51 protein-coding genes and 6 pseudogenes are annotated in these 53340 nt (G+C 60.0%); 23 read left to right on the plus strand and 34 right to left on the minus strand.

Annotated elements, in window-relative coordinates:
* Positions 1–72: 72 nt before the first annotated feature.
* Positions 73–382, minus strand: a pseudogene (locus tag LB553_RS28370) (NAD(P)(+) transhydrogenase (Re/Si-specific) subunit alpha); the annotation flags it as partial.
* 181 nt (positions 383–563) lie between these two features.
* Positions 564–1702: pseudogene (gene hisD / locus LB553_RS28375) on the minus strand (histidinol dehydrogenase); the annotation flags it as partial.
* Here hisD and LB553_RS28380 point away from each other — a divergent pair.
* Together LB553_RS28380 and LB553_RS28385 are read left to right on the plus strand one after the other, a co-directional pair.
* Positions 1703–2125, plus strand: a pseudogene (locus LB553_RS28380) (FAD-binding oxidoreductase); the annotation flags it as partial.
* 559 nt (positions 2126–2684) lie between these two features.
* Positions 2685–3146 carry a MucR family transcriptional regulator gene (locus LB553_RS28385; RefSeq protein WP_318011542.1) on the plus strand — a complete coding sequence of 154 codons (462 nt, stop codon included), beginning with the start codon at positions 2685–2687 and terminating at the stop codon, positions 3144–3146.
* A 255-nt stretch (positions 3147–3401) separates the two neighbouring features.
* Here LB553_RS28385 and virB11 read toward each other — a convergent pair whose 3' ends face one another.
* From virB11 to LB553_RS28450, 13 genes are read right to left on the minus strand one after another with little or no spacing between them, the layout of a single operon-like run.
* Positions 3402–4391, minus strand: coding sequence for a P-type DNA transfer ATPase VirB11 (virB11, locus tag LB553_RS28390; protein WP_224518201.1), 990 nt, complete (start codon positions 4389–4391; stop codon positions 3402–3404).
* 9 nt (positions 4392–4400) lie between these two features.
* Positions 4401–5573, minus strand: a complete 1173-nt coding sequence (virB10, locus tag LB553_RS28395) for a type IV secretion system protein VirB10 (protein WP_224518203.1) — start codon at positions 5571–5573, stop codon at positions 4401–4403.
* Between the two features lie 9 nt (positions 5574–5582).
* Entirely contained in the window at positions 5583–6437 is an 855-nt protein-coding gene (virB9, locus tag LB553_RS28400; RefSeq protein ID WP_224518205.1) for a P-type conjugative transfer protein VirB9, read from the minus strand.
* Positions 6437–7108 (minus strand): virB8 family protein, encoded by a 672-nt coding sequence (locus tag LB553_RS28405; RefSeq protein ID WP_224518207.1) that lies wholly within the window; start codon positions 7106–7108, stop codon positions 6437–6439. The genes virB9 and LB553_RS28405 overlap by 1 nt, the downstream gene beginning before the upstream one ends.
* Positions 7109–7111: 3 nt before the next feature.
* Positions 7112–7426 carry a hypothetical protein gene (locus tag LB553_RS28410; RefSeq protein WP_224518209.1) on the minus strand — a complete coding sequence of 105 codons (315 nt, stop codon included), beginning with the start codon at positions 7424–7426 and terminating at the stop codon, positions 7112–7114.
* Positions 7423–8358 (minus strand): type IV secretion system protein, encoded by a 936-nt coding sequence (locus LB553_RS28415; protein WP_224518211.1) that lies wholly within the window; start codon positions 8356–8358, stop codon positions 7423–7425. The genes LB553_RS28410 and LB553_RS28415 overlap by 4 nt, the downstream gene beginning before the upstream one ends.
* Before the next feature lie 2 nt (positions 8359–8360).
* Entirely contained in the window at positions 8361–8594 is a 234-nt protein-coding gene (locus LB553_RS28420; protein WP_224518213.1) for an EexN family lipoprotein, read from the minus strand.
* Positions 8591–9289, minus strand: coding sequence for a P-type DNA transfer protein VirB5 (gene virB5, locus LB553_RS28425; protein ID WP_224518215.1), 699 nt, complete (start codon positions 9287–9289; stop codon positions 8591–8593). The genes LB553_RS28420 and virB5 overlap by 4 nt, the downstream gene beginning before the upstream one ends.
* Positions 9289–11670 carry a VirB4 family type IV secretion/conjugal transfer ATPase gene (locus tag LB553_RS28430; protein ID WP_224518217.1) on the minus strand — a complete coding sequence of 794 codons (2382 nt, stop codon included), beginning with the start codon at positions 11668–11670 and terminating at the stop codon, positions 9289–9291. The genes virB5 and LB553_RS28430 overlap by 1 nt, the downstream gene beginning before the upstream one ends.
* On the minus strand, positions 11663–12004 hold the full coding sequence (locus LB553_RS28435; RefSeq protein ID WP_224518219.1) for a type IV secretion system protein VirB3: 342 nt from the start codon (positions 12002–12004) through the stop codon (positions 11663–11665). The genes LB553_RS28430 and LB553_RS28435 overlap by 8 nt, the downstream gene beginning before the upstream one ends.
* Positions 12005–12008: 4 nt before the next feature.
* A complete protein-coding gene (locus LB553_RS28440) occupies positions 12009–12308 on the minus strand; it encodes a TrbC/VirB2 family protein (protein WP_224518221.1) in 300 nt (99 codons plus the stop codon).
* A complete protein-coding gene (locus tag LB553_RS28445; protein WP_224518223.1) occupies positions 12305–12976 on the minus strand; it encodes a lytic transglycosylase domain-containing protein in 672 nt (223 codons plus the stop codon). The genes LB553_RS28440 and LB553_RS28445 overlap by 4 nt, the downstream gene beginning before the upstream one ends.
* Before the next feature lie 2 nt (positions 12977–12978).
* Positions 12979–13518, minus strand: a complete 540-nt coding sequence (locus tag LB553_RS28450; protein WP_224518226.1) for a hypothetical protein — start codon at positions 13516–13518, stop codon at positions 12979–12981.
* Positions 13519–13606: 88 nt separating this feature from the next.
* Between LB553_RS28450 and LB553_RS28455 the strand changes: the two genes are divergently transcribed.
* From LB553_RS28455 to repC, 4 genes are all read left to right on the plus strand, one after another.
* The gene (locus LB553_RS28455; protein WP_224518227.1) at positions 13607–13951 is read left to right on the plus strand and encodes a MarR family transcriptional regulator; all 345 of its coding nucleotides are present in this window, start codon (positions 13607–13609) and stop codon (positions 13949–13951) included.
* Between the two features lie 2435 nt (positions 13952–16386).
* Entirely contained in the window at positions 16387–17592 is a 1206-nt protein-coding gene (gene repA, locus LB553_RS28460) for a plasmid partitioning protein RepA (protein WP_224518296.1), read from the plus strand.
* A gap of 2 nt (positions 17593–17594) precedes the next feature.
* On the plus strand, positions 17595–18608 hold the full coding sequence (gene repB / locus LB553_RS28465) for a plasmid partitioning protein RepB (protein WP_224518228.1): 1014 nt from the start codon (positions 17595–17597) through the stop codon (positions 18606–18608).
* A gap of 165 nt (positions 18609–18773) precedes the next feature.
* The gene (repC, locus tag LB553_RS28470) at positions 18774–20096 is read left to right on the plus strand and encodes a plasmid replication protein RepC (protein WP_224518229.1); all 1323 of its coding nucleotides are present in this window, start codon (positions 18774–18776) and stop codon (positions 20094–20096) included.
* A 113-nt stretch (positions 20097–20209) separates the two neighbouring features.
* On the opposite strand, the gene LB553_RS28475 is transcribed toward repC, so the two are convergent.
* Entirely contained in the window at positions 20210–21376 is a 1167-nt protein-coding gene (locus tag LB553_RS28475; RefSeq protein ID WP_224518232.1) for an ATP-binding protein, read from the minus strand.
* 59 nt (positions 21377–21435) lie between these two features.
* Complete coding sequence (locus tag LB553_RS28480; protein ID WP_224518234.1) at positions 21436–22668, minus strand: site-specific integrase; 1233 nt, start codon at positions 22666–22668, stop codon at positions 21436–21438.
* Between the two features lie 125 nt (positions 22669–22793).
* Here LB553_RS28480 and LB553_RS28485 point away from each other — a divergent pair, with 125 nt between their 5' ends.
* On the plus strand, positions 22794–23765 hold the full coding sequence (locus LB553_RS28485) for a DUF1403 family protein (protein WP_224518236.1): 972 nt from the start codon (positions 22794–22796) through the stop codon (positions 23763–23765).
* A 2-nt stretch (positions 23766–23767) separates the two neighbouring features.
* Positions 23768–24436 (plus strand): SMC-Scp complex subunit ScpB, encoded by a 669-nt coding sequence (gene scpB / locus LB553_RS28490; RefSeq protein WP_224518238.1) that lies wholly within the window; start codon positions 23768–23770, stop codon positions 24434–24436.
* 302 nt (positions 24437–24738) lie between these two features.
* On the opposite strand, the gene LB553_RS28495 is transcribed toward scpB, so the two are convergent.
* The 4 genes from LB553_RS28495 to LB553_RS28510 are packed head-to-tail and all read right to left on the minus strand — an operon-like array spanning position 24739 to position 28109.
* Positions 24739–25476 carry a hypothetical protein gene (locus LB553_RS28495; protein WP_224518240.1) on the minus strand — a complete coding sequence of 246 codons (738 nt, stop codon included), beginning with the start codon at positions 25474–25476 and terminating at the stop codon, positions 24739–24741.
* A gap of 23 nt (positions 25477–25499) precedes the next feature.
* A complete protein-coding gene (locus LB553_RS28500) occupies positions 25500–25862 on the minus strand; it encodes a hypothetical protein (protein ID WP_224518242.1) in 363 nt (120 codons plus the stop codon).
* Positions 25863–25914: 52 nt separating this feature from the next.
* Positions 25915–26973 carry a PIN domain-containing protein gene (locus LB553_RS28505; protein ID WP_224518243.1) on the minus strand — a complete coding sequence of 353 codons (1059 nt, stop codon included), beginning with the start codon at positions 26971–26973 and terminating at the stop codon, positions 25915–25917.
* Positions 26952–28109, minus strand: a complete 1158-nt coding sequence (locus LB553_RS28510) for a RelA/SpoT domain-containing protein (RefSeq protein ID WP_224518245.1) — start codon at positions 28107–28109, stop codon at positions 26952–26954. Before LB553_RS28510 ends, LB553_RS28505 begins: the two co-directional genes overlap by 22 nt.
* 61 nt (positions 28110–28170) lie before the next feature.
* Here LB553_RS28510 and LB553_RS28515 point away from each other — a divergent pair, with 61 nt between their 5' ends.
* The 3 genes from LB553_RS28515 to LB553_RS28525 all read left to right on the plus strand — a co-directional run bounded on the left by LB553_RS28515 (position 28171) and on the right by LB553_RS28525 (position 30202).
* Positions 28171–28785, plus strand: coding sequence for a hypothetical protein (locus LB553_RS28515; protein ID WP_224518247.1), 615 nt, complete (start codon positions 28171–28173; stop codon positions 28783–28785).
* 181 nt (positions 28786–28966) lie between these two features.
* Positions 28967–29593 (plus strand): XRE family transcriptional regulator, encoded by a 627-nt coding sequence (locus LB553_RS28520; RefSeq protein ID WP_411962257.1) that lies wholly within the window; start codon positions 28967–28969, stop codon positions 29591–29593.
* On the plus strand, positions 29594–30202 hold the full coding sequence (locus LB553_RS28525) for an RES family NAD+ phosphorylase (RefSeq protein ID WP_224518254.1): 609 nt from the start codon (positions 29594–29596) through the stop codon (positions 30200–30202).
* Between the two features lie 32 nt (positions 30203–30234).
* Here the strand turns inward: LB553_RS28525 and LB553_RS28530 are convergent, their stop codons facing one another.
* From LB553_RS28530 to LB553_RS28545, 4 genes are read right to left on the minus strand one after another with little or no spacing between them, the layout of a single operon-like run.
* The gene (locus LB553_RS28530; RefSeq protein ID WP_224518256.1) at positions 30235–31149 is read right to left on the minus strand and encodes an ImmA/IrrE family metallo-endopeptidase; all 915 of its coding nucleotides are present in this window, start codon (positions 31147–31149) and stop codon (positions 30235–30237) included.
* A 6-nt stretch (positions 31150–31155) separates the two neighbouring features.
* On the minus strand, positions 31156–31635 hold the full coding sequence (locus LB553_RS28535; protein ID WP_224518258.1) for a helix-turn-helix domain-containing protein: 480 nt from the start codon (positions 31633–31635) through the stop codon (positions 31156–31158).
* A gap of 8 nt (positions 31636–31643) precedes the next feature.
* A complete protein-coding gene (locus LB553_RS28540) occupies positions 31644–32255 on the minus strand; it encodes a GNAT family N-acetyltransferase (protein WP_224518261.1) in 612 nt (203 codons plus the stop codon).
* A complete protein-coding gene (locus tag LB553_RS28545; RefSeq protein ID WP_224518262.1) occupies positions 32256–32462 on the minus strand; it encodes a transcriptional regulator in 207 nt (68 codons plus the stop codon). It lies immediately after the preceding gene.
* 158 nt (positions 32463–32620) lie between these two features.
* On the opposite strand from LB553_RS28545, the gene LB553_RS28550 reads away from it, so the two are divergent.
* The 6 genes from LB553_RS28550 to dcd all read left to right on the plus strand — a co-directional run bounded on the left by LB553_RS28550 (position 32621) and on the right by dcd (position 37276).
* On the plus strand, positions 32621–33478 hold the full coding sequence (locus LB553_RS28550; protein WP_224518265.1) for a multiubiquitin domain-containing protein: 858 nt from the start codon (positions 32621–32623) through the stop codon (positions 33476–33478).
* Complete coding sequence (locus tag LB553_RS28555) at positions 33475–34887, plus strand: ThiF family adenylyltransferase (RefSeq protein WP_224518267.1); 1413 nt, start codon at positions 33475–33477, stop codon at positions 34885–34887. The genes LB553_RS28550 and LB553_RS28555 overlap by 4 nt, the downstream gene beginning before the upstream one ends.
* Positions 34887–35255 carry a DUF6527 family protein gene (locus LB553_RS28560; RefSeq protein ID WP_224518268.1) on the plus strand — a complete coding sequence of 123 codons (369 nt, stop codon included), beginning with the start codon at positions 34887–34889 and terminating at the stop codon, positions 35253–35255. Before LB553_RS28555 ends, LB553_RS28560 begins: the two co-directional genes overlap by 1 nt.
* Before the next feature lie 68 nt (positions 35256–35323).
* The gene (locus LB553_RS28565) at positions 35324–35653 is read left to right on the plus strand and encodes a hypothetical protein (protein WP_224518270.1); all 330 of its coding nucleotides are present in this window, start codon (positions 35324–35326) and stop codon (positions 35651–35653) included.
* Positions 35637–36671 carry a hypothetical protein gene (locus tag LB553_RS28570; protein WP_224518271.1) on the plus strand — a complete coding sequence of 345 codons (1035 nt, stop codon included), beginning with the start codon at positions 35637–35639 and terminating at the stop codon, positions 36669–36671. Before LB553_RS28565 ends, LB553_RS28570 begins: the two co-directional genes overlap by 17 nt.
* Positions 36668–37276 carry a dCTP deaminase gene (dcd, locus tag LB553_RS28575; protein WP_224518273.1) on the plus strand — a complete coding sequence of 203 codons (609 nt, stop codon included), beginning with the start codon at positions 36668–36670 and terminating at the stop codon, positions 37274–37276. The genes LB553_RS28570 and dcd overlap by 4 nt, the downstream gene beginning before the upstream one ends.
* 28 nt (positions 37277–37304) lie before the next feature.
* On the opposite strand, the gene LB553_RS28580 is transcribed toward dcd, so the two are convergent.
* Positions 37305–38018, minus strand: coding sequence for an AbiV family abortive infection protein (locus LB553_RS28580; protein ID WP_224518275.1), 714 nt, complete (start codon positions 38016–38018; stop codon positions 37305–37307).
* A 1-nt stretch (position 38019) separates the two neighbouring features.
* Positions 38020–38529, minus strand: coding sequence for a hypothetical protein (locus LB553_RS28585; protein ID WP_224518277.1), 510 nt, complete (start codon positions 38527–38529; stop codon positions 38020–38022).
* A 492-nt stretch (positions 38530–39021) separates the two neighbouring features.
* Here LB553_RS28585 and LB553_RS28590 point away from each other — a divergent pair, with 492 nt between their 5' ends.
* Both LB553_RS28590 and LB553_RS28595 read left to right on the plus strand, forming a co-directional pair.
* Positions 39022–40296, plus strand: a complete 1275-nt coding sequence (locus LB553_RS28590) for a DUF6602 domain-containing protein (protein ID WP_224518279.1) — start codon at positions 39022–39024, stop codon at positions 40294–40296.
* A 678-nt stretch (positions 40297–40974) separates the two neighbouring features.
* Entirely contained in the window at positions 40975–41526 is a 552-nt protein-coding gene (locus tag LB553_RS28595; protein WP_224518281.1) for a hypothetical protein, read from the plus strand.
* Positions 41527–41703: 177 nt separating this feature from the next.
* Here LB553_RS28595 and LB553_RS28600 read toward each other — a convergent pair.
* Positions 41704–41820 (minus strand): annotated as a pseudogene (locus tag LB553_RS28600) (type IV secretory system conjugative DNA transfer family protein); the annotation flags it as partial.
* Between LB553_RS28600 and LB553_RS28605 the strand changes: the two are divergent.
* A pseudogene (locus LB553_RS28605) lies at positions 41817–42212 on the plus strand (NAD-binding protein); the annotation flags it as partial. The pseudogenes LB553_RS28600 and LB553_RS28605 sit on opposite strands and share 4 nt — an antisense overlap.
* Positions 42213–42556: 344 nt before the next feature.
* Here LB553_RS28605 and LB553_RS28610 read toward each other — a convergent pair.
* Positions 42557–42634 (minus strand): annotated as a pseudogene (locus LB553_RS28610) (electron transfer flavoprotein subunit beta/FixA family protein); the annotation flags it as partial.
* The gene (locus LB553_RS30870; protein WP_224518283.1) at positions 42630–42857 is read right to left on the minus strand and encodes a bifunctional hydroxymethylpyrimidine kinase/phosphomethylpyrimidine kinase; all 228 of its coding nucleotides are present in this window, start codon (positions 42855–42857) and stop codon (positions 42630–42632) included. The pseudogene LB553_RS28610 and the gene LB553_RS30870, both read right to left, overlap by 5 nt.
* Here LB553_RS30870 and LB553_RS28620 point away from each other — a divergent pair.
* A complete protein-coding gene (locus tag LB553_RS28620) occupies positions 42758–43279 on the plus strand; it encodes a hypothetical protein (protein WP_224518300.1) in 522 nt (173 codons plus the stop codon). The genes LB553_RS30870 and LB553_RS28620 overlap by 100 nt on opposite strands.
* A 220-nt stretch (positions 43280–43499) precedes the next feature.
* On the opposite strand, the gene gltA is transcribed toward LB553_RS28620, so the two are convergent.
* The 4 genes from gltA to LB553_RS28640 form a co-directional block, all read right to left on the minus strand.
* Positions 43500–44819 (minus strand): citrate synthase, encoded by a 1320-nt coding sequence (gene gltA / locus LB553_RS28625; RefSeq protein WP_411962256.1) that lies wholly within the window; start codon positions 44817–44819, stop codon positions 43500–43502.
* Between the two features lie 93 nt (positions 44820–44912).
* Complete coding sequence (locus tag LB553_RS28630; protein ID WP_224518287.1) at positions 44913–46505, minus strand: isocitrate lyase; 1593 nt, start codon at positions 46503–46505, stop codon at positions 44913–44915.
* Positions 46506–47227: 722 nt separating this feature from the next.
* Complete coding sequence (glyA, locus tag LB553_RS28635; protein ID WP_224518289.1) at positions 47228–48532, minus strand: serine hydroxymethyltransferase; 1305 nt, start codon at positions 48530–48532, stop codon at positions 47228–47230.
* 42 nt (positions 48533–48574) lie between these two features.
* On the minus strand, positions 48575–51334 hold the full coding sequence (locus LB553_RS28640) for a phosphoenolpyruvate carboxylase (protein ID WP_224518290.1): 2760 nt from the start codon (positions 51332–51334) through the stop codon (positions 48575–48577).
* Positions 51335–51691: 357 nt separating this feature from the next.
* On the opposite strand from LB553_RS28640, the gene gcvT reads away from it, so the two are divergent.
* Both gcvT and LB553_RS28650 read left to right on the plus strand, forming a co-directional pair.
* The gene (gcvT, locus tag LB553_RS28645) at positions 51692–52798 is read left to right on the plus strand and encodes a glycine cleavage system aminomethyltransferase GcvT (protein ID WP_224518298.1); all 1107 of its coding nucleotides are present in this window, start codon (positions 51692–51694) and stop codon (positions 52796–52798) included.
* 357 nt (positions 52799–53155) lie between these two features.
* Positions 53156–53340, plus strand: a 185-nt coding sequence (locus LB553_RS28650; RefSeq protein ID WP_224518292.1) for a formate--tetrahydrofolate ligase, incomplete at its 3' end; no start/stop codon positions are given.

The raw sequence follows: 53340 nt of genomic DNA on the forward strand, positions 1-53340 counted from the left end.
CTCCGTCGTCACGACCTTGCCGGGCACCGCGCCTTCGACATTGCCGCCGCGCTCCACCGCAAGATCGACGATCACCGCGGCGTCGTTGCCGTAAGGATCCATGATGGCGATGACAGCGGCGCCCGACTTGTAGCCCTTCAGCTCCGCATCCGTCGGCCGGCGCACTTTCAGCACGACATCGGCCTTTTTGGCGTCGGCCGCCGTGCCGCTCACGCCGCCGGCGGCGGCGAAGTCCTGGTCGGGAATGCGGGAACCGAGGCCAGCGCCCTTCTCGACGATCACATCGAAACCGAGACCGGCCAGGCGCTTGACCGTCTCCGGCGAGCCCGCGACGCGGCTCGTTCGGGTCAAGCTCACGAGGGATGAATACGATGTCCACCACTGTTGTCCCTGAGTTGATGACATGTAAGGCAAGGCTTCAGGAACCGTTCGCCAGGCGAAGCGTCTCCCGGTTTTGCGGCTGCCGCCGATCAAATCGGCGACAGCCGCCCTCTCGCCTCGGGAGGCATTACCGGCTCGCGGTGAGAAGAATCCGCAAGTCAATGAAAGCCGTCGCACCCCGCCTATTCGGCAGCAACCCCGTAGGGGATATTGCGCCCGCCATAGCGCCGCACACGGATGTTGGCCTGCTCCGCATGTCCCACGAACCCCTCGAGCATGCAAAGCCTTGAGCATACTCGCCGATAAGCGCGGCGGCTTGGGCAGTGAGTACTCGCTGGTAGGAGTGGGTCTTCAGGAACTTGCCAACCCAGAGCCCGCCGGTATAGCGCCCGGCCTTCTTTGTTGGCAGCGTATGGTTGGTTCCGATCACTTTGTCGCGATTTGCCACATTGGTCCGCGGCCCGAGGAACAGCGCGCCATAGCAGCGCATATTTTCCAAGAACCAGTCATCCCGATCGGTCATCACCTGAACGTGCTCGGAGGCAATGTGGTCTGCCACCGACAACATCTCTTGATAGCTGTCGCAGACGATGATCTCGCCATAATCATCCCAACTTTTGCGCGCGGTCTCCTGGGTCGGAAGGACTTTGAGCAGTCGCTCAATCTCGAGCATCGTCTGACGAGCAAGCCGCTCAGAATTGGTCACTAGCACGGCGGGTGAATTGTAGCCGTGCTCGGCCTGGCCGAGCAGGTCGGTCGCGCAAAGCTCGGCGTCCACGGTCTCGTCGGCTTTCACCATCGTCTCTGTCGGGCCGGCAAATAGGTCGATACCCACACGGCCAAAAAGCTGGCGCTTGGCCTCGGCCACATACGCGTTGCCTGGACCGACGATCATGTGCACCGGCCGCATTGTTTCCGTGCCAATGGCCATCGCGCCGACCGCTTGGATGCCGCCCAGCACATAGATTTCATGCGCGCCGCCGAGCTTCATGGCGGCGATGACGGCTGGATTGGGCTTACCCTTGAAAGGCGGTGTCGCCGCAACAATACGGGGAACACCCGCGACGCTCGCCGTGGCAACCGACATATGCGCCGATGCGACCATTGGAAACTTTCCGCCAGGCACGTAGCAGCCGACAGACTGCACGGGGATGTTGCGATGACCCAGGATAACGCCGGGCATCGTCTCCACCTCTACGTCCCTCATCGAGTCGCGCTGGACTTGCGCGAAGTTGCGCACCTGCTGCTGAGCGAATTTGATATCCTGCATATCGCGCGTGGTGACCTGCGCCATCAATGCTTCGATGTCGGTCTCGGGCAGCAGGCGCGCCATGATGTTTTCTGGGCCTTGCGATCCTACCGCGCTGGCGCGAAGGTCGTTGTCTCCGACGTGTGCGTGCCGATTTCCCGGCTGGCGGAATGTGTGCGCGAGACAAAGAACGATATCCAGCGCTCAAAACTCATCGCGCCGATCGTCGGGCACGTTGGGGACGGTAATTTCCACGCCTCCGTTCTCGTGATGGTGGATGATGCCGAGGAGGTCGCACGGACCAGGGCCTTCCTGGGGCGGCTCACCGAGCGCTCCCTCGCCATGGACGGCACCTGCACCGGCGAACACGGTATCGGCGAGGGCAAGAAGCATTTCATGGTTGCCGAGCATGGCCAGAACGCGGTCGATCTGATGGCCGCGATCCAGCACGCCATTGATCCGAACGGGATTATGAATCCGGGCAAGATCATCTGAAAAGCGCCAAAGGGGTGGCTGTCACCGGATCAGTTACGAAGGCAACGCTGCGCGGTCGCGCCGAGGCGCTGTTTAGGATCAAACGAACGGCCGGGAATCGCTCGGCACTGGTCATTCGCCACTATTCAGACAAGGTCCCCAGATGGCGCGACCGCGACCTCCAGCGTGGTCGCCGGTAATGTCCGCTATAGGGCGGTGGCAAGCCTGACTTCAACTGCCGACATTGGGCGCAAAGCTGCCATTCAGAACGTGGAGCCCTTGGGGTGTCGTGCTGACCGGCGCTATCAGGAAGTCACACGCGCCAGAAAGTCGCTGCCACCGAAATTGTCCAAAAGCCGAATCTAGTGTCCCGCTTTGTCCATAAGCGCGCGCAACTCGGGCTGAGACGTGACCCAGAAAGTTCGAAAAGCTTCCAGGAACCCCAGGCGAATTGGATGCCCTTTGGATTGGCTAGGTCAACCTTTTGGTTGCTTGCGCTCGTGGTATTTTCCCGGCATCGTTCACGCTTGCGATATAAAACTGATGACACGCGGCTTGACCTTTTATCAGGAGCGAATAGTTGAGCGATCAAAATGAAGTCATGGCGGCTGATCTGGTCGGGCTGACGGCCGACATTGTCTCTGCCTATGTGAGCCAAAATCCCCTCCCTGCCACCGGGTTGCCAGACCTTATCGCGTCGATTCATTCGTCGCTAACAGGCCTTGGTTCGCCGAATGTGGCCGGGCCATCTAAACGGGAGCCCGCCATCAATCCTAAGCGGTCAGTAACGCCGGACTACATTATCTGCCTGGAGGACGGGAAGAAATTCAAGTCGATGAAACGGCATCTCGCGGTACACTACGGCCTCACTCCAAACGAATACCGCGAAAAGTGGGGATTGAAGCCAGATTACCCGATGGTGGCGCCGAATTATGCGGCCCAACGATCAACGCTCGCGAAGGCCGTCGGGCTCGGACGCAAACCGCAGCCGACGCCAGCCAAGAAAACTCCGAGCAGGCATAAGGCTAAAGCCAAGGTATGACAGCAGACGTTTGTAGGACGTTTGCCCACACCATGTGGTGAAATGTGCGGGTGACGTTCCGTCAAGACGCATATTTGGCTGTAGCGTACACACCTTACTTGGCCGGCGCTTTCAATTCAGGCAAACCCTCCACCAGTCGGGCCCCTTGAGCCGCCGTGAATTATTAGCACACAGCTGACTATGTGTTGCCGGCTACGTTATTCATAGCTTACTACAAATTTTGAGCGATAAAATTAAGGGCGACGGTCATGTCGCCTAAAACTGACGGTATATCTCTGTCACACGGAACCGTTCGCCTACACGCTTGCACTGGACGATGATGTCGATGGACACCCTGAGAAGGCTGCGGATGTCGTCATGCTCAACGTTGCGACCGCCCTCGGATTCCTTGATCAACAGAGCCAATTGCTCGAAGGCCAGCGTCGCCGAGTGGGCATGCACGGTCGTAATCGACCCTGGGTGGCCAGAATTCACGTTTCGGATGTAATAGAACGCGCTTCCGTCGCGGAGTTCCTGAAGCAGGATTCGATCCGGGCGCATGCGAAGGCACGCTTCCAGCAGCTCTTTCGGCCCGGCCAATGACAGCCCCTGCTCTCCTTTGGAATAGAAGAGGCGGACGTGGTTATGTTGCGGGATGACGAGTTCAGGTGTGTCCTCAATGGAGATAATGCGCTCGTGCTCGGGAATGTGCCGGATCAAGGCCTTTGACAGCGTCGTCTTTGCCGATCCCGTCGCCCCCGAGATCACGATATTTTTCCTCGCAATCACTGCCTCGCGCAGGAAATCCTTGTAGCAGCCCGCGTCATAAAGGGCTTTCAGCTTCTGGTCACTTGCGGCGTCTTCCTGTCCCGCAGCCTTGACTTCGCTGAAGAACCCACTTCCTTCCAGATCATCGAGGGTAAGGTTCAATGACGAGGGTTTTCGGATTGTGAGGCTCACCGTCCCCTTCGTTGTCGCCGGCGGGATGACGATCTGGATGCGCTCTTCGCCTGGAAGCGTCGCGGAAAGGATTGGCCGCCTCTCGTCGATCGACTGGTTGGAGAAAGTCGCCACTGCGCGGGCAAGACGCATCAGTTTCTCGAAGGTCAGTTCCGGCATGTCATGGGTGCGCCACCCATTGGTACCTTCCGTCAACATCTGACCAGGCCGATTCATGATCACTTCGAATAGAGACCCATTGGCCAGGAATGGCGCCAATGGTGAGAGGAGTTCGCGAACGACTGCCGCGTCGGTTCCCTCGACCATTGTCTCTTGCTACTTCGTTGTGAGGGTCGACCGCGGGCTGAAATCCCCCAGCACCGCGCGATCGTAAATGCGGTTTCTAGGCTCCGTCACGCGGAGCCTATAGACATTGGAAAAGTCGAGATCGCGCGCCACGAAAATCGAGGCGAGTTCGCCCTGGTGCTTGTTCAGTGTCGGTGGAATGTTGATCGACTGCTCGACCGCAATGGCCGCGGCCTGCTGGCCCGCGCTCGTCGTGTTCTGCGCCTCGACACCGCTGTCTTGCAGCCGGCTGCTGGCGTAGCTGGTCGCATCACCGACGACGGAAAGAAGGAGTGCGCTGCCGAATCGCTCCCACCAATGGGTGTCGACATAGCCGTCGACGCCGGCGCGGCCGAGGGCGTCCGTCGCAGGCGATGCGAGCGTGACGATCACGCCTTTTGCCGTCTTTGCCCGATTCCAGAGCACGAAGAGACGTTTCTGCCCGCGCTGAAGGCCGCCACGGTATTCGCCGATGACCTGGGTTCCCTTCTCCATCAGCACGACCCGGCCATTGTCAGAGAGGACGTCGCGGTTGATCACACAGCTTGCGAAGCCGGGCTGATCCGACGCCATGGCGGTCTCGAGGACGCAAGGTATCGAGGTTCCCATGGCGACGATGTAATTGCGGTTGCCGAGCGTGCCGGCTCGCGAGCCCTCGAGCCGGGTCGGCCGCAGGAGGCCGTCAAACCGCTGTTGATCGGCGTTGGCCGCATTCTGTCCCATCATATTTCCGTCGAGCGGCAGGTAGTTGCCCTCTGTCGCTGCTGCAGAGCCTCCGGCATCCCGGCTCGATGTCGCGTTTTTCTGCCCGCCGCTGTAAGCCATGACAGGCGCACGCCGCGCCGAGTCGAGCAGCGGATCTTCTTCCTTGGCCTGCTCGGTCACTACAGGGGTCGGCAGCTTCACTTCCGGGCGGGCAACGACCGGTTCCACTTGCTCCTTGGCCGGCTCGAAACTCGTCGCCTGGCGAATGACCACCCGCTCCGGCTTCGTCATGTCCGACGGCGTCTTTTCTCCGCTCATAGACCACAATGCGAAGGCAACGAAGGCGACGACGGCCAGCGCTACGGCGCCCCGCTTCAGGGTGGGATTGTTGTCGATCCGCCTGGCCGCGACAGTTTCAGCCCGCTCGCCCGGGATCCTGCTTTCGTTTTCCTGAGCCATGCCCACCTCCTATCGCGCTGCGCTGGCGTCGCTCCGCACGACGCGTTCGACCGATGGCGAGGTCGTGTTGGTGTCCGGATCGATGCCGACGCGGTCATAGGCCTCGTTGAAGACGCAAAGCACATCCCCTCCCCTGCGCAGGATGAACTTGCGGCTGATCGCGTGGACCAGGACCAGGTTCCCGTCGACGGATTTGGGCACTAGGCTCTCGCTGCCGTCCGAGTTCTCGATATAGATGGCGGGCATCTCCTGATTGCCGACGAAGGCGAACGTCGTCACCTTGCCATTGTCGTAGACCGTCTCCGGTTCCAGTGCCTGGGAGCCTTGTGCCGAATAGCGCCAGTTCCGTGGGCCATAGGCTTCGTGGAGGGCCAGCACATTGTCGGCCTCTTTCGCCTGCGCCGCGACGGCTCGCGCCGCCGCAGCCTGTCGCCGTCGTTCGGCCTCGTCAGCCGGATAGCGATACTTGACGTAGAAATAGGTATTCTGGCCGACCACCACCGTTCCGTCCCTTACCGTCAGCTCCATCTGGTAGCTGCGGGTTGAGCCGTCACGCCGGGTGGTCACGACGGAGATATTGGTGACTGGCTGGTTTTCCCGCGGCTTGAGAAACAGGATGTTGCCGGCCGGCGCGACCTCCCATGCGACGCTGTTTCCGAGCGCGACATGGGCGATCTCCTCATCGGCCGAGAATTCAACCTGCACCGAGGAGCGCAGCGAGCCGACGATGCGGGTGATGTTGTAGGGCTGGTAGTCGACAAAGCGCACACGGCTGTCCTGCGATGCGCCGCGAGGAATTTCGAGGGCAAGCGCGGCGGATGGGGTGGCGGCCAGAAGAAGAGTGGCGATTGCGATTGTGCGCATCAGTTGATGGCCTCCGGATCGGCCCGGTATTCGCTGACCACGAAGCCGAGAGGGTTCACCAGCCGATCCGTCGACGACATCGGCGCGTTGACGTAGGAGAAGGTTAGGGTAGCGACCCAATGGGTTGTCCGAACCTCCTCGCCGCGCGTGATCGTGCGCATGTAGCGGACGGATACGACATTCGAATTGATCAGTGAGATCGACGCAATGCTGATGCGCACAGTGGCGCCGCGCCCGTAGGTGTTCTGCGGCGAATCTGGGTTGCTGCCACGATAGTACGTGGAAAATCGCGTCTGCTCGGGCTGTGTCGACAGCAAGGCGACGGTGCGATAATTCTCCTCCGCCTCGCTCCAGACATAGCCTTCCCGCGCACGCACATATTTGGCGGCAAAGTATTTGGTGACGGCTTCGTCATAGGTGCCCGCGGTCGACGTCAGCGCCGAGACGACATCGACAATGCCTGTCGAATTGTCCACCCGCACGACAAACGGTTCCACCGTCTTCAGCGGGGTCAAGGCCGCGACGGCGAAGATCGAAACGCCGGCAAGGACGCCGGCAACGATTGCCACGGACCAGGCGATACGCGCCGAGCGTTCGACCTGAACCATGCGGTCCTGATCGAAGCGTCTCGCCTTCTCGAAATATGCCTTGAGTTCGTCCCCGGAGACCATGGGTCACGCTCCGCAAGGACGATTGGATGCAGCGATGTCAAAACGGGCTAAGGCGGCCGGCGCCCTGCCCTCTTCGACATAGGCTGCGGCCGCCTGTTGGGAGATCGACGGCTGTGCGCTCGAACGCTTCTCAGTGAGATTCTTATTGTCCTCCCATTCCCACATCGAACGATTGAGCGGCCGGCGCGAATAGCCGTCGCATTTGGGGAGCGGATAGGATAGCGATGCGCAGCCACTTAAGATCGCCGCCATGCAAACCAGCGGGAAAATTCGGATCATTCCGGAAGGCCTTTTTCTTGTTGGTGCGAAAAGCGTCATGAGCCGGCGCGTTTCGAGGTGAAGGTTCGGCCGGCCGCGCCGAAGCCGCGGCCGGCGGCACGGACGATATGGGATGCCGTCCAGGCGAGTGTGCTTTCGTGGGCGTCGCGTGCCGCACCGTAGCCATAGGTCAACGACGCGCCGCCGGCGGCGAGCGCCGAAGCGATGTTGGGAAGCTGATAGAAGACATAGAGGGCGGCGAGGCAGATGGCGCAAAGCGCGATCGGCCGCATGAGCACGTCGCTGTATCCCTCGATCGCCGTGAACGTGGTGTCGATGCAGGTGATCAGCAGCGAGCCAACGGCGACGACCAGGACCTGCAGGATTACGAAGTTCACAAGCTGCCCGATCCAGGCCTCGGTAAAGCGGCGCGTCGCCTGGAACATGGCGACCGCCACAAAGATCGGGCCGATCGCCAGCACGATGGCGAGCGCCAGCCGGGCATAGAGCGAGACGATGTAGCCGATCGCTGCGACGATGAAGCTCGCACCGATCACCATCATGCCGGCGACGCCTGTCACGATGTCGACGGGCCAGGAAGCTCGGGACCAGATGTCGGTGGCGGAGGCCTGCCCCTTGTCGAGCAGACTGTCGAAGGTGGAAGCGCTCGGCGCCGTGCCTGTATTCAGAGCCTGAGAGATTTCGCGCGGGAGCACGTCGAAGAAGATGTTTGTGACATAGGTCTGGTATTCGCCGGCGTTCTTCACCAGCATCACGATGATGGCGAGCTTGATCGCCCGGTAAGCGAAATCCAGGATCGGTTCCTGGACCGAGCCTCGGAGAATGAGATAGCCGTAGAGCACGATATAGAGGGTGACTGCCGCCGTGAGAGGCCCCGAAACCCATTCGGAGATGTTGGAGGTGCCATCGGAGATGAAAGTCTCCAAGGGCGCCTTGAACTGCTCATCGACGAAGGCGAACACCTCATACATTGTCAGCCTCCCAACGACTGCCGCATCCGCTGAAGCCGCAGCTTGCCGTCGGCGGCTTCGGCGTTCCTGCAGTTCGTCGTGTCTCTGAGCTCACCCGGATTGTTGCGACACTTTGTGAGGGTGCTGGAAAGAAGCGCTTCGTCCGCCACCAGTTCGTCGACGGTGTAGCTTAGTTCGGTCTGCTCCGAGCACGCCGCCAGACCAACTATCGCCGCCAGGAGAAGCAGCCTCCTCATTGCAGCGCCGCCTTGATCGAGTCCATGCGCTGGCGCCAGTCCTCGGCCTTGCGCTGCTCATCGACTTGAGCCTGCGCCTGCTGCACCATGCGCAGGCCCTCCATGCGGAGCACGTCGGTTTGGAGGAAGGCCGTTTCGGCCTGGAGCCGCGCCTGCAGGTCGGCGATGTCCTTGGCGTCGGCTGCCGTCGATATCTTCTCGCGCAACTGATCGATGCCGTCGATGCGCTTGGTCGCGGCGTCATAGATCTGCTGGCCGAGGCTCATCTGGCCGGCATTCTTGTTCTGGATGCGGGAGAGCTCCTTTGCGTAGAAGTCGTCGGCGCTGGTCCGATAGGTGGAATTGTCTTCAAGGAATTTCGAGGCTGAGTCACCGAACACGCCGGCGCCCTCGCCCTTGAATAGCCCCTGGATCGCGTTGAAGTCCGCTGGCAAGGCTTTTCGGATTGAAGGATCATTGAGGACGCTCGCGACATCCGCCATATCGGTGAGTTTGTTGAGCGAGCCGTAGAGCTGCTGCGCCTGTTCGATCTGCTGGTGGAGCGCATCGAGCTGCGACTTGAGCTGCGTGATGCTCTCGATCTGCTTGGCGATCGCCGTCTGGTCGATCACCGGTATCCCCTGCCCCGCCGCTCCGCTCGCGGACAGCAATAGCGCCGCGGCAATCGCCGCGCCGTGAAGTCGGTAGGAAGCCATCAGCCCGCACTCCTTCTCTGGTGGAAAATGGGAAGCCAGTCCTCGCCCCGGTCGCCAACTTCCGCGCGGATCGCCTCGGCAAGCTCGACATTGGCGGTGCGGCCGGAAAGGATGGCGAGTTCGTCATCGAAGCCCCTGAGGTTCAACTCGGCGACGACGCTGTTGTGGCCTTGCTTCAGCACGAACCGCCGGCTTTCGACCGAGAGTTCGCGAGCGATCAGTTCGTACTCGCGCTCCGTCAGCTTGAAGCCGTCGACATAGTCAGCTTGATTGCCGCGGGCGTTCGGCAGGAAGATCTGCGTCGGGCACTGCTCGATGATTGTGTGTGCGATTGGTGAAACGAGCGCATCGCGGGGGCTTTGCGTGGCAAAGAGCATCAGGCCGTTTTGCTTGCGGATCGTCTTCAGCTTGTTTTGCGCGAGATCCCTGAACCCCTCGTCCTGCAGCGCCTTCCAGAACTCGTCGATGACGATGATGATCCGCCTGCCGTCGATCAGCTGCTCGACGCGGTGGAAGAGATAGGCCATCAGCGGCGTGCGGATTTCTTCATTGTCGAGAAAGTCGGTCATGTCGTAGCCTACGAATCTGCCGCCGGCGCCGAAATCACCGAAGCCAATGTCCTCGATCAGATTGTCAAACACCCAACCCAGCGGCCCTCCCCTCTCCCACCGGCGCAGCCTGGCCGCGATCCCCTCCGGGTCGGTGTTGTTGAGAAAGGTCCTGAGCGCGCCGATCGTGCGGCGCTCGACCGGCAGGTCGGCAAGGCCGTCGATGGCGGAAGCAATGTCGCGAAGCTCGGTCACGGTCAGTTCCCGTGTTGTCGAGCCGACAAGCTTGCCGACCCAGCGCGTCAGGAACACCTTGTTCTCGGGCGTCAGCTCGAGCGCCTTCAGGGGCGCGCAACCGGTCGGAACACCATTCTTGAGGGGCAGATAGGCGCCGCCGGCGGCGCGCACGTAAAGATCGGCGCCCCGGTCCTTGTCAAAGAACACCACGTGCGGATCGTGCTTCTCGAGCTGCGACAGCATGAAGTTCAAAAGCACGGTCTTGCCGGCGCCAGACGGCCCGCAAACAAAGGTGTTGCCGAGATCGCCATAATGAAAATTGAAGTAGTACGGCGACCCTGATGCCGTCTTGAGCAGGGCAACGGCCGGCCCCCATTCATTGCCGTCCTTCTGGCCGATCGGATAGGAGTGGAAGGGTGACAAGGCGGCGAAGTTCCGCGACGTGATCGCGCCGGACCGAGCGCGGTAGCGGAAGTTGCCGGGCAACTGCGCCCACCAGGCAGCCTCGAGGCCAAGATCCTCGCGCGCGACGACCGCGCCGCCGCTGGTCAGGCTGGCGCGCGCCTTGGCGAGATTGTCGGTCAGTTCCTTCACCGAGGAGGCGAAGACGGAAAGCGTCAGATGATGCTCGCCGAGCGCGAACCGATTGGACTCCAGATTGTCCATCGCCTCGTCCAGCTCATCGATCTGCGAGGCCGCCTTGTCGCCGCTGCTGACCATCTGGTTCTGCTTGCGGCCCATGATGACGCGGGCGTCCGCCTTCGAAGCGAAGGAGAACGACTGCGTGAGGATAATTTCGAAGGGGCTGGTGAGCGCAGCGTCGAGCATGCCGGTCCTGGTGCGCGCCGGATATTCCTTGAAACTCAGTATGCCCGCATAGCGGCTGGCGGCTTCGTGCCGGATCTCGATCGTCTCGCGGCCGACGATGATCCGGTCGGAGTAGATCGCCGACGCGATCCGACCCTCAGTCAGCGGAACCGATTCTCGCCGGCCGCCTACGATCTGGTGCAGCACCTCACTCGGCTCTGAGAACAACAGGCCGCCGGATTCGTAAAGCGACAGCAGGCGTGGCTCGAAGCGCTTCAGCGCCGCCGTGACTTCGGCGACCTTGTCGTGAAGCTGCTTCAGCGCTTCCTCGTCCAGTTCCGTCGACGTCCGGCGGGCGCGACGCAGGCGCGACAGCAGCTTTGCCGCCTTGTCTGCCGGATCGCGGGCCGGGGACCAGAGGATGGTCAGATAGAGGTCGTTACGGAACAGATCCTCGTCCACCATGCGCGCCCGATACTTGTCGTTGAGCGTCGCCGAGAACGGTGTGGTGAACATTCCTTCGGGATAGCTGTTGTCGCGACGGCGAATGAGATGGGTCCACACGGCAAGCCGCTCGTCGGCGATGTTCCGGTAGAGTGTGTTGAGGTCGCGATGAAGGGAATTGAGGTCGAGAACATCCGCGGTCTCGAACGAGACGCCTTCGAGCGCGACCATCACCATCAGCGCCCGCGAATTGAGCGCGATGGTCTGATGGTCGACATGGCGAAAATACGGGATGAAGGTCTGCGGATCGAGTTCGCGAGACCTGAGCGTGGCCAGGCTAGGCAAGATCGAGGTCCCTTTCGTCGAAGCGTCGGGCGAGTCTCAGCGGTGTCAGTGTCGCGCCGCCCCAATAGGCGCTGTTCCGGGACCGGCCACGCGTCTCCACCCAGGCCAGCAGGATGCGAAACATGTTGTGGTCGTGTTTGACGACAGCGCGGAACAACAGGTGGAAGGCCACGCCGACGAGCGCGTAGGCGATCGAGCCGGCAAGGATGTAGAGGATGGTGGTGAGCATGATGTTCACGCCCATGGCTTCCATCGTCACGCCGGCGATCATCGCCGGCCGGGTGCAGGCGATGAACAGCGTGTCTTCCTCGAGCGTCGGCCGCGCACTCGCCATGGCGTCAGCCTCCGACGATGGTGTTGACGAGCTCGGTGGCGCCGAAGATACCGCCGATGCCGATGATCCAGAACCCTGCTCGTCTCAGATCCATGTAGCCGAACATCCAGGCGATGCAGATCACGATCACCGCGATGGTAGCCAGCAGCTTGGCGATGTTGCCGGTCAGCATGTCGACGATGTTCTGCAGTACGGTTTCGATGCCGGCGGCTTGCGCGAACGCGGGCTCGATCACGGTCGTGACGATGGCCGCGGCTAGGACAGCGGAGGCGGCGGTCGATCGGATACGGGAATGGGAGGTCATTCACTCTGCTCCATTTGACTGTTCTGAAACACCAGGACGGGAGATCGCCGCCGCGCATTGAAGACATCCCAAGAGGGAGCCGAGGCTGCCTGGTCGGCTCGCGGATCGTGTGTCTGCTGTTTGGCCGCGACTTCGATGGCAGGAGGCTCACTATCCCCCCTCCCCTGCCCGCCATCTCCGATTTCGAGCGTCGCAAGGGATCCGCTCAGCCGCCTCGCCTCTTTCCTGACCTGCTCGTCGTACTTGACCATGTCGCCAACGGTGGGATCGCCTCGCCCATACCAGGATTGCAGCATCACCTGCCCCGCCCGCTTCGGATTGGCGCCGGCGTTAACGGCGAGCCGGTAGTATCCATCGAGGAGCGTCGCGGTGGCCCGAAGGTTGCGGCACGGATCGAAGGCGTCGGAGATCGACAGCTTCAGTTTTCGAAGCTCTTCCATGCCGATGCCACCGAGGCCGAGCTGGATGTCCTGCCCCTCAGCCGCCAGCGACGTGGCAATCTCGATCGCCTCCGCTTTCGTGGACGGATGCTTCGAAAGTGGCGGACCGCTGTTGATCCGGATGGCCAGCGGCTCGAACCGGCTTTCCAGGCTGACGACGCCCGCCAGCGTCTGGGCAGCGACTATGGGTGCGCAGGTCTGCGCAAGATCGGCGAAGAGAACTGGCATGGTCAGTACCAGACCCTTTGCTTTCCGACGCCGTCGATGGTCACATCGACAAAATGGGGCTGCGCTCGGACGTTGGGCCGGGACGTAACCTTGGCCATGCACTGAAAGCGGCCGTCCTGCCTTTGCCATCGCGGCGCCAGCACGGAAGTGTGATCGCCGTCGTCGTCATTGCGCCCGAATGAGCAGAAGCGCTTGTCAACGGGCTGGACAGAGGTCGAGACGCATGTGGCGACACGTTCGCCTGATCCGAAAGAGCTGGTGAGCGTATAGCACTCGTTGCAGTAATACGGATCGTAGCCTGGGCGCGAACTCTGGAACCCAACGCCGCTGCATGTGGGAAACGAGTGGCCCTTGGCGAGCCAACGCCAGAGCTTGTTGATAGGCGGTCGGCACTCAGCGTATTGCGTCGCGCCGCCTGGATTGGAAAGGCACAGGATAACCTGGCATCCCCATTCATCAGCTCGCGCTTTACTGTCGAAAACGAGATAGAATGACGCTAGGCTGGATGCAGCGACGATTGCCCGTATGAGCGAGTTTCTCATGATCACCACCTTTCACGCGCGCAACGCTGGTCGGGACCGATCTGCGATTCCGATTCGTTATACTATCGAATATCTGATAGTTTAATCGATGACAAGCGCACGTAACGCGGAATGGCAGGACCAGCGGTTTTCGGCCCTCGCCCTGCAGGAGGTTTTTGACAATCCGGTCGAGGGAGAAACGCCGCAATCGCGGCTGAAGCAGCTCGGCATGATGACGGTGCTCTATATGATGCACCAAAGGGGCGAGAAGCTAACCCTTGCGAACATCAAAGAGGTAACCGGTATGACGCGCAACACAGTGAAGGAATCGGTTGATCCGCTGGTTGCGCGTGGCGTCCTCCAGGAAACGATCGTGAAAAATTCGGTGGGGCGAGGAACGGCATGGCAGTACGAGTTCGCCCCGGAAATCCTTGAGCGCCTTAAGCGCTCTTGAGCGCCGGTGTGGCAGGGCCAATCATCTGCCGCCGCGTGCTCGCTGCCCCGTGGGTGCAAGTGACGCCCGCCGGCGGTGCTTGCCGGCCTATGATCGACTTGACCGTCCACCAGCTCAACTCGAACGCGCTATCGTTGAGGCAAGGCTAACGGAAATCAGCAGGGGGGCGTTCACGATTGGTTCAGGGAACATTTTAGCTAAGTTGAATGTTTCATTTCAATGACGAAATTGTCCGATCTCGGGCCATCGATATCCGGGAAGCGAACTGACAAGCTCAGGGCGCGCGACTATGTGACCAGCTATGTGTGTCCGGTCTGTGGTCAGGTGGTTGATATGACCGACCTCAGACAGCTCGTATGGCACCGGCAGTCCAAGCATGAGGCGCTGGTTATAGACGAATAGCCGGTCTGTTCGATGTTCTTGCTCATTGGAAAGAAGAGGCCGAATCGTCTCGGCAACCGGCCTCTAAAAGCCCGCAGCGCCAAAGTCTTGGGGATACGCCTGTTCCGGAGAGCCAGCTGCTGGGCCCACAGGGCGGCAAAGTGTTCGAGCTGGCCGATATCGAAGCGGCAGCGCGTAAGAAGGCGTATGGCGGAAGCCAACCTGGTCTGTCCGCTAGCGGTTGAAGCCGTGATGCCGTCGCGCTGATCCCTCCCCTCCCTCGCGAGAAAGTCGCCGCGCAGCGACTGGGATCTACGCTCCGTTAAGGTCGAGAGTGTGCTAGTTCGGACGGATGGCTGGCTTCCTATAGCCATTGCCGGCGGGTCTGCGGTTGTCCCGTGCAATCCACTTCCGGCGGCAAAGCATAGGGCGCGCCGAGACACCAGCCAGGGCTCAACTTAGGACCGCCTTACAGCGCGGTGGTTCGCTTCCTGAGGACGCTATCCTCGGCCAGAGGCTATGCCCTGCTGCGGGCCTCTCGTCAGTACCCAAATTCCTCGGAATGCGGCGACAGGTGGCAGGGCAGCCAGGGTTCCTTCCCCGCATTTTTTCACCCAGCAGTCACAGCCGGCGCCTCGACGTAAGGCGCATTTGCCTTAGCGTGGCAGGATTCGAACGGCTCCTGCCCGAGTTGCACGTGTACAACTGTGTGCCTTCTTGTAGGAGCACATGCAGATTCAGACCAGCTGCCCGCTACTTGCCGCGCTCATCGACCCGGCGTGGTGTAGGAACTGGCGGGATGGCGAGGAACCATCGCAAAGTGGCATGAAGCGCCGACCGCCTTCTTGGCGGGCCGCCTGAACTGTTGCTTTGTGGCCGGGGCAACTTTGCGCATGCGGCTGAACGACGTCTAGAGGCTGCCGTTGCGGGGTAAATCCTCGGATCGTCATGGTCGATGACGCGGGCAACATTTTGAGGCGGAATTGCTCTCACCCGACGGCAATCCGCCCGCCTACGTTTAGCTTCGGACTGCCCGCTGCGAAGTTGACGGCGGCTCGGGTTTCTTGTTTTCGGGACTAGCAAGCACTGCTCTGCCGGAAGGTCGCTACGCGAGTTGCACGTGTACAACCAGCGTTCCATCGGGCGACCGCCAAGCGCCACTTTCGTTGTCGCGAACAAATCCGCATACGAAGCTGGCCAAATCGGCAAATGATCTTGCAAAGGTATCTCGCTTCCTCTGGCAAAGGGCAGATGGGTCCTGCACCGAGCAAACCAATCCCATACAGTTGCACATGTATAGCACCGCTGAGCCGCCCGCCGAAACACGGGCCGGTTCTAAGGCATTTCTCGGCTCAAGCCCAAGTGATGAGGGGGCGACCTATCGAAAAGTTGCACGCGTACAACCAATCAGAGCAGCGGCGACGGCCGGCAGGATACAGCGCGAAGCTCTTCCGTGCGGGGATGGCTCGAAATGGGCTACTAAGAGTAAACCCCAGGTTCTGCCAACTTACGAGGTCGATCTGCGGCGAGGAAAAGTTGCCCGCGTGCGACTGCCAAGGAGGCGGACGACAGCTTGGCCATGGTTATCCAGTGATACGTCTCTTCAGCCGCGGCATTGCCAAGGGGTGCCGCTCGTAGTCTCGTAACGTGGAGTCTGCGGCGAGAGATCTCGACGCCGAGGGTGCTTAGCGCCGGCAACGCTTGTTAATCGGGCCCGTCCAAGGAGTTGGCCGTGTTGCCGGCTCGGGGTGACTAGCAGTCGCAAGCAGTTGAGCAGCGGAAGGCGTGCCGCACACTCACAAAGCTCCTTGTGGCAAGCCGGCGACAACATTCGCGCGTGACGGCCTGCCCTAAATAGCCAGCAATGAAGTATGGCCGCACCCGTGCGGGCGTTATTATCAGCAAATTGCAAGCTCAAAGAGACTCATCTAGCACTGCGCCTCGTTAACCTTTTGGTAACCAAAAAGCGTTTGTCGGCAGTTCAGAATCAGTCCATCCTGATCAGCGCATTTCCTTCGCCCTTTGGCCAAAATGCGCAGATCGAGAGAGGGCCGATGTTGGAGAAAGTCAGCCAGAGCAGTCCACCAGGCGAAAGCCTCCGCGAACTCATTGCCGCGGACGCCACAGAACTGTCGAGGCAGTTGCAGGCGCACCAGGCGAGGATATTTCCGCCGACCTCGCAGAAGGGCATGCGCCTGTTCACCCCAGGCGAGGCCGCGGACTTCATTGGGATCCATGAAGGGTATCTGCGCCAGATCGTATCAGAGGGACACGGTCCGCAGCCGCAGGCGAACGGACGGCGCTTGTATTCGGTGGAAGACATCGACCGCCTTCGCCAGGTGCTTGACGAACAGAACTCAAAGGGACCAGGGAAATACATCCGTCATCGCCGGGGAGGGGAGAAGCTTCAGATCCTCTCCGTGATGAATTTCAAGGGCGGCAGTGCCAAGACCACTACCGCCGCCCACCTTGCTCAGTTTCTTTCCCTGCGCGGCTATCGGGTGCTGGCCATCGACCTCGATCCGCAGGCGAGCCTGTCGGCGATGTTCGGCCATCAACCCGAACTGGATGTCGGGGCCAACGAGACCATCTATGGGGCGATCCGATACGATGAGGATTGTCGCAGCATCCTCGAGATTGTGCGCTCGACCTATACGCCCAACCTGCACCTTATCCCTGGCAATCTCGAACTGATGGAGTTCGAGCATGAGACGCCGAAGGTGCTGGCCAGCCGGCAGCCAGGCACGATGTTCTTCGCCCGGCTTGGGGAATGCTTGGCCGAGATCGAAAGCGCCTATGACGTCGTCGTCATCGACTGCCCGCCGCAACTAGGCTTTCTGACGCTGTCTGCCTTGTGCGCGGCCACGGCCGTCATCATCACCGTGCATCCGCAGATGCTGGACGTAATGTCGATGTCCCAGTTCTTGCTCATGACTTCGGATTTGCTGAGCGTCGTAGAGAACGCAGGCGGCAACACGGACTATGACTGGATGCGCTACCTGGTTACCCGGTTCGAGCCGAACGATGGTCCGCAAAGCCAGATGTCCGGCTTCATGCGATCGATTTTTGGCAATCGCGTCCTTGAAAACGCCATGCTCAAGTCGACAGCGATTTCCGATGCCGGGCTGACTAAGCAGACCCTTTACGAAGTCGAGCGCGGACAATTCACGCGCGGTACCTATGATCGTGCCCTGGAGAGCCTGACCCTTGTCAATGGTGAGATCGAGGAGTTGATCCGCAAGACATGGGGGCGGAAGTAATCATGGCCCGCAAGAACCTCTTCGAAGTGTCCGAAGCCAACAATGAGCAGTCCCCACCGGACGCCGCCGCCAGAACGGCGTTGGTGAGGCCGCTGATGGGCTTGGACAGACCTCTCAAGCCTGGTCGGCCGGTCGGAGCCATCTCGCAGTCGCTCGAGAGCATCAACTCGCGCGCACAGCGGGCTGAGGAAATCGAGCGTCGACTGTCGGAAGGCCAAGCGGTCGTTGAACTCGATCCCAACCTGATAGACCAGTCGATCGTAGTTGACCGCCTTGGTGTAAGCGATGAGGCGCAAGCGGGCCTGGTGGCTCAGATCCGCGAGCACGGACAACAGGTACCTATTTTGGTGCGGCCACATCCCAACGATGACGGCCGCTATCAGATAGCCTACGGTCACCGAAGACTACGCGCGATCAGACAACTCGGTCGGATGGTCCGTGCAGTCGTCAGGAATCTGACGGATGAGCAACTCGTTATCAGCCAGGGCCAGGAGAACAACAGCCGTAGCGACCTTTCGTACATCGAGCGGTGCTATTTCGCGGCCAAGCTCGAGGCTAAGGGTTTTTCACGCGACATCATCATGGCGTCGCTGGGCGTCGATAAAGCCGCACTCTCCAGGATGATTGCGTTGGTTGCCCGCCTGCCGGCGGAGATCATCGAAGCCATAGGCACCGCCGAGTCGTTCGGGCGCCAGAAATGGGCAGAACTCGCCGACCTGCTCGAGGAAAAGGGCAAGCGCGCCAAGGCGCTGAAGGCTATCCAGGAGCCTGGATTTGCCGAGCGCACCAGCGACGAACGCTTCCAGGCTATTCACGAGCTTATCAGGACCGCCGCAAGGAAGCCCGACCGGACGGTATGGACAGCCGCCAATGGATCGCGACTGGTCAACATCAATGACAGCGAAACGAAGATGACGTTCGCTTTCGACAAGCGCATCGAACCGGAATTCGCAAGCTTCGTGCGGGATCGCCTGCAGGCGCTCTATGATGAATTCCGCCAAAAGATAACGGACTAAGGAGCACTTAACCGCAAAAGAAAAAGGCCCCCAAGCGACTTACGTCGTGGAAGCCTCTCTCGTCTTGTAGCGAAGCGAGAATCGCATCTCCACGAATCACTGTCAAGAGTCGTAACCGTCGTTTTGGCGTGCGGATTTCTTTTGCCTTACGACAGGTGAAGGAAAATGCAGACTTATATTGCTACGACGCCCTTTGGGCGGCGGCCAATGTCGCTTGGCCAAATTTCAAGCCAGGCGAAGGCCAGGACGATAAATAGGGAGGCAAGCGTCCAGAAATGGCAGGTGTTTCAACACATCCGCGAAGCGCGGGACCTAGTCGGCGCTACGGACAGGGCGCTCGCCATTCTGAACGCTCTGCTGTCATTTCATCCCGAAACAACGCTCACCGGCGACGGAGAGCTCGTTGTGTGGCCGTCCAACGAGCAACTGATGGCCCGCGCCAACGGCATGCCGGCAACGACGCTGCGTCGCCATCTGGCGGTCTTGGTCGATTGCGGCCTGATCATTCGCCGCGACAGCCCCAACGGCAAGCGCTTCGCGCGCAAGGGCAGGGGAGGGGAGATCGAGCAGGCCTATGGCTTCGATCTGGCGCCGATCGTGGCACGCGCGGACGAGTTCAGGGATCTCGCTGAAGCGGTCCAGGCCGAGAAGAAGGCCTCTCGCGTTGCCAGGGAGCGCCTCACGCTGCTGCGCCGCGACATCGTCAAGATGATCGACGCCGGCATCGAGGAGAAGGTGCCCGGCAATTGGGGCCGCGTGCTGCAGGCATACCAGGTGATTGTCAGCCGGCTGCCGCGCACGGCCTCCCGCGAGCTCGTCGAGAGCGTCGGCGACGAGCTCGATGACCTTTGGGCTGAAATCCGTGACACACTGGAATCATTTGCGAAAACACAAAATCCGGACGCCAATGAGTCCCATTCCGGCGCGCACATACAGAATTCAAATCCAGACTCCCCCTCTGATTTTGAAAACAGCTCAGGAAAATATGAAGAAGCGGCAACGTTTGTGGAAACCGAGAACGTACGCAGCCTGCCGAAACGGGATTTGCCCTTGGGCATCGTGCTGGATGCCTGCCCGAACCTGCGCGAGCTGGCCCAGGGCGGCCAGATCCGCCACTGGCGTGATTTTCTGGCCGCGGCGGAGGCCGCCCGGCCGATGCTCGGCGTCAGCCCCAGCGCCTGGAAGGATGCGCTCAAGGTGCTGGGCGAGCAGCAGGCCGCGATTACGCTCGCCGCGATCTACCAGCGCAGCGCGCAGATCAACAACGCCGGCGGTTATCTGCGCAGCCTGACAGAGCGCGCCAGGGACGGAAAATTCTCGACCTGGCCTATGGTAATGGCGCTGCTCAGGGCCAAGCTGGATAACGGCAAGCCGGAGGAATCTGCCGGGAAGGGGCATGGCGCGCCGCAAGCGAGCCGTCCGCCGAGCGGCGAAGGTCTTCAGGTGTCGGACGCCCTGCGCCGCAGCCTGGAAAAGCCGAAATGGTGATGTGTTGCGCGGAAAGGTCGATGCAAGGAACCTTGGTTTACGGCAACGCTTCATGGATAGGGCCGGGCAGGGGCCCGTGAGCCGCCTCGACGCAATGAAGCAGGAGCTTTGCATCATGCTTCGTCAAGCAGCGCCCGGCCCAGATCCTGCAGGGGCATCGCTTCGATTCCATGCTGGAGCGGAAAACGCTCCGATCCCGGAAAGACGACGATGCGCCGCTCCGGAGCAAGGTCCTCGCAGGCCTGATGGAAGCCTTTTTCCACCTTTGGCGTAAGGCTTCGCTTGATTTCGATGGCCCAGAGGCGTTGGCCCGGCAATGTGAGCAGCAGGTCGATCTCCGCGCCCGCGGCCGTTCGGTAGAAATTGCTCAGCGTGCCGGCGGGGGCGGTCGCGGTAAGGGTTTCGATCACGAAGCCTTCCCAGGAGGCGCCGGCCACCGGATGTCCAAGCACGTCTTCCTGTGTCGCAAGTCCAAGCAGCGCATGGGTGATGCCGCTGTCGCGGACATAGACGCGCGGGGATTTGACCAGGCGCTTGCCCACATTGGCGTGCCAGGGTTCCAGCCGGCGAACCAGGAGGAGATCGACGAGCAGGTCGAGATAGGACGCGACTGTCTTGCCGTCGACGCCGAGCGCGCGGGCGAACTCGGCGGCGTTGAGCAGGCCGGCCTGGTGGTGCGCCAGCATGGTCCAGAAACGGCGCAGCGTCTCGGCCGGGATGCGCGGGCCGAGGAGGGGGACGTCACGCTCCAGATAGGTGCGGATGAAATCCTGCCGCCACCGCTGACTGGCCCGGTCGGTGGCGGCCAGGAAGCTGTCGGGGAAGCCGCCGCGCACCCAAAGCGGACCAAGGTCGGCGGCGCCGACTTCGAGACCGTCGATCGGCCGCATTTCGAGATAGGCGATGCGGCCGGCAAGGGTCTCGCCTGACTGCTTCAGGAGGTCGATCGATGCCGATCCCAGGAGCAGGAAGCGCCCGGCTTTCCGACCGGCGCGCCGGCCGCGGTCGATCAGCCCGCGCAGGTTCTGGAACAGGTTCGGCAGCCGGTGGACCTCATCCAGGATGACAAGCTTATTCTCATGCTCGCTCAGATAAAGCTCCGGTTCGGCGAGCCGGGCGCGGTCGGCATCGGATTCAAGGTCGAGGTAGATCGAAGGCCGCCTTTCGGCTATTTCGAGCGCGAGCGTGGTCTTGCCGACCTGACGCGGCCCGAGCAGCGCAACGGCGGGCATGCTGTCCAGCAATAGGGTGAGTTCGGTCGTGATGCGGCGCTCGATCATCCTTGCAATTATGGAGTGCAGTTCCAGATTTGCAAGGAAAAACGCACCAATGCGGGGCGCTAGAGTCCGCTCGCCTTGGTGAGATTGACCCGGAACCGATCGCGCCGGCGCTGGTACTTGCGGGTCATCTCGGCGCTGCTATGGCCGAGATGCTTCTGCACATAGCGCTCGTCGACCTCGGCCGAGGAGGCGAGGCCAGATCGTAACGAGTGTCCGGCAAACAGGTTTTCCCGCTGACCTTCCGGCAGATCGCCGCGCACACCGGCGGCCAGCGCGGTCCGCTTGACCAGGCGGGCGACCTCCTGGTCATTGAGCCGATCGGCGCCGACCGTCTTACCCTGGCCGGTGACGCGCCGGAAGAGGGGACCGTGGGCGACGCGCGCGAGCTTCAGCCAGGTCCCCAGCGCCACGACCGGGCATGTGGCGTCTGTCGAGCCGCGGCCGACCTCGACTTCGCGCCAGCCGGTCTTGCCGCGCAGGGTGACGAGCAGGCCCTTGCCGGGAAAAAACTCGACCCAGCCGCGGCCGTCCTCGGTCTGGTCGCGGCCGCAATCCAGGCCGACGACTTCTGAGCGGCGCAGGCCGCCGGCGAAGCCGAGCAGCAGCATCGCCCTATCGCGCAGTCCGCGGAGGGTGCCGCGCTCCAGCGTCTCCAGCATGGCGATCAGATCCTCCGGCAGGATCGCCTCCTTCTGCCGCGGTGGGGACGCGTGTGTGTTGCGGATACCGGCCATGACGGTGGCGATGTGGCGGTCCTTCCTGTCGAGCGGCTGGCCGCGTTGCGCATAGTTCCAGGTCAGCGAGGACAGCCGGCGCTCGATCGTCGACACGGATTTTTTGTCCCCCGTGGCCGCGCCTGCAGTGGTGCCGGAGGCGAGCGCGGTGATGTACAGCCCGACCATCTGCGGATCGGGCGGCAGCGTCGAAAAGCCCTGGCGGCGGCACCAGCTCGCAAAATGCTTCCAGTCGGCGGAGTAGGCGCGGCGGGTGTTGGCCGAGCTCGCCGCCTCGACATAGTCGCGGGCGCGGCCGGCGAGTGCGTCGAGATGCGCCGGCAGGCGGGGATTGGCGACGGCGGTAAGCGGGGAGGGAGCTTCGGCCGACAGTTCTTCCGGCGTCGTGCCCATCGCCATGACGAGGTCGACGATGTCGGGCAGGTCGCCGGCGATCGGCGCGTCGGGCTCGGCCGACACCCTGGCGTCCGGAATGTCATCTGCCGGCCCCGTGCTGTGGGGCGCTCCGGAGCCTCGCTCGGCGTGATTTTTGGGCTTTTGCTCGACGAAAACGGCCATTTCTTATATAAAGAGCAAAACGAATGATAAGGCAACATTATCATTCGTTTTAGATGGATGACAGGCTGTGCGTTTCGGCGTGAAAATTATGGCGCAAAGCGCACGGGCACTTTACCCTCGAAAGCATGATTCGCCTCGATCCCCTAACTGCCAGTCCATTGCCCGCCAACCCCGCCGCGCCGCCGGCCGTCCCAGCCTGGGCACTGGCAAACTACGGCGCGTCGAACGACATCGACGCCGCCTTCCGGGTCGGCGCCGCCCTGGCTTCGCTCGACACGCTTGCCCGCGCGCAACCCGCCTGGGCCGGCGCCTGGCGCCAGCGGATGGCGCTCAAATGCGCCGCCGCTGGCATGCGGCTCGCCGGCCGCGCCGAGGACGAAGCCGCACTGCGCGACGCCTGGCTTCTACGCGCGGATGGCGCCGATCCCGGCCCCGCCGGCGCCATTTTGGGCGCCTGGCGCCAGCTGGTGCTGCAGCCGCCGGCGGTCAGCGCCGATCGGCTGGCAAAAGTGGCCGAGATGCTCGGGCTCGCCTGGGGCAATGAGGCTCTCACCGACCTCTGCACGCAGATCGAGGAACTGGCGGGCTCCCAACGCCCGGCGCCGTTCGCCGCCGCGACGATCGCCGCCCGCGTCGTCGCCATGCGGCCCGATGCCGAGCTGTTTGCCTGGTGGCTGGCCGACCTGGTGCTGGCGCGGGGCTTGCGCTGGCCGCGGCCGTTGCCGCTGATGATAGCCCGGGCTTTTGGCCCGGTCTTCCGCGCCGAGGCCGGCGGCGGCATGCGCATCCGACCCGGGCAAAAGGGTTTTGAGCGCGCGGTCTGCGTCGCGCTGGTTCAGGGAGCGGCCGAGGCTTGTCGGTTGGCGGCCGAGTTGTCGCGCCGCGCCGAAAGGCTTCTGGCGGTGGCGCCAAAACTGCGCGCGAAGGGCGCCGGCGACGTGATCTTTCTGCTGCTCAGCGAAGACGCCGTTTCCGGCTCGCTGACCACGAAAAGCTTGTCGCGCTTTGCGTCACGGCGGCTATTCGAGCGGCTGCTGCAACTGGATGCCGTTCGCGAGCTTTCCGGCCGAACCGCCTTCCGGCTGTTTGGGCTGTAGCGATGAGCCAAGCCTCCGTCCGCCGCAAGCCGAACAACCAGTCCGCGTTGCTGGACACGGAACTCGAGCATTTGCCGCCGGAGCTGCGCTGGCGCGAGTGGATGGGCCGCGTCGAAGCGGTGATCTTTGCCGCCGGCGAGCCTGTGCCGCGCGAGGTGCTCGCGCGCGTCGTCGGCAAAAGCTGCAATCTCGATTTGGTCATCGACGACATCCGCGCCGAGCTCGCCGGCCGCCCCTACGAGCTGGTAGCGGTCGCCGGCGGCTGGCAGCACCGGACCAAGAAAGCCTTTGGCGACGTCATCCACGCCGCATTCGGCACGGCCGCGGGGGAGGGGACAAAGGAACTGTCGCAGTCGGAGGCGCTGGTGTTGATGTGCATCGCGTATTTCCAGCCGATCACCCGCGGCGAGCTGTCTTCGTTCTTCGGCAAGGAGGTGTCGCGCGATCTGATCGGCGTGCTGCGCGCGCAGGAGCTGATCGCCTCGGGGCCGCGCAGTCCGCAGCCGGGCGCGCCCTACACCTATGTGACGACGAAAAATTTCCTGTCGCAGTTCGGGCTCGACACGCTGCGCCAGCTGCCTGATTTCGAGGCGCTCGAGGACGCGGGGCTGCTGTCGAAGGAGAAGCTGCTGGCCGGCGACATCATGCCCGAGTTTTCGTCCAGCTATTGAAACGCCGATCCAGAGATCGAGAATGACTGTCCGGCGTGTAGCAACCGCCAGCAGTTGCGTGCTCGAATGTATGGGCGTTTTTCGGACAGGGCAGTTCAGGGCAGAGGCGCTCGAAAGTCTCGAGACAGCGAGCGCTCAATCTCATCGGCAGAGTCGGCCTGCGCGAGATGACCGGCAGGGGCGGGCGTGGTGATTTGAGCGCCATGAGGTGGCGACCGACTAACCGCCGCTAGCGGCGGGGGATCCGATGACGCCTCTTGCCTCCGTTAATGATGCGAGATGCATTATGGCCGTCGCGGCCGTCAGCCTTCTTTTTTCTCCACCTTTTTCTTGTCGGCTTTCTTGATCATGTCCTTGATGCCCTCGCTCACCTTCATGCGCCTGGCATCCTCCGCCGTGTAGGCGATATCGAGTGTGTCGCGGGGATTCCAGCGGCTGTAGTCGGGCTGCGCCAGCCCATAGTGTCGCCGCAGGTCGGCGGCGAGGTCGAGGGCGTAGAGGCCGACGCGGCCGTACTGGTAGCGCCTTTCCTCCCAGACTTCTTCCCAGTTCGGCGGCCCCGAGTGCTCGGTGAAGGCGGAGATCGTGCTGTCGGCGGCAGCGATCTCGTTGGGCAAGGACAGGGTCCGGTACATCAAGGCCGCGTCCATGGTTTTCCAGTCGAGGTCGGCCGGGAATTCCAGTCCAGGGGCGTCGACCTGCGGGGTCAGTTCGCCGTCGACGTACTCGCCCTGGTCATGGATCACGTCCACGCAGTGCAGCACGAACGGATCCAGCGTGCAGACGACCCTAGTCGCCACATAGGTGGCGTGCCTGGCGCGCTCCTCATGGGAGTCCCTGCCAACGGTCAGCCGATGGTTGAAATAGGCAACCGCAATGGTGCCGATGGTCGTCGCCACGGCGGTCATGATGGCAAGCGGCCAGCCCGTCAGCACGGAAACGGAAGCGCCGCCGGGCGTACCGCCTGTCGACTGCGCGGCCGCGTGTATCGACGACAGCCCTGCCGCGAGGATGAGCGTTGTTGCGGGGACGATGACCATCCAGCTAACCCTGACCATGTTCCTCATGAGGAATGCGCCCGTCTAGCCGGCCGTCTCAGTCTGAGGACGAGGTAAGCGAGCATCCCCGCGGAGATGCCAAGCATGGCGAACTCAACACCCGTCTCGAACGACCATGCGAGCGCGCCGAGCGGTACCGCCGACGAGCTTGGGGCCAGCCCCGGAGTCATGAACGCCGCCGCCAGCCATGTAGCAGCCGCCGCTACGAAGAGAGCGAGGGCTGTCGCCAGGACGAAGCCCAGCGTCCCGAGCAGGACCCCTGGCCGCATGCGCTGTGCGAGGTAGGCGGACACTATGATGCTGGCCACGGCGACGGCTAGGTTGAACGCGACGTAATGGTTCATCAGTGCGGCTTCGAATTCCTGCATTGCTTACCCCCTCCGATTCTGGCCGACGCGCTAGGTGTCTAGCATGTCCCAGTCATCGCCCATGACCCATCGGAGCGCTGACAGCTTGCCGTTGACCATTCCCCACTCGAAGTCGACGGGCCAAGGTGATCCAGGCGACCTCTTCCTCTGTTTTCCGGGCGGCTTCCAGTGCGCCTTTCCAGATGCTGTCAACAATGACCCGGCTGTTACGGCTATGGGGTTCGGCGGTTTCCCATTCCGACTTCGTGACCACCTTCGTGTCTCCGCGCTCCACTTGGACACGCAGGTTCCAGTGGCGGTTGTACCAGACTTGGCGCTCCAGCAAGCGCGCGGTCTCAAGGATTTCCGATAACCGCCGCGGCTCATCCGTCCACGATAGCTCTTCGTCTACGAACTCGAGATAGTCAGCGTGCTCAGACTTAAGAAGGTCGCTCAGCGACGTCCAGTAAGTCGAGTGAGGCCCGTCGAAGAGCGAGGCGATGTCTGGATGGGGGTCGCGCTGGTCGCCGTCCGGGTCGCTGAAGTCGCGGGTATTGTGGGATACGAACGCGACGCGCTGCCCCTTCGCCGTGGCAGTCCTCGCCAAGTCGGCGTAGGTCTCAATGAGGATCGCGTCGCCGACCGAGTTCTTGGAACAGTGGTACGGCGCCAGCCCGGCGATCGCGCGTTCCGTGACCCGTTGCTTGATAGCTTTGGTGGTCGCCTTGCTCAATCCGTGCGTCAGCAGCCCTTCTATCCATTCGATGGAGTCGTTGACGGCCTCGCCCTTCATGGCAATGCGCTGGTCGACCTCGTTCAGGGAGTGCAGTGTCTCCTTCTTGTAGTCGTCCTCGGCGAAGCGGTCGACCGCTTCGCGGACCAAGCGGAAATGGGCTTGCAGGCTGCGACGCGCGTCCTCGGCGACACGGGCCTTGTTGCGAGCGAACTCTGTTTTGACCACGTCCGGCACGAAGAAGTCTATCTGTCGCCCGTCGAACAGCTCCTTCGCTGCAAGGATCAAGGACTGCTGTCTGTAGTCCTTGGCGAGATCAAGCCACACGCACGTGTCGACCAATATTCTGAGCATCGTCCACGCCCCCCAAAAAGCGATCAGCGTCGCGGTTCGATCCAACGCGTGTAGCGCCTGCGCAGGGCGCCGTAGTCAGGCTGCTGCACTTCTCTCGGCCTGACCACCTCCTGCGGCGCGACGGTGTATTCGATGCCTGACTTTCCACTGCAGGCGAGCTGCAGGTTGCGGATGAACAGGCTGACGTCGCCGAAATAGTTCGGGTAAGTGGAGACCAGCTTGTCGATCTTGTCCACCTCAACGAGGACGACCTTCTCCTGGCTTTCCCCGGCCTCGATCGCCCTTTCGGCGATCTCGAGGGCGCCCGTTGCGGAGAAGGTCCCCGTGTACGTCTCGATCTTGACTGTGTGATCCGGCCTGTACCGCAGGAGGTAGTAGCGGCCGCGGTCATGGCTAAAATTCTCGGCGAAGTGGGTGGCCGCCTTGATGTTCTCGAGCGTGCTCACGGCGCCGAGCCGTGCATTGAGGTCCTTCAGCTCCTTGATGCGCTCTGCCCGATCCGGAACCCCGGTCGGAAGCGGGCTTCGCTCCACTTGGGCGAACTCGGCGGAAGCCAGCTCGAACAGACGGAGCCAGTCGCCGTCTCCCTTATGATGCTTCAGGTCCTGATTGCGGTAGAGACTGACGGCCTCGATGGCGGTCGCCCACGAGTGCTGAAGGCGCGTCCTAACCTGCAGTTCTATGCGCCGACCGGCAAAGGACTCGTCCTCCTTTCTTGCGGGCGTGAATTCCATGGAGAGATGGTGGCTGCGGTAGCCATCGCCCTTGGGTTTCTGGATGTAGTCCCATTCCTTGCGAATGACATGCGGGGAGCGCTCGCGGACGCGTTCGACGAGCCGGTTTACCCCATCGATGTCGTTCAGGATCGCCCGGCACCCGCCGAGATCCTGCATCTGGTCGAGCCGGATCGTCGTATCGGCGAGCTTACGCCTGATGGACGACATCCGCTTTGGCCGTGCGGCCATGTCTCCGCGGATGGAGGTCTGCCGCATGGCAATCCGCACTGAAGCGCGGATGCTGCGCATGGGGTAGATGTGGGAGTCACGCCAAGAGTTCGCTACCGAGAATATGCCGATGGCTTCAGCATTGTTTTGTGGAGTGAAGTACACTGGACCAGCCAGGCTTTTCCCGGCTGCCCGCACGTCATCCATGCTGTATTCGAGCCGCGGATACTGCGACATGGGCCGAATCATTTATGGTTGAATCCACTCGACTGTACGGTTTTCTATCCTGCAGTCCAGCGTGGCGCAGAAGTCGTTCAAGGTTGATGGGGAAAGCGTGACATTCACCGCCGAAGACGCCGCTGAACTCAATCGGCTGATTGGCCGCGGGCTGAACAACCTGACGGCAATGGCCGTGATGGATGGAAAGCTCGACGAGGGATTCGAAGTCGCCCAGGCGGAGATAGGGCGGAAAGCGCAGAAATGGGGCAAGGGGCGTAAGAACATCCCGAAGGCTCTCGTGCCGGGATGGGATTGCGATCCCGCCAGGATCTATCTAGCCTATGACGGCAACGACCCCGACGACCGTCCCGCCAGCAACTTCGCTCTTATCGAGGCTGATATGGCGGACATCCATCCCAAGCTGACCTACCAGGCGACCAGGGACAAAGACCCCTGGCACGTACGGTATAAATCTAAGAGCATCGAGATCGGGTATCGCTGGGTTCACGGGCTGCGCGTGTCTCCGCCTGTCATCGCAGAGCGCGAGGGAGAAATAGTCATCGTCGGCGGCATGCATCGCTACCATCTGGCGCATCATTACGGGGCCAAACGGATGCCGTTCTACGTACCGAAGTCAGAGCTGGCCAAGGTCCTCGAGCTGCTCCCCGATGCGACACTGCGCTTGGAGGAGTGACACTCCCTCGGGGCCGTTGATCGGTCCTGTGTAACGGTTCCGGCTACTTTACGAAGTTATCTAACTTGACGAACTTGCGTCTTGTAACCAAATTGGTGACAGCAAGAAGGAGGTTGTCACCATGGCCGCTTCAAAACGAACCAATCATGGCGAAACCGCGTCCCATGCGGGAGTAGCCACAATGAGTTTCACGACGAAACTGCCGGCACAGGCGGATTTCAAGAAGGTGCTGCTCGAACGCTACCACGAAGCCATCGCGCGCAGTCGCAAGATCGGCCATCGCGTTTCATTCCGGGTTGACGTCGATCCAACTGCCGGCGCACAGACGATATCGCCGGTCGAGGAACAACCTGTCGCTTTGGACGATGCGTTTCCCGTCGAGGATACAGCTAAGCCGGATGCCGAACTTGAGGCGGCCCTTGCGGCGGCGCGTGTGCGCGGCCGCAAGCGTGTCGCCGAGATTGTCGCCGGCGAGGACATGCTGAGCGCAGATGCCTTTGCCAGGCTGCTCGGCACGTCGCGGGTGACGGTCAATGCAAAGCGGCAGAGCGGCCAGGTCTTGGGGATCGACGGCGCCAAGCGCGGCTTTCGCTTTCCTGGCTGGCAACTCGACCAGGACGGACGGCCGTTCGGCGCATTGCCCGCGCTCCACGCGGCATTGGGCAACAGCGCCTTGGCGGTCTACCGGTTTTTGGTATCGCGTCACGGCGCGCTCGATGGACGGACAGGTCTTCGCGCTCTTCAGCAAGGTGACGATGCCTTGGTGCTGGCCGCCGCGGAAGGTATGGCCAGAGGCGACTTCGACTGAATGCCTGGCGCTCCACCTCCACCCGATTTCGAGCGAGCAGAGCTTGAAATCGAGACCATACCGCCGGGCCGCACATTTGGGCGGATCTACTGGGGTGCATATCCCGATCCCCTCGGGTACGGAAAGTCGCCAAGCCGTTTCAGCGATCCGCGGCGCCGCGTCGACGCAAATCGCTTTGGTGTCTTCTACCTCGGCGACTCGTTGAAGGTGTGCTTCCTCGAGGCCGTGCTTCGCGATCGACGCGAGGGACTTGTAGACGACCTTCCGATCGACGAGGTGGAGCTGACCCAACGGCGCTATGCGGAAGTTGCGACCACGGCGGAGCTTCGCCTGGTCGACCTCAGGGGCGACAATGCCGTCAGGATGGGGGTGCCGACCGATGTCGTTCGGGCACAGCGGCAGAATTTGGCGCGCCGGTGGTCGGTGGCGTTTCATGAGCACCCGGCTCAGCTTGACGGGGTCATCTATCCATCCCGCCTCAACGGCGCGACCAATCTCGCGGTCTACGATCGGGCAGTAGGAAAACTGCGGCCGACCCGCGTGACGACGCTCCTGGGCGCGCTTGGGTTGGCTCAAGTTTTGGAGAACTTCAATGTCGGGTTGGCGTGAGCGGGGCAGCACGCGCAATGTCTGGGCGATTTCTAGAATCCAACGACGCGCCTATGCGGTCGCTGATATACGGCCAGCGTGAGACAATCGTAAGTGTTGCTGAATGATTCAAATAAGAAAACGTGGGCCTCACCGTTCCGATCTGAAAAGACGATCTCCGCCGAGCCGAGCGGCCCTGCCTTGCTGGGTCGACAATAGGAAGCGATGCCGGCCTGAAGGTGATCGACAGACAGACTTTCAAACATCTTGCGATAGGCAGGCGATTCGATGACGTAACGGACCGCTTCTCCGCCGCTCCGTTTAGGAAAGTTGGGATTCGCACCGATTAGGCCAATCATGGGCAGGTTGCTGTGGGCGCTTTCGATAAAGCGCCAGAAAGTGGTTGTGAAGGTGTTGCCAAAGCACGCTTTTAGCGAACGCACCGTATCCAAGTCTGGAGAAGAATCATTGGCCGCGACGAGAAATCTCGTCTGAAGAAAAAGGAGTTGGCCGGCGGCATAGTTGGCCTCGGCCTCGATTTGCGCATGGCAGCTTGGCGTGACGGTCTGCTCATGATCGCCAAGCATAAGGTCGGCGTGCCAAGGCAAAAGGCTGTGGCCAACCTCGTGTGCTTCATTCCAACGCTGCTTCGCGTCCGGCTGTGATCTGTCCAGCAGGATCCGTCGGCGGTCAGGCAGATAGAGCGCGCGGAGATCAAACTTCCTAACTGCTTCCAGCAGTAGGCCGGGGCGCTTAAGAACTTGCGCCCCGGCAATCGTCAGTTTGCTGATTTTCTCCCGAAGGAAGCCGTCATCTGTAGTGGAGTAGTAGGCACGGTCGAGCTTCAGCAGATCGCGGACGTCCTGGAGCCGCAAAGGCGGTTCCGGATTGCCAAGTCCGCGTAGGACTTTGTTGACCTGGCTCTCGATGTCAGATGCCGTTCCGCGGCTGAGGATGATATTACGCATCGGATCCTATTGTCTGGCCAGATAGGCGACGAACTCCTCGAGCGCCTTTTTCTCATCGCGTGACAGCTTTTGTGGCGACTCGCCCGAACGCGCCGCGAAGCGAAGAGCGTGCTCTTGCATTTCTGGTTGCGCGGATGTGTTCCCGGACAATTGTTGTAGTGCTTTGTTCGGCAGGTCAAATGCTTGTGCGAGCCGATAGACGGCCCTTGGTTCGGGGCGGAAATGCGCATCTCGCTCTATCCGCACGATGTCGGCGACATCGATCTCCGAGCGTTCGGCGAGTTTCTCTATCGTCAGCCCCTTACGTCGGCGCAGGCTCTCTATCAGAGAACCAAACGCCAGACGGACGGCATCTATCGATTCGGACGCTACTGACGCTTCAGCCTCAGGGGCAGGGTCTCGGGCAAGGGCCCCGGCAGCGATTTCGTGGTCGCCTTCCAGTTTGACTCTGCGTTCGAACCACTCCTTTGTGATTGCTAGTTTCATGGGTTTTCCTAACCCGAGAGCGCATCAGCCTGGCTTGATGTCATCTCGAAGTATCTAAGATTTTCGTACGTGCCATCGATACCAAGATCGGTCATGCCGCAATTTGCGTAGAAGGTCTCCGATTGGGGCAGAGAGTGCAAACCGATGCGGCCATGGAAGCCTAGGTCTCGGCTGTGTTCTATGGCGGCTCGGATCATGGTGATTCCAACACCTCGATACCGCGGCTTCGAAGCGATGTTCGGGCGGTTCCAAGGTGCGGTCTCAACATAATCGACATAGGCAAGATGCTTGCCGGCCTGCTCCGGAAGTCGGCAGAGGCTGCGAGCGGAATTCATCTGCATGAGGCCTTGCAGTTGGCCCTCACACATGATTGCAAATGTTTGGAAGGCGAGCAGTCCGTTGATGCGGTCCACCTTGTCTCGCCAGTTCCAATGCCAGCTCTGAGGCCAAGTCTGTCGTGGCTGACCTTGGTCGATGAGTTGGCGGATATGGTTGATGATCTGGGGTATCCAGTCCGTCTCAACCGCTCTCAGATGAAGTTCATCGATGCGGTCCAGGAGCTCAGCGGCCACCGGTTTTCCGGTTCGCTGGTCGTTGAGGAAGACTGGATATGAAGCCATTTAGAGCACCATAAGTTCCGCCTTCTCCTTCTTGGTTTCATCCTCGAAGAAGAGTTTTCCACCTTGTTGAAGGCGCACGTCGACCAGCTGATACAGCCTAAGCGCTTGGCGAAGCACTGCCGTCTTTGACAAGTCCTTCTTGTCACAGAGATCCTGCAGCACCTGCATTTCGGCATCGGTGAGGTTGAGTGTCATTGTCTTTTTCATGGGGCACTCCCGGGATTGCGAACTCCCCAAGATTGGATTTTTTAGCGAAATAGTCAACAGAAAAAATTCAACAAGCGGCTATTGATTAGCTAAAAAATAGCTACTATTTATGGATCAGGCATGGCGGTGGTCGCTGTTGCCAAAATGGAGTCCTCGCAATGTCAGACCATATTTCCCCTCAGGGGCACCGTGCTTTCGACATCAAGATCGACGGCAGCCCGTTTGTGTTCCATGACTCGATCGTCACCGGAGATCAGATCCTTCAGAAGGCAAAGCTTTTTCCCACGGATGAGCATCTTCTCTTCCAAGAGCTCGCGGATGGGCAGCTCGAAGAGATCCGGCCCGACGAGAGCGTCGACCTTCAGCGCGAAGGCCGCGAGCAGTTCATCACCTTCAAGAGCGATCGCTCGTTTCGTTTTGTCCTTGATGGCCGCAAGTTCGAATGGGGCCTTCCCTTCATCACTGGCTTGCAGTTGAAACGGCTGGCTGGCGTCGATCCTCAGTCCTATGGCGTCTGGCTTGCTCAGCAGGTCGGCGACGACCGTCTGATCGGCAACACGGAAAAGGTCGATCTGCAGGGGAACGGAACCGAGCGCTTCTTCACCGGCGTTGACACGACTACCGAAGGCGCGGGAGCAGCAGTGCTCCCGCCCGAGGATCGTGAGTACCTGACCTCGCAGGCCATCGCTTTCGAGGAGCACGTCGAAGGCACTACAAAGGCAGTCGTGCTGAAAGCCTGGAGTCTGCCTGAGCGGCGTTTCGATGTCGGCACGGCCGACATCCTTATTCTCCTGCCCCCGGCCTATCCCGACTGTGCACCCGACATGTTCTACCTGACGCCCTGGGTTCGTCTTGTGGCGAACCAGCGCTATCCAAACGCAGCGGACCAGCCTCACATGTTTGCAGGCAAGCGTTGGCAGCGCTGGTCGAGGCACAACAGCGCCTGGCGCGCGGGGATCGATGGAATCTGGACCATGCTGCGTCGCATCGAGCGTGCGCTGGAGATCGCGGCATGATGACCGCTGACCTCATCTTAAGGGAACATCACCTCTCGACGTTGCAAGCCGAGTTGCTGCGTGCCGACGGAACAGAGCACGCTGCGTATGTGATCTTCGGAATCTCTCGAATTGGTGCGGACCCATTCACGCACAAGCCTCGCTTGCGCGTGATGGTCAAGGACGTGCTCGCCGTTAATGACAACGAGATTAAGTCGTCGGACCACCAGCATATCTCCTGGAGTACCGAACGTTTCGTTCAACTGCTCGCGCGCGCTGAACGGGAGGGCCTTCAACTCGGCATTGCCCATTCGCATCCGGCGGGATCAAAGCGCTTCTCCGCGCAGGACGACGCAAATGAAGCCGAACTCGTTCGTTTGAGCCAGAACCGCAATGGTGCCGATGCCATCTTGCCGAGCCTGCTCTTTACAGGAGACGGGTTTGCAGCGGGGCGCGTGTGGCTTTCGCCGACTTCGTTTATCAACCTCGGCTCAGCGAGAACGGTTAGCAGTAGCTGGCGAACGATCTCCTTCGACCAGGAAGGCTCGGTGGACAATCGGGCGCTTGCGCGACAAGAACTGGCTCTTGGGCCGGAGTTCAATCAGGTGATGCGCCATCTGCGCGTCGGGGTGGTCGGTGCTGGCGGCACTGGCAGCCCGTTGCTCCAACAGATTGCCCGCATGGGTGCCGGTTACATCGCGATCTTCGATCCCGACCACGTCGAGCATTCCAATCTCAACAGGCTCTATGGCGCGACGATGATGGATGCGGATCAAGGTAGCAAGAAGGTCGACGTTGCTCGGCGCGAGATTGACCGTATGGGCCTTGGCACCAGGGTCGCGACCTTCGATACCTGGATCGGGGGCACCGGATGTCGCGATGCATTGAAATCGATGGATCTGATCTTCGGCTGCACCGATGATCATGACGGCCGCTCGTTGCTAAATCGCCTCGCCTACTACTATTTGATCCCGGTCATCGACCTTGGTCTGGCCTTGCGTGTCACCGAGCGCCACGGGTTGACTTGCCTTGAGGCCGATGGCCGCGCAACAGTTCTTGAGCCCGGCTGCGCATGCCTTTTGTGCCGGCGTGTCGTTGATGCCGGCGTTGCGGCCGAAGAAGCGCTTCGAAGAAACGATCCGGTAGAATATGAGCGTCGCAAGGTGGAAGCCTATGTGCGCGGCGAAGGCAATCCGTCTCCAGCTGTGATCTCGTTTACGACTTCGGTCGCGACGATGGCCGTTGAAGAGATGATCCAGCGGATGAACCAGTTCCGCGGTGTCGACGGCGCCATCGCCAATCGGGTTCGCAAGTTCAACATGGCAGAAGACTTTCGGCCCGGTGCAAAAAAGGAGCCCTGTCGCGTCTGCGGGTCTGATCGCGTCCATGGCATCGGAGATGTTCAACCGTTTCTGGGGAGGGCAGGGTGATGCTGCGCAAGATTCTCGCCGCCTGCCTTGTTCGGCTGCATCTCGTCGAAAGACCGGACTTTTTTGTCGTCACTAGCATAGACATGCCCGCACCAAATGAGCTCAAGCCGGGCAAAGCCATCGTCGTTGGCCCGAGGCAAACGCCCAAATGGATGACGTTTCAATGTCCCTCGGGCTGCGGCACGCCACTTCTTCTTTCGCTCAATCCGAAACGTCGGCCTCGCTGGGCCGTAGCGTCTGACTGGTTGGCCAGGCCCACCCTGACCCCATCTATCCGGCGGACCGACGGGTGCCGGTGTCATTTCTGGATTCGAAAAGGTCGTGTAGAATGGTGTAAAGACAGCGGAAAAATCTTGCCGGAAAATTAGCAATTCTTGTTCCATACTTGGCCGGGCCGAGCTAGTCTCAACCAGATTCGGCCGAGTTGGGGGAGCAAATGCTTGCAGCAATGCCGTCGGAAACGAGCAGGCGACTCGAACTATTCCGGTTGGCACTGTCGCTGATAGACCGCGGCAAAAGCGAAATACCATCTCCGCTTTCAGTTCATTTTGACGATGTATTGCACCAAGCGAGAAAACTTTCTGATGATCCGAATGCGATCTCTCCAGGCATAAAGCCGCAAGCTGTGCAGCTTGCAAACGAGCTGCGCGTCTATGTGGGCCTGCGGGATGCCCTTACGGGGATCAACTCGATCGGGGATGTCAGTCAAGCCATTGCGCGTCAGGTGCTCCGGAATCTGGAGCCTGGAATTGCATCCCAAGACTGACCTTGCTCTGCTGACTGAAAGCTTATCGCAGCTCGCAAAGACTCCATACTTTAACCGAGCGATCGAAAAGCACGTTCAGGCGCTCATTGATGTTATTCGACACGTTGTCGGCGCCTCTCCTCCTTACGATGATGAGATCCTGAGATCTTTTGCGGATAAGGTGTGGACATGCCACCGGTATCTCCAGGGCTCCACAACGAAGGAGGCGCCCTATGAGATCGAATATTGTATGCGCCATGCGATTGGGGACTGGCTCCCGGATCCATGTCTGGTCACGACCGCGCTGACGGATGAAAAGGATTTCCACCTCAAACCCGGTGATCCGTGGGAATTCGTTTCAGCCGCCTTGGATCGATATGACGGGATCGTGCCTGAGGAAAAACTGATTTTCATTGGCGTGCCACGCATTTACAAGCACATGCCTCTATTCTGCGCGGCGCTCTATCATGAATTGGGCCATTTCGTAGACCTGACCCGCAACGTTACGGACACGACCCTCCTGCTTAAGCCTGCCCCGGAGGGCCTCACGGAGATTGTCCGCAATTATCGGCGGGAACATTTCGCCGACCTATTCGCCGCCTGCTATGTCGGCTCGGCAATTGTCGACAGTCTTGACGCGACCAATCCTCTCGGGCCCCGAACCTTTACCCATCCTCCAACGGTAGAACGTATCGACTTCATAAACGGCTTCCTGAAAGACGAGAAGTTGGACGATCTCGACATGTTCCAGGAGGCGCTTTCGAAGCTCGGCCTGCCGCCATTGCGGCAGAGATTCAAGGTACCATCTATTGAGAGCGCTTTTGACGACATCCGCCCCCATGTAGTCGAGGAGGCCGCAGAGCTGCACGGCCTCATGGCCGCTGGGTGGTCCTACCTTGGAAAGATCAAGTCTGGCGCTGGTCCACAGTGGACCGCCACAGGCAGCTCGTTGGAGGTGATTCGTATCGTGAACGATCTTACTGAAAAATCGATCCGAAACCACTCGATCCGTCACCTGTGGTCCTCGGGCTCAACATGATAAGAAGCGACATTCTGGGAAGGCTGGGGAAGGTTGGTCCAACCGGGCTTTGGATTGATCCGCTGTTGGATGAGGGTCAGATCGGTGAGGTAACTGTCGACCTTAGGCTCGGATACGACTTTCTCGTATCGATCGTGACACGGCGCCCTTTCATCGGGATTGTTCGCGATGATGAGCGCTTCAGGTCAATCCCATCTTATTTTCAGCCGACCCGCCGCGAGCTCGGCGACCGCTTCATTCTCTATCCCGATCAAGTCGTGCTGGCGACGACGCTGGAGTACATCGCACTTCCAAGCGACTGCTACGCCGACATTTTTACTCGAAGCAGCTTTACTCGCCTGGGCATTGGCCTCAGCACGATGGTTCATCCGGGGTTCCGGGGGTGCTTTTCGGTTGAACTGTTCAACCATGGAAATAATCCGATAGAACTGGTTGTCGGGGCAAAGATGTTCCAAATGCGACTTACCAAGCTGGCCGATGAAATGAAGTATGGTGGGATTGAGCGAAAATATTTTGGGAATGTCAGGCCAACACCCTCGCGCGCAGCCGATGACAATGATTTGCAACGCCTTTCCAATTTGTCGATCAGTCATAGACGCGAGTAAGAGCGCAATCGCAAACGCCAGTTCCCGTCTACCCGACCTCTCTTAGCCTCTTCAATCCAGCGTCCAAGAACTTTTTGACGAGCTCGTCACTCGCGGACATGAGATCGTCACCTCCATGCCTTTGGAGTTCCTCCGCAGCCTCAACGAATTCGACCACCAAGTCTTGTAAATCCTCAGGCGATTTGTCCAGACGTTTGAGCATCTTCAAACTGTTGTGGGCGTATCCGAGAAAGGTCCGGTTTCTTTCCACGATCTGCGCGAGCATTTCAGGCGTAATTTGCTCGCTTGGTGACACGAATTGCCCGTCTTTCCAGTCCACATATAGGGACGCATTTTTGGCATCGTTTGAGGTCTTGTGAAACTCCATCTGGAGCTTCTCGAACTCCTTCCGCGCTGTTTCCCAGTCTCCGCGTGCGTTGGCATCTTTCTCTGCTTTCGACCCGCTGAGCATGTAGGCATTGCTTTTGTTCTTGGAGGAGTGGCGTTTAAGCGCTCCTAGAATCCTGTTCTGATCAACTTCAAGTCCCGACAGCAAACTAGTTGCCCACCAGCCCATGTTCTCGATTTTTGAGCATTCTTCGAGAGAAATTTGATGGAGACAGAGCGCTCGTGCCGTTGCGCCGGCTTTTGCCAAGAGTTCTGCCTCGAAGTACAGCTTCTCGGCGTTATCGAACGTCAATTCCGCGCCGCGCACAAGGACGCTCAGGAACGCACGATCTATCGTTGGAAGAGCTTCGACCATCTCAGGATATCACGCGGCTGTTATACACTGCGATCCAGGCATCGTGCTCAGCTTTGAGATTTTCAACAAGGGCATTCACCGTCAAATCATTGATTGCCTGGGGCCTTCCATGAGCGAACGCGTTTCTGCGTTCGTGGATGTCCTTAAGTAGATCTGCAACTCCGGGAAACCCATTGACGCGAAGGTCGTCGAAATAATTCGTCCCGAAGAATATCTTGTAGAGGTCGAAGAGGCGGGTCCCAATTCCAGAGTAACGCCGAAGCTCGTCGTCTAAGACACGTTGTGGGAGGGCACGCATGGCAGTTCGGTGAAGCCTCTCGATACGAGTTTCGAAGTAGCTCCAGAACAGCAGCACCAGCGCCGCCCGAGCGGATGGGCGCTCAGCATCGGCAAGGTGTGAAAACCGTTCAAATTCAGCGACCGGACGCTCCCACTCACGCTGCAGCATCTGCAGATAAATGTGGTCCTCATAGCGACCTTCGGCACCAGCGAAGGCCGGATGGATGATCATCTGTTGGCCCTTTATCCTCGTGATCTGAGGCGAGGTGTCGAATGGGTCGGCACCACAAGCCGGGCAGGGTGCATCAATCTTCCTAATGCCTGCGCAGTCCCCGCTGCATGACACGTAGCCCGACCAGAGGCTTGCCCATGATTTGCCAGGTAACTCGTCGAACCACATCGGATGACCGCATCGTGCCGTTTGTCAAACTAGACGCCATTCTGGTCACGATCAGCGTCGAGCAATCAAGCTGACGTTTCGCAAAAAGGCAGTAAAACGCCGCAAATTCCATTTTTTGGGCGCCGTGCCGGGCTTCCAGGGCCTTCTTCCAGTTGTTGCTTGATCTATCGGCAGAATGGTGTCGGAGATTGCGAGGCCTGAACGTCTCATGATGCAACGCGGATGAGACTTCCCATATATAAACCTGCGGTTCTTGCCGGCGCCTCCGGCGGAAACGACGCACTGCGACGACCGACTATGGGCCGGATCGGATATCGAATCCTTATGATCACATCCTTCGCCGAATTCCTCGAGCAGCTTCAGGAAAAAGAGGCTGCCATCCTCGCCGGACAATCCGTGACCCATGGTCCGACGATCGGCGATATGTACGAAGGCCTGACCCGCGAACTTCTTGAGCGCGCTATCCCAGAACAGCTAAACGTCCGCTTGGTGGATGGCTTTGTGCTCGGCGTTGATGGAAAACTCAGTCACCAGACCGATGCGATGCTGGTAATGGGCGAGAAGGGGCAACGGATACCTAAGACCGATCAGTGGATCTGGCCGATCGAAGACGTTCTGGCCGTCTTCGAGGTCAAGAAGAGCCTTTTCGGAAACCAGCTTGTCGATAGCATCGAGAAGATGCGCATCGTCTCGCTCCAGCAGAAAGAGCTGATGGCCTCAGAGCGAAAGCGGGTGAAACTCGGCCCGTCCAAGGACGCCTTCGCACGTCTCATGGGGCGTTTTCCATCGGTGGGAGAGCTGGAAGACTTCCAAGGGGCAGGGGGTGAGATCCTGCGGACCATTGCCCACGAGCAGTTGGCGCCGGTTAGGATCGTTTTCGGCTATGAAGGGTACGCAGACGAGACAGGTCTTCGGAAAGGTTTTCTGGACGCTCTCCGGGACGCGCCAGGAGGCATCGCAGGGCCTGCGGTACTCCCCAACCTCATTGTTTGTCGCAAGAACGCCATCCTCAAGATGAATGGCCATCCGTTCGTCTCGCCGGTCGGCGATGACGGCCGGTGGAACTTATTCGGCTCCACCCGCGCAGCGCCTTTCGCCCTCTTGCTGGAACTCATTTGGACGCGCCTCGGGAACGAGTTTAACGCACAATTTCCTATCGATGACAGCCTGACCAAGGAGGTCATCGCCCCGCTTCTGGCTGGTGAAGTCGTGACAGACGGATCAGTCCGCGGCTGGATGTTCCATTATAGCATGTTGAGCAAGAAGCAGCTCGCTGACACAACGGCCGATCAGTGGGAGCCTTTTGCGGTTACGCTTGAAGAATACGTGATCTTCGGTATGGCCATGAACGGCGGCGGGCTGGATCTCAATGATCAAAGCCTACAAGAAGGGGCGGCGCAATCGGGGCTTAATCTCAAGGCATTCGCGGATCGCCTGGTTGCGGCGCGGCTGTTTTCGTGGGTCGCTCCGGATGTCGCGCACCCGGTGAACGACACCATCCACACTTCAGTGACACCCGATGGCAATTTCTGGCTATCGGACAATCAAAAGCTGTTGGGGTTGTGGAGCCAGCAGTACGTGCCGAAGCCAAAAAAGTAGTTTCATGAAGTTCTAAGATAGGGTGCTCATTTGCGTCTCGATGCACCCAGTCTTGCATTTCGCCCTGATCCCGAGGCGGCAGCCTCCCCGTTCGCCTTTTGTGCTTCGAAAGTCGCATAAAGGGCAGTGTGGAACTGGTGTGATGTCCGGAATTATTCGGCAGTTCAGGCGGTTTACCAGTCCGGAATTAAGGGCCGCCGGGTGTTCGGCCTATGTGATTGAGAACAATGGAATTTTCAAGCAGAGGCCAGGAGTTCCCGATCCATAGGTCGGGTTTACCAATAGCCTCAATGACAGCTGATTCTGGACTGGTGCTAAGTGATAGGATTGGCGTGGAATTTAAGCACCCTTATTGGTCAACCCACTTCCGTCGGCAACGGATTGGTCAACCCGAGACCCCAGGATTGGTAAACCGAAGCGGCAGCCCTATCGACCAAGGTTCAGCTCTGTACTCCCCAATCCGTTGAGACAGATGGCGTCAGAATCTCGGCGTAGTCAATGTGCGCGCATAACAGCGACGTCCTGACTTAATTCCGGACTGCGACAGATAATTCTGGACGCCACATCTTGTTCCGGCCCCTAGCTCGCCGACCATTGGTGTGCCTGCTCCTCCGACGGGTCGGCTCTCCGGACGCTGGCAGGACGGAGTCGGCCAAAGATCGGCCATGCGATGCCGGCATGGATACCTCCACCGAGGTATTGCAGCGCGGCTTGAAGCCGGCGATACGGCTCCAGCCCGGGCAGACCTCGCGGACCGTTGAAGGGAAGGATGCGGGCAAGGGGCGGGTCATGCACCTGGAACGGCCAGGAGCAGGCGGTGCAGCTGTCGATCGGCATGGTGGTGGAGATTTCAAATTGCGCGGCCGATATCCGCAGCGCTGGACCGGGCGCCATGATGGTTGCCGCGCCCTTCAGTTGCCCGAACCATTCCCGTTTATGTCGCTCGTACAACCGAGAGGACCAGCGCAAGGGATCAAGCGAGGTAGCACGATGATCGAAATTCTACCTGCTGCCTCCAAGGACCAACGGGACGGAAGGACAAACTCGGTTCTTCGCTTGCTGCGGTTTTTCGCCCGTTTGCTCGGCACCATCGTCGTCGGAAGCGTGCTGGCCTTATTTTACTGCGTGTGGCACCTGACCTTCCTTGCGCTCTGCATGTTCCGCCCTGTCGTCACCTCCTTGTCCTTGCCGGGCTTGTCATGGTTCCGCTCTCGATCGCGGCTTTCGTGAAGCCCGAAGCTGCGAATGGGATGCCTGGGCCTTTCTCCTGATGGCGATCGGCTTCATCGGCTTTGCTACGGCTGGTTCACACCACCGGGCGAGGTCGATCCGTTTGAACGCCATCGCCGCCGAGACTGGCCCTGACGATCTCCGCGACCTTCCTTCATGACGCTCACGGCTTGACGAACGATTGGCCTTGGCCGCCTCGTTAATCTCCTTGCGCCGGAAATAGATCGCGCGCCCTCAACGGATCGGACTGTGGCCCTGCACGATAATGATCTGCTCGTCCTTGCGCATGGATTGGGCTGGCCGGCGCCGGCAGCCTGGCAAAACTCGCCAACCAACGATCGTCGCCAGCAAGATCTGCGCCGTCGCCGAAGCGCTGCTGCTGGCGGAAAGAGGCGGCGCCGACCCGGCGCGCGTGCGCGAGGCGCTGCTCGGCGGCTTTGCCGACTCGACGGTGTTCCGCCAGCACGGGCGGCGCATGATTGAGGCCGATTTTAGTGCCCGGCGGTCCAGCCAAATATCAGATCAAGGATACCGGCATCGCCCTAGTGCTGGCAGCCTCCTTGGGGCTGACCTTGCCGGTCGCAACCGAGGTCGACCGGATTTTCCGCGGCCTCGTCGACAGTGGCGGGAGCAACCTCGACCATAGCGCAGCAATCCTCGAGCTGCGGCGCATGAACCCTCGATAGGTGCCAGACGGGCAATTGGGAGGTTCAGTGGCTCCCGCAGCTATGCCTGCTCATGATGGCTTCCAGCCATTTGGATCCCATTGAAGCGCATCGCCAGGCGCCACATCTCGGCGGATGCGTCGGCTCTCTGCTTCAGGGCGTCGACCTTGACCCTAGGCCGGGCGACCCATTTCGCTCCTTTGCATGCCCGTCCATAGCGATGCTCTCGCTAATAGCCGACGAACCCACTCAAGTTGAGGAAGAACCCATTACAAAATCCAAGTCTCATGATCAAATTAACTCCTTATTCTCAGCACAACGCCTGAAATCATTGGTGTCCGATCGTTATAATTAAATGGAAAGCGACGATTCAAGCGAAGATCGGCGGTGACGACCGCCGGAAGCTTGACGGTGATGGTTTGTAAGTCGCCATCGGGTTCACGGATCCGCCATACCACTCAATGCCGCCTGTTCATTTCGCTCTGCCGCTGCGATCGAGCAAAGCAAATTGAAAAAATAGCGCTTAGCAAGTAGGACGCTTTCTTGTAGCGATCTGTCTTGAGCAAGTGACGCAGCAATGGCGCTGGACAGCACGCAACCCGTTCCGCGCGTCCCACGCTGCAGGCGAGGGGCTTCGAACTGAACCGCGGCGTGGTTCGGCTGCACTGAGAGACTTCGACTTATTTCATCTCTTTCGACCTAACCTTTGTCGAGCTTCGAAAGTCGGGCCGAACGGGGAATTCTCACAGGCGGTTACGGTTGCCCTGGAAGTCGCGTGTCACGTGCAGAGCTCTCTTCAGCCGCTGACAACCCGGAAGCGGCCACTGTGCCGGCCGAACTTCAGGCTGACTGTTTCGTCGGGCTATGGAGTCCAGGACAAGGGGCTGCTGAAAGACGGGGATCTGTCCGAGGCGAGAGACCTCCTTCGACGCCTGCTCGATCGCCAGGACGCCTTCGCGCTTCCGCAAGGCCGCAGCAACGACCGGCACCATTTGCAATATGCCGACGCCGACTTCGCCGGGCGCTACCACCAGAATGCCTTTCCGAAAACGCGCAGTGCGATTTCGCTTTCGACAAAAGGGCTTTGATAGTGTTCCTGCAGCTCGCCGAGGCCATGGTTTGTTCAAGCTTGGGCACCGCGTGCGGACGATCTGCGAGGCTGCGCAAGACGCTTCCCACTGCTCCGCGATGCCACCAAGACCGTCTTCGCCGCCGTCGCATCACCCCCATTGCTTGCCATGGCGCCCGCTGAAGAACCAGAGCTGACGCATGAGGAACCTCCCTTCTGGGGTCAGGGGAAGCGGGACTCTAGCGACCAAGCATCGGCACGTAATCGCGTTCCGTCGCGCCGGTGTAGAGCTGGCGCGGGCGGCCGATCTTCTGGTGCGGGTCCTCGATCATTTCCTTCCACTGGGCGATCCAGCCGACGGTGCGCGCGACCGCGAACAGCACGGTGAACATGGTGGGGGGGAAGCCGAGCGCCTTCAGCGTTATGCCGGAATAGAAGTCGACATTCGGATAGAGCTTCTTTTCGATGAAGTACTCGTCGGTCAACGCGATCTTCTCCAACTCCATCGCGATGTCGAGCAGCGGATCGTCCTTGATGCCGAATTCGCCCAACACCTCATGCGCGGTCTTCTGCATGATCTTGGCGCGCGGATCGTAGTTCTTGTACACGCGATGGCCGAAGCCCATCAGCCGGAACGGGTCGTTCTTGTCCTTGGCGCGGGCAATGAATTCCGGAATGTGATCGACATGGCCGATCTCGCCCAGCATGTTCAGCGCCGCTTCGTTGGCGCCGCCATGCGCCGGACCCCACAGGCAAGCGATGCCGGCGGCGATGCAGGCGAAGGGGTTGGCGCCGGAAGAGCCGGCGAGGCGAACCGTCGAGGTCGAGGCGTTCTGCTCGTGGTCGGCATGGAGGATGAAGATGCGCTCCATCGCGCGCGCCAGCACCGGATTGATCTTGTACTCCTCGCAGGGCACGGCAAAGCACATGTGCAGGAAATTGGCCGCGAAGCCGAGATCGTTCTTCGGATAAATGAAGGGCTGGCCGATATGGTATTTGTAGGCCATCGCCGCGATCGTCGGCATCTTGGCGATCAGGCGCATCGAGGCGACCATGCGCTGATACGGGTCCGAGATGTCGGTCGAGTCGTGGTAGAAGGCCGACAACGCGCCAACCACGCCGCACATCACGGCCATCGGATGAGCGTCGCGGCGGAAGCCGGTGAAGAAGCGCGACATCTGCTCGTGCACCGTCGTGTGGCGCGTCACGCGATAGTCGAAATCCTCCTTCTGCGCCTTGGTCGGAAGTTCGCCGTAGAGCAGCAGGTAGCAGACCTCGAGGAAGTCGCCATGCTCGGCGAGCTGGTCGATCGGATAGCCGCGATGCAAGAGGATGCCGGAATCGCCATCGATGAACGTGATCGCCGACTGGCAACTCGCAGTCGAGGTGAAGCCGGGATCGTAGGTGAACGCCCCCGTTTCCGTATAGAGGCCCCCTATGTCTATGACGTCCGGCCCCATTGTGCCCTGATGGACCTCAAGCGAGTATTTGTGACCGCTCAACTCAAGGCTCAAATTCCCTGGTTTCAAAGCTGTGGCCGCATTGAAGTTCATTGGCATTCCACCTTGCTCGGTTTCATTTTTTCGGCGCTAAGGTGCATGGCTGGCTGCGATCGCTGTTGAAGCGATCGCTTTTTCGACCGCTTCAGATCGTCACGCGGCGAATTGATTCATCGTGTTGTGAGTCCCACCCGCTTTGAGCGCCGCCTCGCCGGCGAAATACTCTTTGTGGTCGTCCCCAAGATCGGAGCCCGCCATGTTCTGGTGCTTGACGCAGGCGATACCCTGCCGGATTTCCTTGCGCTGAACATTGGTCACGTATCCCAACATGCCCTGGTCGCCGAAATATTCCTTGGCGAGATTGTCAGTCGACAATGCGGCGGTGTGGTAGGTCGGCAGGGTGATGAGATGGTGGAAAATCCCGGCGCGCGCTGCCGCATCGCGCTGGAAAGTGCGAATCTTCTCGTCTGCTTCCCGAGCGAGTTCGGAATTGTCGTACTCGGCGCTCATCAGCCTTGCACGCTCATAACCAGTCACGTCCTTGTCCTGGTCAAGCCATGTGTCGAAGACCTGCTGCCTGAAGTTCAGCGTCCAATTAAAAGATGGCGAGTTGTTGTAGACCAGCTTGGCAGCGGGCATGGTCTGGCGGATGCGATCGACCATGCCGGCAATCTGCTCGATGTGCGGCTTCTCGGTCTCGATCCAAAGCAGGTCCGCACCATTCTGCAGCGCATTGATGCAGTCCAGAACACATCTGTCCTGGCCGGTACCTTCTCGGAATTGAAAAAGGTTGGATCGCAGGCGCTTTGGCCGCAGAACCTTCGAGCCTCGCGTGATGAGAACATCGCCGTTTGAGAAATTACCCTCCGCAACTTCCTCGCAATCGAGGAAGGAGTTGTAGACGTCACCAATGTCACCTTCAGCGGCGCTGAAGGCGATCTGCTTGGTGAGGCCAGCGCCGAGCGAGTCGGTGCGGGCGACGATTATCCCGTCGTCGACCCCAAGCTCCAGAAACGCGTAGCGACAGGCACGGATCTTGGCGACAAAATCCTCATGCGGGACCGTGACCTTGCCGTCCTGATGACCGCATTGTTTTTCGTCCGAGACCTGGTTTTCGATCTGAAGGGCGCACGCGCCGGCCTCGATCATCTTCTTGGCCAAAAGATAGGTCGCTTCAGCATTCCCAAAACCGGCATCAATATCCGCAATAATGGGAATGACATGGGTCTGATAGTTATCGATCGCTTCAAGCAACTGGCGCTCGCGATCGGCGTCGCCGCTCTCCCTCGCCTGGTCGACGTCGCGGAACATCATGCCAAGCTCGCGAGCATCAGCCTGACGCAGGAAAGTGTACAGCTCGTTAATCAACGCCGCGACACTGGTCTTTTCGTGCATTGACTGATCCGGCAGCGGCCCAAATTCCGAGCGGAGCGCCGCGACCATCCAGCCAGACAGATAGAGGTATCGGCGTTCAGTCGTGCCAAAGTGCTTCTTGATTGATATGACCTTTTGCTGACCAATGAAACCATGCCAGCAGCCGAGGGATTGAGTGTACTTGCTGGCATCCCGATCATAGGCTGCCATGTCATTTCGCATGATTTTTGCAGTGTACTTGGCAATATCGAGGCCGGTGCTGAACCTGTTCTGCAACCGCATCCGAGCGACCGCTTCAACGGATATGCCGGTCCAGTTTTTATTGGCGCTGATTGTGCTGCTCGCCTCGTTAGCGATGGTACGGTACAACATTGTGCTTCTCCAAGTCTAATAGCGGTTTCAGCGGCGAGCAGAGTGCAAGTAGCAGCCGGCCACCATCCCCAAATGTCGGACAGCCACATTCAAGAGACGCCCGGTCAGCCCCCGGAACTATGGCGAAGAGCGTGATGAGCGTTCGTCTCGGCAGCAGGTCCGTACAATCTGTCATCCGAACGAAAATGGAGCTGATCGTCACTCGCCGCCCATCGACCTGGACCGTCGGTTCTTCCGCGTTTTCCGCCCATTCCTCGTAGGCTTCCAAGGCATCATGAAACGCCATGTGCAGCCCGATTGGCGCGTGTCCATCGTGAAGCGGTGGTAGAAATTGCGATATTTCGCAAGGGTCGCCACTGGGAAGGCAGCATGAGCACCCATCAATCTTTTCCATAAACGACGGCCTCCGATCACTCACGCGACGAGCGCCATCAGACAGCGAGGCTGGCGTGACGTAGGATTTTGCTTTTCTGTAAAACTAGCTCACCAAAGCACTCAGGCCGGCAGATGCCACCTCCAGGAATGCCTCTTCGTCTGGACCCTCACGACAAGGAACGGTCATCCCGTTCCATCGTGTCGACGACGCAGCCAGGACCGGTGGATTCCGCTTCGCGATCATAACTCTGAATTTGTTCACTTCAGCCATCGACGTGTCCTCAATCCCGGCATATTGCGGGCCCTACCTGCCCCAGGCAATCACCTGCGGTGCTAAGTAACCGAAATCATTCGTATATGGGGAACCTGCGAACCAGCGCACCAACCTCCTCGCAAACCTCCCGCTCGATCGCCGCGTTGCCGTCTTCTCCGTTGGCCGACAGCCCGTCGATGACCTTCATCGCCAGTTGGCCCACCAGGCGGAACTCCTCGGCATGAAAGCCGCGTGTCGTGCAGGCGGGCGTCCCGAGCCTGATGCCCGACGTGACAGTGGGACTTTGCGGATCGAATGGAATGCCGTTTTTGTTGCAGGTAATGTTGGCGCGACCAAGGGCTGCCTCCACGGTCTTTCCGGTAAGCCGCTTGCGGCGCAGGTCGACAAGCATCAGATGCGTGTCGGTTCCACCCGATACCATGTCGACGCCGCTCGCCGCGATTGTTGCCGCCATTGTTTTAGCGTTGGCGACGACGTTGGTCGCATAGGTCTTGAACGCAGGCGTCAGCGCCTCGCCGAATGCAACCGCCTTCGCGGCGATGACATGCATCAACGGTCCGCCCTGCAGGCCGGGGAACACCGACGAGTTGATCTTCTTGCCTATCTCCTCGTCGTTGGACAGCACCATGCCGCCGCGCGGACCCCGCAGCGTCTTGTGCGTGGTGGTGGTAACAACATGCGCGTACTTCAGTGGATTGGGATGGGCGCCGCCGGCGACAAGACCAGCGAAATGCGCCATGTCGACGAACAGCTTGGCGCCGACCTCGTCGCAGATGCCGCGAAATACCTGAAAGTCGATGATGCGGGGGTAGGCCGAGCCGCCGGCAAGTATGACTTTGGGACGGTACTTGATTGCAAGGTCGCGGACCTCGTCATAGTCAATCCGCTGGTCTTGCGGCCTCACGCCGTAGGAGACGACATTGAACCATTTGCCGGACTGGTTGACCGGAGAGCCATGCGTCAGGTGCCCGCCGGCAGCGAGATTGAGCCCCATGAACGTGTCGCCGGGCTGCATCAGCGCCATGAACACCGACTGGTTTGCCTGACTGCCGGAATTGGGCTGGACGTTGGCATAGGAGCAGTTGAACAGCGCCTTGGCGCGATCGCGTGCTAAGTCTTCGATCTCGTCGACGTACTGACAGCCGCCGTAGTAGCGCCGGCCGGGATAGCCCTCGGCATACTTGTTCGTCAGTACCGAGCCTTGCGCCTCAAGCACCGCCTTCGAGACGATGTTTTCTGAAGCGATCAATTCGATCCCGTCGCACTGCCTGTGCAATTCGCGATTCATTGCAGCACTGACGGCCGGATCGGTCTCCGCCACGCCTGCGTAGAAGAACTGGCCCAAGCTGCCGAGACCCGGTCTTGTGGGAACGTTCATGAGGACCCTCCTTTTCAGGCGCGGCAGCGCCGTCCCTAGTTTCTAGCCGGTCCATCCAAGGCCGGTGGATATGCAGTTGATCGACAGTAGAAGCGCATTGATCGCCCGCTTCGGACTTGGTGCCGCAACGTCTTGTGATCGGACCTCGTGCAGAAGCTTGACCTGAAGCCGGTGGATGTCGTCCATCTGCGGGCGAACACGGTCGAAGTAACGCTTGAACGCCGGGAAGCGAGTCGACAGATCGACGCGCCCGGTGATCTCGCCGATCATCCTGCGCGTCAGCTCATACTCGGCGGTGATCTTCCTGTGGATGCGCTCGCCGGTTTCGGGTTCGATGACAAGCCCGGCGTAGAGCCGACCGATTTCCATGTCGGTCTGGTAAAGCATCTTGTCGACCTCATCGACAATGAGGCGGAAGAAGCGCGAGCGTTCGAACATCTGCTTCAGCAGTTCGACCCCGTGATCGCCGCGCACTGCAATAAAGGAATTGAGCGCGCTGCCAATCCCATACCAGCCAGTCAGCAGATGGCGATTCTGGCTCCAGGCGAAGACCCATGGGATCGCGCGAAGATCGGTGATGCTGCTGGCGCCAAACCGGCGCGGCGGCCGCGAGCCGATTTTCAGCAGTGCAAGTTCCTCGACCGGGCTTGCCTGGTTGAAGTAGTCAATGAAGCCGGGCTCGTTGATGAGGCTGGCATAAGAGGCCTGAGACATGCCGGTCAGCGCCTCGAGTGCCTCTTCGAACTCCGGATTGTCCTTCAGTTCGACCTCGTCGGCCGACTTGATGCTATGGGCAAGCACGCTGGCCGCCAAAATCTCGAGTTGATAGAGTCCGGTCCCGCGATTGGCGAATTTGGACGACACCACCTCGCCTTGCTCGGTAACGCGCATGACGCTGCCGACCGTTTGCGCCGGTTGTGCGGCGATCGCCCTACCTGTCGGCGCTCCGCCACGGCTGACGGATCCACCGCGGCCATGAAAGAAGCTGATCTTGATCCTGTTTTTCTGGCCCGTCCGGGTGAGTCGCTTCTGCGCCTTGTTCAGTTCCCAGTTGGAAGCGAGGAACCCTCCATCCTTGTTGGAATCCGAATAGCCGAGCATGATTTCCTGGCGGTTGCCAAAATCGCGAATAGAACGGCGAACGATCGACGTAACGAGCAACTGGTCAATGATTTCAGGAGCGGCCCGCAAGTCGTCGATCGTCTCGAAAAGCGGTACGACTTTGAGCCTGATTGTGCCCGAGCCGTCGAGCGCGGTTGCCAAACCGCAATACTGAGCGACGAGGTAGACGGCAAGGATGTCTTCGGCCGACTGCGTCATTGACAGGACGAAAGCCCCGATCGAGGTGCTGCCGGTGTCTGCAACGGCATCGCGAATGACGTCGAACAGATCAAGCAGTTCGCGGGCTTCCCCGGAAAGCCGGTCACGCTTTATCTTGAGCCTCTCGCCCGCAAGAAGACCTTGGCGGATGCGCGCCGACCATTGCGGGGTGCCCGGTCGGAGCGCAGTCGATCGCGCTGGGGCGGCCGCAGCAAATAACTCGGCCAAGACCCGGTTCACCATCGTCGAGTTCTGGCGAATATCGAGCGAGACAGTGCGAAAGCCAAAGCTGTCGAGCTGCTGCAACAGGGGCTGAACGAACCGCTTGGCAATCAGGGTACCGCCAATCTGATCGAGCACCTTCGATAGCGAAAGCAGATCCTTTCTGAAGGCCTCCTCGTTCGGGTAGGCGGCGCCGCTCCCTTGACCACGCAGCGCCTCAAGCCTGCGCAGCATGGCGGCGGCAAACTGCCGAAGCGGCTCGTCGGGATTCCTCGCCGCGAGATCTTGCCCCTCGCCGCTTCTTTCGAGCGCGACCGCCAGCGCCGGCCCAAAATCTTCTGGGATCTCGACGACGTTCGAGCTCGCGCTCAGCACCGTGACCAGATGCCGGACCCGTCCGAGATACCACTCGATCGCGGCACTGCGGCATTCAGACAGAGCAAATGCGGTGGTCTTCGCCGTCACATAAGGATTGCCGTCTCGATCACCACCGATCCATGAACCGTAGCGCATGAACGACGGCGCCCTGAGATCATGCTGTGGATAATGGCGCCGCAATGCGCTTTCGAGCGTCTCGTAAAGCTGCGGCGTCGCCTCGAAGATCACTTCCCGAAAGAAATGCAGCCCCCAAGCGATCTCGCGCTCGACCGACGGCCTTTCCAGTCGCAGCTCGCCGGTCATCCACAATATCTCGATCTCGCTCTTGAGATCGCGGATCAGCAGGTCGCGCTCGCGCGGCGCCCATCTTTGCTGTTCCAGCTCGGTCAGCTTGCGGTAGATGCGGCGGTGGACTTCGAGCACCGTAACGCGCTTCGCCTCGGTGGGATGCGCCGTCATCGTGGGACCGACGCAAAGATCGGCCAGGACCTCCCGAACCGCTTCGGCCGAGTAGCCGCGCGCCGCTATCTGGCCAATGACATTGGAAAATGATCCGACGACCTCGTCGGAACCGCCGGCCTGTTCAAGCTCGCGACGTGATCGCATTGCGGTGAGTTCGCGCGCAATGGCCAGTAGTTGAAACCAGATCCCAGTAGCCTGAAGGGCGGCAATCCGCCGCTCCTTGGGTAGCGTGCCAAGATCGACCAGTCCGTTGAGCACTTCCGCTATATCAGGCTCGCGGTCATTGACGACAGACAGCAACAGCCGAAATAGGAGGCTTCTCGCATCCTCTCGGAAACTAATTGGCCGGCTTTCTTGCAAGGCATCACTCTGTCCCTCGTATGAGTGATGGGAGTGTTTCTGGAGTAGACTCATGTTCATGCCTTTGGCCCGGGGGAATACTTAATGGTATTCCGGTTATGAATTCATTTTAATTCATGAATTCATTTTAATGCTGTGTTCCAATGCAAGCGACATCTTTGAATGACACTTTTTTGCCTCCGAGAGAACGCCCGAATGGGTAGGTTCAGCATTCATTCCGGGTAGGCTAGCGCAAGGGCTGTTTGGTCGGCAGGCGCCTCGCGTCACAAAATGCCTTGACAGAAATCGGGAGAAGAAAATAAGAAGGGCAATGCAGCGGGCTAGCTGCATTGGAATTGGGGTATTTGAAGCCCCCGACAGGCGCGATGGCGCCGTCGGGGGCTTTTTGTTTTTGCGCACGAGGAGGAGAAAATCGTGATGAAGAAGACTCCGTTTTACGAAAGGGGCCTTGAGCATGGGGCCAAAATGACCGAGCTATTCGGCTACTTCTTACCTTGGGAGTACAGCGTCGGACGTTCCCGGGAGCACGTGGCTACTCGCGAGAGCGTTTCACTATGTGATCTGGATTACATGGGAGAATTTGTGATTGAAGGATCCGATGCGCTTCGGTTTATCCAGATGCTCGCCACGAACGATTACTCTAAGAAGACGATCGGCTCCGTGCAGTACACCGCAATGTGTGACGAAGACGGTCAGATGATCGACGACTGTACGATCTGGTGCTTGGATAAGACCAAGTACATGATCATCAGCGGTTCGGAAGACGACTACACCTGGATTTCCAAACAGGCGAAGTCGTACAACGTGACCACCACCAACGTGACCGACAAGCATACAACGCTTGCTCTGCAGGGGCCGAAGGCTAGTCGCGTCCTGCAGTCACTGGTCGATATCGACCTGTCGACCATAGGCTACTATCGCTTCAGGCCAGCAAAAATTTCGGCGATCGAGTGCATCATCGCGCGCATGGGCTACACGGGTGAAGCCGGTTTCGAGCTCCATTTCGCTTCCAGTGAAGGACCGGCCATCTGGAATCTGGTCATGAAGGCTGGGGCACCCTACGAGATTGTTCCATGTGGCCAAGCCGCTTTGGAGAGCCTGCGTCAGGAAGCCGGATATCTTTTGGTCGGCAAGGATCATGATCGTCGCACTAACCCCCTCGAAGCCGGCATCGGCTTTGCGGTAAAATTTGGAAAAGAAGATTTCATAGGCAAGGCCGCCTTGCGGAGAATCGCGCGCGACGGGGTAACCCGGCGGATGGTGTGGCTCGACATTCCGTCCGGCGACGTGGCGGAAACCGGCGACAAAATTGTTGTCGGTGACCGAGAGATCGGATTAGTCACCAGCGGATCCTTCTCGCCGACCAGAAAGCGCGGAACCGCCATGGCTTATGTCAATCCGCCCCACGCGGTTCCGAGCCTGGACGTTGCCGTTGTCTTGAAGAATGGCAATCGAGCGGATGCGAAGCTGTCTGTGATGCCGCTGTATGATCCAGGCGACACCCGAACCAAGAGTTTCGCCTAACCTAGCGTTGAAAGCTTCCCCAATGCAGCTGGGGAAGCTTTCAGCAGCGCAGTTTTTGTTGATCCCTCGCCGCATACTAGACCGACAGGTGGGGCCTTTGTGAGTTTAGGGCTAGGCATTTCGGTCAGCCTCATCTTGGTGACAGCTGCAGGTCGAGGGATATCGACCGCAAATTTGCTTCACCAGAACAGGCCGAAGCGCTTAGTGCTCGCGCCTGGTTGCGCCGGGCCGATGACGATCACGCGTTTGACGGCGAATAGGGCCGCCTCCGTTCCCGAGCGGTGAGTCAGCGGCCGTCGCCTCTTTGAACCGTTGCGATCCGGCGCTGCCGGATCGAAAACCATTCCAGAGGGAAACATGTCCGAATTCAAGACCGACATTGAGATAGCTCGAGCAGCCAGGAAAAAACCGATCCAGGAGATCGGCGCCAAGATCGGCATCCCGTACGAGCACCTTTTGCCCTACGGCCACGACAAGGCGAAGGTCTCGGCCGAGTTCATCAAGTCGGTGAAGGGCAACAAGAACGGCAAGCTGATCCTTGT

It is taken from the genome of Mesorhizobium sp. CA8 (assembly GCF_020164955.1).
GTDB lineage: Bacteria > Pseudomonadota > Alphaproteobacteria > Rhizobiales > Rhizobiaceae > Mesorhizobium.

Coding starts and splice junctions, on each gene's coding strand:
- virB11 (WP_224518201.1), bottom strand. CDS start 4,391: ATGGTCGAGGGAACCGACGCGGCAGTCGTTCGCGAACTCCTCTCACCA.
- virB10 (WP_224518203.1), bottom strand. CDS start 5,573: ATGGCTCAGGAAAACGAAAGCAGGATCCCGGGCGAGCGGGCTGAAACT.
- virB9 (WP_224518205.1), bottom strand. CDS start 6,437: ATGCGCACAATCGCAATCGCCACTCTTCTTCTGGCCGCCACCCCATCC.
- LB553_RS28405 (WP_224518207.1), bottom strand. CDS start 7,108: ATGGTCTCCGGGGACGAACTCAAGGCATATTTCGAGAAGGCGAGACGC.
- LB553_RS28410 (WP_224518209.1), bottom strand. CDS start 7,426: ATGACGCTTTTCGCACCAACAAGAAAAAGGCCTTCCGGAATGATCCGA.
- LB553_RS28415 (WP_224518211.1), bottom strand. CDS start 8,358: ATGTATGAGGTGTTCGCCTTCGTCGATGAGCAGTTCAAGGCGCCCTTG.
- LB553_RS28420 (WP_224518213.1), bottom strand. CDS start 8,594: ATGAGGAGGCTGCTTCTCCTGGCGGCGATAGTTGGTCTGGCGGCGTGC.
- virB5 (WP_224518215.1), bottom strand. CDS start 9,289: ATGGCTTCCTACCGACTTCACGGCGCGGCGATTGCCGCGGCGCTATTG.
- LB553_RS28435 (WP_224518219.1), bottom strand. CDS start 12,004: ATGGCGAGTGCGCGGCCGACGCTCGAGGAAGACACGCTGTTCATCGCC.
- LB553_RS28440 (WP_224518221.1), bottom strand. CDS start 12,308: ATGACCTCCCATTCCCGTATCCGATCGACCGCCGCCTCCGCTGTCCTA.
- LB553_RS28445 (WP_224518223.1), bottom strand. CDS start 12,976: ATGCCAGTTCTCTTCGCCGATCTTGCGCAGACCTGCGCACCCATAGTC.
- LB553_RS28450 (WP_224518226.1), bottom strand. CDS start 13,518: ATGAGAAACTCGCTCATACGGGCAATCGTCGCTGCATCCAGCCTAGCG.
- LB553_RS28455 (WP_224518227.1), top strand. CDS start 13,607: ATGACAAGCGCACGTAACGCGGAATGGCAGGACCAGCGGTTTTCGGCC.
- repA (WP_224518296.1), top strand. CDS start 16,387: ATGTTGGAGAAAGTCAGCCAGAGCAGTCCACCAGGCGAAAGCCTCCGC.
- repB (WP_224518228.1), top strand. CDS start 17,595: ATGGCCCGCAAGAACCTCTTCGAAGTGTCCGAAGCCAACAATGAGCAG.
- repC (WP_224518229.1), top strand. CDS start 18,774: ATGCAGACTTATATTGCTACGACGCCCTTTGGGCGGCGGCCAATGTCG.
- LB553_RS28475 (WP_224518232.1), bottom strand. CDS start 21,376: ATGATCGAGCGCCGCATCACGACCGAACTCACCCTATTGCTGGACAGC.
- LB553_RS28480 (WP_224518234.1), bottom strand. CDS start 22,668: ATGGCCGTTTTCGTCGAGCAAAAGCCCAAAAATCACGCCGAGCGAGGC.
- LB553_RS28485 (WP_224518236.1), top strand. CDS start 22,794: ATGATTCGCCTCGATCCCCTAACTGCCAGTCCATTGCCCGCCAACCCC.
- scpB (WP_224518238.1), top strand. CDS start 23,768: ATGAGCCAAGCCTCCGTCCGCCGCAAGCCGAACAACCAGTCCGCGTTG.
- LB553_RS28495 (WP_224518240.1), bottom strand. CDS start 25,476: ATGGTCATCGTCCCCGCAACAACGCTCATCCTCGCGGCAGGGCTGTCG.
- LB553_RS28500 (WP_224518242.1), bottom strand. CDS start 25,862: ATGCAGGAATTCGAAGCCGCACTGATGAACCATTACGTCGCGTTCAAC.
- LB553_RS28510 (WP_224518245.1), bottom strand. CDS start 28,109: ATGTCGCAGTATCCGCGGCTCGAATACAGCATGGATGACGTGCGGGCA.
- LB553_RS28520 (WP_411962257.1), top strand. CDS start 28,967: ATGAGTTTCACGACGAAACTGCCGGCACAGGCGGATTTCAAGAAGGTG.
- LB553_RS28525 (WP_224518254.1), top strand. CDS start 29,594: ATGCCTGGCGCTCCACCTCCACCCGATTTCGAGCGAGCAGAGCTTGAA.
- LB553_RS28530 (WP_224518256.1), bottom strand. CDS start 31,149: ATGCGTAATATCATCCTCAGCCGCGGAACGGCATCTGACATCGAGAGC.
- LB553_RS28535 (WP_224518258.1), bottom strand. CDS start 31,635: ATGAAACTAGCAATCACAAAGGAGTGGTTCGAACGCAGAGTCAAACTG.
- LB553_RS28540 (WP_224518261.1), bottom strand. CDS start 32,255: ATGGCTTCATATCCAGTCTTCCTCAACGACCAGCGAACCGGAAAACCG.
- LB553_RS28545 (WP_224518262.1), bottom strand. CDS start 32,462: ATGAAAAAGACAATGACACTCAACCTCACCGATGCCGAAATGCAGGTG.
- LB553_RS28550 (WP_224518265.1), top strand. CDS start 32,621: ATGTCAGACCATATTTCCCCTCAGGGGCACCGTGCTTTCGACATCAAG.
- LB553_RS28555 (WP_224518267.1), top strand. CDS start 33,475: ATGATGACCGCTGACCTCATCTTAAGGGAACATCACCTCTCGACGTTG.
- LB553_RS28560 (WP_224518268.1), top strand. CDS start 34,887: ATGCTGCGCAAGATTCTCGCCGCCTGCCTTGTTCGGCTGCATCTCGTC.
- LB553_RS28565 (WP_224518270.1), top strand. CDS start 35,324: ATGCTTGCAGCAATGCCGTCGGAAACGAGCAGGCGACTCGAACTATTC.
- dcd (WP_224518273.1), top strand. CDS start 36,668: ATGATAAGAAGCGACATTCTGGGAAGGCTGGGGAAGGTTGGTCCAACC.
- LB553_RS28580 (WP_224518275.1), bottom strand. CDS start 38,018: ATGGTCGAAGCTCTTCCAACGATAGATCGTGCGTTCCTGAGCGTCCTT.
- LB553_RS28585 (WP_224518277.1), bottom strand. CDS start 38,529: ATGATCATCCATCCGGCCTTCGCTGGTGCCGAAGGTCGCTATGAGGAC.
- LB553_RS28590 (WP_224518279.1), top strand. CDS start 39,022: ATGATCACATCCTTCGCCGAATTCCTCGAGCAGCTTCAGGAAAAAGAG.
- LB553_RS28595 (WP_224518281.1), top strand. CDS start 40,975: ATGGATACCTCCACCGAGGTATTGCAGCGCGGCTTGAAGCCGGCGATA.
- gltA (WP_411962256.1), bottom strand. CDS start 44,819: ATGCCAATGAACTTCAATGCGGCCACAGCTTTGAAACCAGGGAATTTG.
- LB553_RS28630 (WP_224518287.1), bottom strand. CDS start 46,505: ATGTTGTACCGTACCATCGCTAACGAGGCGAGCAGCACAATCAGCGCC.
- glyA (WP_224518289.1), bottom strand. CDS start 48,532: ATGAACGTTCCCACAAGACCGGGTCTCGGCAGCTTGGGCCAGTTCTTC.
- LB553_RS28640 (WP_224518290.1), bottom strand. CDS start 51,334: ATGAACATGAGTCTACTCCAGAAACACTCCCATCACTCATACGAGGGA.
- gcvT (WP_224518298.1), top strand. CDS start 51,692: ATGAAGAAGACTCCGTTTTACGAAAGGGGCCTTGAGCATGGGGCCAAA.